Genomic DNA, 48,500 nt, shown 5'->3' on the forward strand with positions numbered 1-48,500 from the left:
CCGGCAGGCGAGATGATGGCCGAGTTGATGCCCACCAGTTCTCCGCGCAAGCTGACCAGCGCCCCGCCGGAATTGCCGGGATTGATCGCAGCATCGGTCTGGATGAAGTCCTCATAACCCTGCTTGCCGAGTCCGGTCCGGCCCAGCGCGCTGACGAGGCCGGACGTCACGGTCTGGCCGAGGCCGAATGGGTTGCCGATCGCAAGCACGAAATCGCCGACTTCGAGCGCGTCGCTGTCGCCGAAGGAAAGCGCCTTGAGCCCGGCCGGGCTCTGGATCTGGAGCACCGCAACGTCCGTCGGCGGATCGCGGCCGATGACCTTCGCCGAGAACTGCCGGCCGTCCTTGGTGGTGATCTGAACGGCGGAGGTGCCATCGACCACGTGATTGTTGGTGAGTACGTAGCCGCGCTGTGCATCGACGATGACCCCCGAGCCGGTCGCGTTGACCTCCTTCTCGATCTGCCGGGGGACGTCGAAGAACTCGCGGAAGAGCGGGTCGCGATAGAGCGGATTGTCCTCGCGCACACGGCCATGCACGGAGATGTTGACCACGGCCGGCGTCACCTGACGCACCAGCGGCGCCAGGGTCGGCACAGAGCCGCCCGTCTTCAGGTCCGGAATTTGGCCAGCGGCGGGCTGCGATGCCGTGAGCGTCAGCAACAGCAACGCCAGCGAAAGCAAACGCACAGCATTCATCTTCGTCACCTGCCGCCTAGCCCAGAATAGAAGAACTTTGTGGCCTCAGTCACGCGGCGCGGCGGTGAGACCGTGCATGGCCAGATAAGGAACGGCGAAGGCCGCCGAGGCCTGACCGATCAGCACGAGCGTCAGAACAGTGTGCGTGAGCATCATGCGGCTCGCCTCTCGGCGGCGGCCCAGGGCCGCCGCAACCGCATCGGGACGCCGCCCCCGCGCGGCGGGTCGTCATTGTCATTGTCGCCGTCGAGCCGGCGCAACGCCGTCAGAATATCGGCGAGCCGCACGGTGTGGCTCATGCCTGGTATCTCGCGCAGCGCGGGACAGGATTCGACCGCGTACATGTCCGAGGCCCAGGATGACAGGATGATCCGCTTCTCCGGCGTGGAGAGCTCCTCTGCATTCAGGACGTCGGCAGGCGAGTCGTAATGGGCAGCGGGATGAAACAGCGGGCTGAGAGTGCCGGCATTGGTGTTCACGTTGGTCATCGGTCCTCCCCTCATGCTCCTTTCCAAGGGACGGGTTTGTTGACGATGGACGGCGGCGCCGACCGCCGCCGTCCGCGATTGATGCTAATGAGTGTTGATCGCGATGCGCTTGACGCCTTCGCGTGCTTTTTCCGACTTCGGCAGCGACACGGTCAGGACGCCATTCTTGAACGACGCCTCGGCCTTGTCCTCCTCGACGCCCTCCAGCGGGATCTGCCGCTCGAAAGCACCATAATAGCGCTCGGTAAAGTACCTGCCTTCGCCGTTGCGCTCGGCTTTTTTCTCGCCGCGGAGCGTCAGGACGCCATTGGCGATCTCGACCTGGACGTCCTTCTCCTCCAGTCCGGGAAGTTCGGCCGAAACGGTCAGCGTCTTGTCGGTCTCGCTGAGCTCGACCTTTGGCCAGCCGAAACGGCCCTCCATCAGCGGCGACAGGCTGGTCCCGCCGAAGCCGCGGAAGACATCGTCGAACAGACGGTTCATCTCGCGATGAAGCGTCAGGAACGGATCGAAGTTATCGCGCGCAGGCGCGAGCTCCTGGTTCCTCGACCAGGGAATGAGATCACGAAAAGCCATGGTTCTCTCCTCCATGCATCGGGGAACGCGGCGCGCATCCTAGCGCCGCGTTCCGCCGTTCGCCCGATCGAATGCTTAGGCTGCTTTCTTCTGCTCGATCTGCGATGCCGCAGGTGTGCCGCCGTTGATCGCGATCCGGCGCGGCTTCATGGCTTCCGGAACCTCGCGGACGAGGTCGATGATCAGGAGCCCGTCCTGGAAGGAGGCCTGCTTCACCTGGACATAATCGGCGAGGTTGAACACGCGCCGGAAAGGACGCGCGGCGATGCCCTGATAGAGGTACTCGCGCGGGGCGCCCTCGGGCTTTCTGCCTTCGATCGTGAGCGCGTTCTGTTCGGCCGTCACCGTGATGTCGTTGGCGCCGAAGCCCGCCACGGCAAGGCTGATCCGGTAATGATCTTCGCCGGAACGCTCGATGTTGTAGGGGGGATAATTGTCCTCGGTCGCCTGGCGCAGCGTGCTGTCGACGAGGTCGGCCAGGTGGTCGAAGCCGATGGTGGAGCGCCACAGGGGCGCGAAGTCGAAACTGGTCCTCATAACCAAGTCCTCCAAAGAGCAAGATGGATACGAAGGAGCGCAAGGCGGGGATTTCAGACGGGTCCGAAAAGACCAGCCCGGCGCCCGTGCCGGACCCGATTCTGGCATCCGGCACACCGCTCTCGCGGCGAAAAACGACTTAGAAAAAGCGATATCAGTTTCAAGGGGGCTGCCACAAATTTTTTGTGCCCCACCCTGGTTGATGCTCGGCTGACGGCCCGCCCCCTCCCTGCCCGCGACCACCGGCGGCGGGTGGCCCGGAAGCCCCCGGGATCGATCGCGGGGTAAAATAGAGATAAATTGGCGAGCTTGGCAAAGACCAGGGTTGCCTCTTATGCATCCGGACCGGCAACGCATGACGAAGCACCGGGCCGCATACGACAGCGGGGGATACGGAACGCACCCAACCGGTCGCGCAGCGGCATGCGCGCTGACGATTGCGCTGCTCGCAGCCGCAACGATGTGCGCGGCGCGCGCCGGCGACGGGCCCGTCGTGGCGGCGGAATTGAAGGCGATCGGAACGGTCGATACGCGCTTTCAGTCCTACAACATCGAAATGGTGGAGGTGACCGGCGGACGGTTCTGGAAGCCCTATCCGCGAACGGCACGGACCTTCGACCAGCGGGATCGTTACAGCGCAAGACCGCCGATCGATCTGTCCAATGCACGCCTGCGCCTGCTCGCCGCCGCCTTGTCGCCGGCCTATCTGCGCGTGAGCGGCACCTGGGCCAATGCGACGTTCTTGGCCGACCCGCCGGGAAAGCCGCCGCCGGGGTTCAACTCCGTCCTCAGCCACGACCAGTGGCGCGGCGTCGTCGAGTTCGCGCGCGCGGTCGATGCCGAGATCGTCACCTCGTTTGCGATCAGTCCTGGCAGCCGCGATGCCGATGGCGTGTGGAAACCGGATCAGGCGCAGCAGCTCATCGACACCACGCGCGCGCTGGGCGGCCGCATCGCCGCCGCCGAATTCATGAACGAGCCGACGCTCGCAGCGACCAACGGCGCACCCGCCGGCTATGACGCGACCGCCTATGGCCGCGACTTCAAGATCTTCCGCGACTGGGTGCGGCGCGAGGCGCCTGAGACCTTGATCCTCGGTCCAGGCTCCGTTGGCGACGCGCCATCGCCATCCGGGGCGGGCATCACCACGCGCGATCTGCTCGCTGCATCCGGTTCGGGGGTCGACCGCTTCTCCTATCACCACTACAACACGATCTCGCCGCGCTGCGGCGGGCACGATGATCCGGCGCAGGCGCTCTCGGAAGGATGGCTGGCACGCACGGATGCGACACGCGCGACCTACCAGGCGCTGCGCGACACATTCGAGCCGGGCAAGCCGATCTGGCTGACTGAGACGGCTGATGCGGCCTGCGGCGGCAACCGATGGGACGGGACGTTTCTCGACACGTTCCGCTATCTCGACCAGCTCGGACGCCTGGCGAAGGCCGGCGTCCAGGTAGTGATGCACAACACCCTCGCTGCCAGCGACTACGGTCTGCTCGACGAAGCCACGTTCCGGCCGCGGCCGAGTTACTGGGCTGCGCTGCTCTGGCGGAGGCTGATGGGACCGACCGTGCTCGATGCAGACAGGGCCGCTTCGCCAGATCTTCATCTCTACGCCCATTGCCATCCGACCATGGCAGGTGCGGTGTCGCTGCTCGCGATCAACACGTCGCGCCGCGCCTCGCGCCCGCTGACGCTCTCGGACTCAGCCGAGCGGTACGCACTGCATGCGGCGCGTTTGCAAGGCACGGTTGTGCAGCTGAACGACAAGACGCTCGCGCTGACTGCCGATGGCAGATTGCCCCGGCTTGACGCGCACGCAGCACCGGCAGGAGCAATCCGGCTCGCGCCCGCGACCATCACCTTCCTGTGTTTCCGAACGCGGCAAATCCCGCCTGCTTGCCGCGACGATGAGGCGGCCGAGCCGGCCGCCATAGTGCCCGATGATCGCGCCGCCGATCAGCCGCGCCGTGAAGCCGACCGCATAGCTCGAGAACGCCGCGAGCGTGCCAACATGCGCGGTCGTCGAGTTCTCCGCTGGCGCAGAGACCCTGTCGCTGCCGTGCCCTGCCGTCGATTCCGGTGCGCATCATGGCCAAATCGCGCTGGAATGAGCACCGATGCTCCAAACTCATGTCCTGCACGGACCCTGACTGCCGAATCCGACCTCTCATTCGCCATTGACAAACTCATTTGCTATTATCTAACCTGCAGCCACAACGACCAGCCGTGCCAAGCGGCCAATAAGCGAGGGAACGACGATGAGAGGGCTTTTGGCCTGCGCCATGCTCGCGGCCATGACGTCTGCTGCTACTGCACAAGTCTCGGACGACGCGGTCCGGATCGGCGTGCTGACGGACCTGTCGAGCTGGGGCCGCGACAACAGCGGGCCTGGCTCGGTCGAAGCCGCCAAGATGGCGGTGGAGGAATTCGGGCCGACCGTGCTCGGCAAGCCGATCGAGATCATCAGCGCCGACCACCAGATGAAGACCGACGTCGGCGTGCAGATCGTGCGCGGCTGGTTCGACAACGGCAAGGTCGACGCTGTCGTCGACATCCCCAATTCCGGCATCGCCATCGCCGTTCACAACATGGTGCGCGAACGCAACAAGATCGCTCTGCTCTCCGGCCCCGGCGCGAGCTCGCTGACCGACGAGCTGTGCAGCCCCAACACCGTGCATTTCACCTACGACACCTACGCGCTGTCGAAGGTGACGGCCTCCGCCGTGATCAAGGAAGGCGGCAAGTCCTGGTATTTCATCACCGCCGACTACGCCTTCGGCCAGCAGCTCGAGAAGGACGCAACCCGCTTCATCAACGAGATGGGCGGCAAGGTGCTCGGCGGCGTCAAGCACCCGACCAATACCGCCGATTTCTCCTCCTTCGCGCTCCAGGCGCAGAGCTCGAAGTCCGACGTGGTCGCGTTCGCCAATGCCGGCCAGGACACCGATAACGCCATCAAGCAGTCGGGCGAATTCGGCCTGGTGCAGGGCGGCCAGAAGCTGGTCGGCCTGTTGATGTTCGACACCGACGTGCACGCGATCGGCCTCAAGGCCGCGCAGGGCACCTATATGACCACGGCCTCATACTGGGCCATGGACGAGGCGACCCGGGCCTGGTCGAAGAAGTTCTACGAGCGCACCAAGGTGATGCCGACCATGATCCAGACCGGCGTCTACGGCTCGGTGCTGCATTATCTCAAGGCCATCAAGGCCGCCGGAACCGACGATTCGGCCAAGGTCATGGCCAAGATGCGCGAGCTGCCGGTCGAGGATACATTCGTCCATGGCGGACGCTTGCGCGAGGACGGTCGCGTCATCCGCGACATGTATCTCGCCAAGGTGAAGTCGCCCGAGCAGTCCAAGGAGCCGTGGGACTATCTGGACATCGTCAAGACCGTGAAGGGCGAGGACGCCTTCCGCCCGGTCTCCGAGTCCAAATGTCCGCTCTTGAAGAAGTGAGATCCAGATGACCGGCAGCGACCAAAGCACAATTGAGACTTACGAGTGCGATGTGCTCGTGGCCGGATCGGGCGCCTCCGGCATGTCGGCGGCAATCACCGCGCGTTATCGCGGCCTCGACGTACTCATTGTCGAGAAGGAGCCGCGCTTCGGCGGCACCACCGCCCGCTCCGGCGGCTGGCTCTGGATTCCCGGCACCTCGCTTGCCAGGGCTTACGGCATCGAGGAGACGCCGGAGCAGGCCCGCACCTATCTCCGCCACGAAGCCGGCAACAATTACGACGCCGCGCGGGTCGATGCATTCCTCAGCGCCGGCCCCGAAGCGGTCGATTTCTTCACTACCAAGACCGCGCTGCGCTTCGACATGCCGCTAGTGTTTCCCGACTACCATGCCGAGGCGCCCGGCGGTGTGCAGGGCGGCCGCTCCATGGTCACGCGCCCATTCGACGGCCGCGAGCTCGGCGACCTCATCAAGACCCTCGGCATGCCCCTGCCCGAACTGACCGTGTTCGGGATGATGCTCGGCTCCGGCAAAGAGATCATCCACTTCATGCGCGTGACGAAGTCGCTGACCTCCGCGGCCTATGTCGCCAAGCGCCTGTCACGTCATCTCATGGACGTGCTGCGCTACGGCCGCGGCATGACGCTCACCAACGGCAATGCGCTCGCAGGACGGCTGGCGAAATCCGCGCTCGACCTGAAGATTCCGATGTGGCTGTCCTCGCCGGTGCGCGAGCTCTCGGTCGAGAACGGTACCGTGACCGGCGCAATCGTTGCGCGCGAGGGACGCGATGTGCGCGTCCGCGCGCGCCAGGGCGTCGTGCTTGCCTGCGGTGGCTTTCCGCACGATGTCGAGCGGCGCAGAAAGATGTTTCCACATGCGCCGACGGGCAAGGAGCACTATTCGCCGGGCCCGACCGGCAACATTGGTGACGGCCTGCGCCTTGCGGAAAGTGCCGGCGGCCATGTCGAGGATCGCCTGCCGAACGCTGCCGCCTGGGTGCCGGTGTCGCTGACCACGCGCAAGGACGGCTCGAAGGGCGTGATGCCGCATTTCATCGACCGCGCCAAGCCCGGCGTGATCGCGGTGATGCGCGACGGCAAGCGCTTTACCAATGAGGGCAATTCCTATCACGACTTCGTCCAGGCCATGGTGAAGGCGGCCAAGCCCGGAGAAGAGATCGCGGCGTTTCTGGTCTGCGATCACAAGACGCTGCGCAAATACGGTCTCGGCTGCGTGCCGCCCTTCCCGATGCCGCTCGGGCATCACCTCAAGACCGGCTACCTCATGCGTGGCGACACGCTGGAAGCGCTCGCGGCGAAGGCCGGGATCGATGCCAAGGCGTTCACCGAGACCGTCAAGCAATTCAATGCGACCGCACCACAGGGCCAGGATGCCGCCTTCGGCAAGGGCTCGAAGGCCTATAATCGCTACCAGGGCGATGCGCTGCACGGCCCGAATCCCTGCGTCGCGCCGATCGAGAACGGCCCGTTTTACGCCATCAAGATGGTGATCGGCGATCTCGGCACTTATGCCGGCGTCGTCACCGACGAGAACGCGCGCGCGCTCGACGCCGAAGGCCGGGTGATTCCGGGGCTCTATGCCGCCGGCAACGACATGGCGAGCATCATGGGCGGCAACTATCCCGGCGCCGGCATCACGCTTGGGCCGGCGCTGACCTTCGGCTACATTGCCGGACGACACCTTGCCGACAGCGCCGCCAAGTGCGAGGCGGCGTAAGCGGACGCACGTCAGGAGGCGCATGAAGAGAGCAAGCCGCGGCATCCAGTCGATCGAGGTCGGCGGAGAACTGCTCCGCGCGCTCGCAAGGAGCGGCGAGCCGATGATGCTGCGCGATCTCGCCCGCGAAGCCGGCATGACGCCGGCCAAGGCGCATCCCTATCTCGCCAGCTTCTCACGCATCGGATTGATCGAGCAGGACGAGACCACCGGCCGCTACGAGATCGGCGCGCTGGCGCTGGAGCTCGGCCTGATCAGCCTGCGCCGCCTCTCCGGTGTGCGCATCGCACGTCCCAGGATCGCTAGCCTCGCAAGCCAGATCGGCCACGCGGTCTCGCTCGCGGTCTGGGGCACGCACGGTCCCACCGTGGTGCAACTGGAAGAGCCGGCCCAGCCCGTCCACATCGTGATGCGGGCCGGCTCGGTGATGGCGTTGCTGGAGACCGCGACCGGCCGGGCCTTCGCGGCATTCCTGCCGGAGAAGACGATCAGTGCCGCGCTGGAGAGCGGCCTCGATCGCCACGGCGTCGGCTACAATCCCAAGCGCGCGGTGAAAGGCGCGAAGATCGCCGAGATGCTCACGGAGGTCCGCAAGCATGGCCTCGCCCGCGCGCTCGGCGATCCTCTGCCCGGCGTCAATGCGTTCGCAGCACCGGTCTTCGATCATTCCGGCCATGTCGCGCTCGTCATCACCGCGATGGGCCCGGAAGGCACGTTCGACGCGCGCTGGGACAGCCCGATCGCGCATGCGCTGCGCGACTGCGCCGGCGCCATCTCGAAGCGGCTGGGTTACGGGATGACGGTTGCGGCGGAGTAAGAGGCAAACCGCCGCCTGACAACTGCTGTCATGCCCCGCGAACCGAAGAGGCATCCAGTACGCTGCGGCCTCTCGGTTCAATCGCAGGAGTCACGGAGTACTGGATCGCCCGGCCCCGTCTCCGCCAAGGGCTTCGCCGGGCACCTCAGTATTGGGCCGGCGAAGCGTCAGCGAAGACGGCAAGCCCAGCGATACAGCGCGTGTGGGACGACCTTTCCAGCCCTACTTCTCCTTCACCGGCACCGTGTAATTCAGGATCAGCCGGCCGCCATCCGGATAGATCGTCTGCCCGGTGATGTAGGAGGCATCGTCACTGGCCAGGAACGCCACGACCGAGGCGACCTCGCTCGGCTCGCCGCCGCGCCCGGCCGGCGTGCGCGATAGCACGGTCTTGCGCGCATCCTCGGACGTATAAATCGCCGAAGCCACCATGTCGGTCAGGATCGTGCCGGGCCCGACCGCGACGACGCGGATGTTGTGCGGGGCGAGCGCGACGGCGGCGACCGAGGTCAGCTGCTTCATGCCGCCCTTGGAGATGGCGTAGGTCGCGAGCGTCGGAATCGCCAGCAGCGCGTTCACCGAGGACATGTTGATGATGACCCCGCCGCCGCCCTGCGCGATCATCTGCTTCGCCGCCGCCTGCACGCCGAAGAACGCGCCTTTCAGATTGATGGCGATGACGTCGTCGAAATCCTGCTCGGAGATATCGAGAATGTCCTGATTGCGGGCCACGCCGGCATTGTTGACCATGATGTCGAGCCGGCCGAATTCCTTGGCAGCAATTGCGACAAGATGATTCACGTCCGCGCGCGCGGCGACATTGGCGGCCACGGTGCGCAAGGCATCCGGCCGTCCGAGCTCGGCCGCCGTGGCGGCCAAGGCCTCGGCATCGACATCCGAGATGACGACCTTGACGCCGTCGTCCAGGAATCTCTTCGCGCAAGCCTTGCCGATGCCGCGCGCCGCGCCGGTGATGGCGGCGACCTTGCCGGATAGCTTCATGGGTTCACTCCAGGACTTGTGACGATCTCACGGACGCGTTCACGCAAAGATGCGCGGGCGCAGTCCGGCATGAAACCAGGTGATCATGGAATAGATGTCATAGACCGGCAACCCGACCTCGGCCTGGAGCGCTGCGGCGTAAGGCGGCATGTTGGTGCATTCGAGCACGATGGCGCCGACGTCCGGATTCTCCGCGATGAGCTGCTTGCCAGCTTCGACCACGTCGCGCTCGGCTTGCGCCACGTCCATGTCGTCCTTCTCGGCCTTGATCAGGACGCGAAAAAACTCCTTGCCGTTTTCGGTGCCGACCAGCGGCGTATCGAGCGGCACGCCGGCACCTTCGAGATGGGCGGGCGAGAGCGTCGAGCCCGACACCGTGACGAGGCCGACGCGCTTGCCGGGCGGCAAGGTCGCCTGCACCCACGGCACCTGCATCAGCGACGAGGTCGCAACCGGCACGCCGACGGCGGCCGCGATTTCCTTCTGGAACAACGAGAGGAAGCCGCAATTGGTGGTGATGGCTTCGGCCCCGAGCCGCACCAGGTCTTTCGCGGCATCGATGAAATCGGGCAGCAGGCCGGCTGCGCCCTTCAGCACCACCTTCTCCGGCGAAGCGCCACTCACCACGCGATAAAGCACGGGGAACGGCCAGGTCGTGCCGTTGCCCATGTCGCCGGGGATGCGCGGAAAGCGCGCTTCCAGCATCAAAATACCGAGCGGCGCGCCATAGATGGCCTTGCCGCCACGGGCAATGCGGGAGGACGAATTGGCTGGAGGAGTCATGGTGCGATCTCAGAGGAAACGATCGGGTGCGAACGGCGCCAGCGGAATCTCAGGCTGCTTGCCGCTGAGGAGCTGCGCGACCAGACGGCCGGTACGCGCCGAGCCGACCAGGCCGATGTGGCCATGGCCGAAGGCATAGACGATATCGCGTGAGGCCCGCGCATGGCCGATGCAGGGCCGTCCATCCGGCATGCTCGGACGATGACCGAGCCAGGTCTTGATGCGCGAGGCTGGCATGTCCTTCGGCAGCTTGGGGAACATGCTGATGAGGTGGTTGCGCAGGATTTCGGCTCGCTTCCAGTTTGGCGCGGCTTCGAGGCCGGCGATCTCGACCGTGCCGGCAGCGCGCAGGCCCCTGTCGGTCCAGTTCACCACCATCTTGGCATCGGACGCCATCATCGAGCTGCGCGGCCCCGATTCCGGGTTCTCGATCATGACGTGATAGCCGCGTTCGGTCTCGAGCGGCAGCGGATCGCCGAGGGACGCAGTAAGTTGCTTCGAGCGGGCGCCCGCCGCCACCACTGCGGCATCGCACGCGATCTCGCCGGTCTCGGTGACGACGGCGACGAGCTTGTCGCCGGAGAGTTTTAGCCCTGTCGCCTTGGCGCGCACGTGCTTCGCACCGCTGGCGAGCGCGTGATTGGCGAGCGCTGCGACATAGGCGCCGGGATTGCGGCAGCGGCCGGCCTCCTCCACCACCACGCCAAAGGTATAGCGCGGATGCAGGTCCGGCTCGCGCTGGCGCATCTCGTCCGCGTTAAGCTCGAGCCATTCGACACCGACGCGCTTGCGCAGGCGCCAGCCGAGATCGCTATCGAAGTTGCCGCGCGACGGGAACACGTGCATCACGCCGTTGCGCTCGATCAGTTCAGGCACGCCCGCCTCCTCCGCGAGCTTTTTGTGCAGCAGCGGTGCGTCCTTCAGCAGGTCGCGCAGCGCAAAGGCGGTCTTCTCGACCCGCGTCTCGGTCCAGCCCGAGAGCAGATACTTGATCAGCCAGGGCAGCGCTTTCGGCAGATAAGACCAGCGGATCGCGAGCGGGCCGAGCGGATCCATCAGATAACCCGGTACCTTCTTCCAGACGCCCGGCTCGGCCGGCGGGATCACCGAATGCGAGGACAGCCAGCCGGCATTGCCATAGCTTGCCGCCTGCTCGCCACCGGGCTGGCCCGGATCGATCAGCGTGACGCGATGGCCCTCGCGCAGCGCCTCGATGGCGCTGATCACGCCGATCGCGCCGGCACCGATGATGGCGACGTGGCGGCCGGTCGCCATCGCCTAAGCCTTCGCCGCCGGCACAAAGTCCTTGCCGACCGAGATCGCGCGCGGATCGATGATGCAGTGGAGGATCGACGGCTTGCCCGAGGCGAGCGCGCGCTCGAACGCCGGTGCGAACTGCTCCGTGCGCTCGACGCGCTCGCCATGGCCGCCGAACGCTTTCGCGTACATCGCGAAATCAGGGTTCTTGAGCTGGGTGCCGACGACGCGGCCGGGATAATCCCGCTCCTGGTGCATGCGGATGGTGCCGTATTGCGAATTGTCGACGATGATGACGATCAGCGGTGCGTCATACTGCACGGCGGTGGCGAACTCCTGGCCGTTCATCAGGAAGCAGCCGTCGCCGGCAAAGGCGACGACGACGCGGTCGGGATATTGCCGTTTTGCCAGCACGCCCGCCGGCACACCATAGCCCATCGAGCCCGAGGTCGGCGCGAGCTGCGCGGCAAAGCTGTGGAAGCGGTGATGGCGATGAATCCAGCCGGCATAATTGCCGGCGCCGTTGCAGATGATCGCGTCCTTGGGCAGGCGGTCGCGCAGCCAGGTCATGATCTGGCCGTACTGGAACGTGCCCGGCAGCTCGCGCGCCTCCTCGGTCCAGGCGAGATAATCGGCATGCGCCTTCGCCGCTTCGCCCTTCCAGGCCAACGTCCCGGCGGGCTTCAGCGTCTCGACGGCCGCCGCGAACGCAGCGGGTGTCGCCTGGATCGCCAGCGCCGGCTGATAGACGCGGCCGAGCTCTTCGGAGCCCGGATGCACGTGGATCAGCTTCTGCTGCGGGGTCGGAATGCCGAGCAGCGTGTAGGACGAGGACGGCATCTCCGACATGCGGCCGCCGATGAGCAGAATGACGTCGGCCCCCTCGATGCGCGCCTTCAGGCCCGGGCTCGGCCCGATGCCGAGATCGCCGGCGTAATGCGAATGGTCGGCATCGATCAGCGAAGCCCGGCGGAACGAGGTCGCCACCGGCAGGTCGAAGCGCTCGGCAAAGCGGGCGACGCTCTTGGTCGCCTCATCCGTCCAGCGCGAGCCGCCGAGAATGACCATCGGCGCCTTGGCGCCGGCGAGCATGTCGCCGAGCTTCTCGATATCGGCAGGGGCCGGCCAGCTCACCGCCGGCTCGATGCGCATGGCGTCGGCAACCGCCGCGGTCTCGGTCAGCATGTTCTCCGGGAGCGCGATCACGACGGGACCAGGGCGGCCCTGCATGGCGACACGGAAGGCGCGCGCGACCAGCTCCGGAATGCGGTCGGGGCGATCGATCTCGACGGCCCATTTCGCTATGGTGCCGAACACGGCCTTGTAGTCCAGCTCCTGGAACGCCTCGCGCTCGCGCATGCCGGTATCGACCTGGCCGACGAACAGGATCATCGGCGTCGAATCCTGCATCGCGATGTGGACGCCGTGGCTGGCATTGGTCGCGCCGGGCCCGCGCGTGACGAAGCAGATTCCGGGGCGGCCGGTGAGCTTACCGTAGGCCTCCGCCATCATCGCAGCGCCGCCTTCGGCGCGGCAGATCACGACATCGATCGGGCTGTCGTGCAGCGCATCGAGGGCCGCCAGATAGCTCTCACCCGGCACGCAGGTGACGCGCTCGACGCCCTGGGCGACGAGCTGATCGATCAGGATCTGGCCCCCGGTGCGGGTGTTGCGAATGGTCATGACGGCTCCCTCAAGGCTTCGGCGATGCACTCTATTCGGGAACTGGGGTAGGACAGGCCGCGAAAGCGCGCAAGATCGAAAGGCTTCTCGCCGCCTGCGCAGCCGTCATGCCGGTCCCTGCCGTTTGCACTTCAGCCCCGTGCGACGGCCACCCCTGGAGTGGACCCGCAGATGATCAAGGGCTTCGCGATCGTCGTGATGGCGAGCTTAGAGGTCTTCCACTACGATCCGGTCAAATTGACTCGCCTGGAGCACCGGAATGCAAACCATCGGCCTGATCGGGGGCATGAGCTGGGAGAGCACTGCGTTCTATTACAGGCTCATCAACGAGCGGGTCCGCGACCGCGTGGGCAAGCTGCATTCGGCGCCGCTGCTGCTGTATTCCTACGATTTTCAGGAGATCAAGGAGATGCAGTATGCCGGCCGCTGGCGGGAGGCGGCGACGAGCCTGTCCGAGATCGCGCGGCGCCTCGAAAGCGCCGGCGCCCGGGCGATCGTGCTGTGCACGAACACGATGCACAAACTGGCGCCCGAGATCATGGCGAGCGTCACCGTGCCGTTCATTCACATCGGCGATGCGACGGCGGAGCGGATCCGGGCGAAGGGATACCGGCGGGTCGGACTGCTCGGCACCAGGTTCACGATGGAGGAAGACTTCTACATCGACCGATTGCGCGCGCACGATCTCGATGCCATGATTCCTCCCGCGGACGAGCGCGCCGAGGTGAACCGCATCATCTACGACGAGCTGTGCCTCGGGACTGTCGCTGCACCCTCGCGCCGTTGCTATCAAGGGGCAATGGCGGCGCTCGTCGAGCGCGGCGCGGAGTGCATCATCCTCGGCTGCACCGAGATCACGATGCTGGTCGGCCCTGACGATACCTCGGTCGAGACGTTCGACACGACCGCCATTCACGCCGAGACGGCCGCCGACTTCGCGATCGGGTGAATCTGTATCAAGTCCCGGCGACGGCAGCACGCCACCAGGCAGGCGGTGCTGGGGTGAAGCCCCTCTCTCCACGTCATTGCGAGCCATCGGGCCGCGCTTCGCGCGGACCCGTTGGCTCGCAATGACGGTGTGGATAAACGCCTCGCTAACGGATGAGAAGCGAGCCTCTACCGATGCTGGATCGCCCTGATCGCGCCACGGAGCTCGGCGAGGCCGCGCAGGCGGCCGATGGCGGTGTAGCCGGGATTGGTGCGCTTGGTGGCGGCGAGATCGTCGAGCATGCGGTGGCCATGGTCGGGACGGAAAACAATCCTCTTGTCCGGCGAGCGCCGCGCATTCTCCTTGAGCAGCGCCTTGAGCACTGCGATCATGTCGACGTCGCCGTCGAGGTGATCGGATTCGTAGAAGGAGAGACCATCAGCCTCGCGCTTTGTTGCGCGCAGATGGGCAAAGGCGATGCGAGGGCCAAAGCGCTCCGCCATCGCAGGCAGATCGTTCTCGGCGCGCACGCCGAGCGATCCAGTGCACAGGCAGATGCCGTTGGCCTTGGACGGCACGGCGTCGAACAGCGCCTGGTAGTCCTCGGCCGTCGAGGCAACGCGCGGCAGGCCGAACAGCGGGCGCGGCGGATCATCCGGATGCAGCGTCAGCGATACACCGAGTTGCTCGGCGACCGGCGCGACACGGCCCAGGAATTCGGCAAGATGCCGCCGCAGGATCTTCGGCGTGATGTCGCGATACGTCTCGAGCCGATCGCGGAATTGCGGGATGGTCATCGGCTCGGTGGTCGAGCCCGGCAGCGCGCTGGCAATGACCATCACGAGATAGTCGATGTCGGCCTGGCTCATCTTGTCCAACAGCTGTTTCGCGCGGGCCTGCTGCTCCGGCGAATACTCCTGAAGCGCAGCAGGACGCTTGAGGATATGCAGCTCGAAGGCGGCAAAGCGGTCCTGGTCGAAGCGCATGGCGCGGGCGCCGTTCGGCAGCTCCCATTCCAGATCGGTGCGGCACCAGTCGACGACAGGCATGAAATTGTAGCAGATGATCTTGATGCCCGAAGCGGCCACCGCTTCGAGACTCGCGATCCACGCCTCGATCGACTTCGTCGCCTTAGCCCCGAGTCGCTTGACGTCGTCGGGGATCGGAATTGATTCCACCACTGACCAGGTCAGTTGCGAGCGGCCGGGCTGCCCGTTCTCAACGAAATTCTTGCGCTCCTCGACCGCCTTGCGCGTCCAGGCCTCGCCGATCGGCACCTGATGCAGCGCCGAGACAATGTCCGTCGCGCCGGCCTGCCTGACATCGTCGAGCGAGACTGGATCGTCCGGCCCGTACCAGCGCCATCCTTCCAGCATCATGCGTTGTCTCCGATCAATTCGCGGTCAGCACGACCTTGACGCTCTGCGAGCGGTCGAGCGCCAGCCTGAGCGCATCGGGCGCGGTCGACAGCGGCCGCTCCGCGGTGACCAGCGACAGCACGTCGACGCTGCCGTCCGCGATCAGTTCCACCGCCGTCATGAACTCCAAGCCAAAGCGGAACGAGCCGCGCAGGTCGATCTCCTTCGCCATCACTGCGTTCGACGGCGTCAGGATCTGCCCGCCCGGCAGATTACCGATCTGCACCACGACACCGCCGCGCCTGACGATGCCGATCGCGCTGGAAAGGCCGGCGGCCGTGCCCGAGACCTCGAAGGCGACATCATAGGGACGCGATGCGGCGTGCGCCTTCAGACCCTCTTCGCCGCCCGAAACGTTCTCGACATGCGAGGCGCCGAGCCGGGTCGCGAAGGCCAGCGGCGCCGGCGCAATGTCGGCCACCGTGACATCAGTCATACCGGCGCGACGCGCGGCCAGCATGGTCAGCAGCCCGATCGGGCCGGCGCCGAAGATGATGCCGCGCTTGCCCTCGATGTTGCCAGCGCGCGCGACCGCGTGCAGGCAGACCGCGAGCGGTTCGGCCAGCGCCGCGGCCTGATAGGAGACGTGGTCCGGTATCTTCACGCACTGCGCGGGAATCGCGTCGAAATAATTGGCGAAGCCGCCCTGCATGTGCGGCGTCTTCGAGGCCGAGCCCATGAAGTAGATGTTCTCGCAGAGATTCGGCCGCCCCTCGCGGCAGGCGACGCAATGGCCGCACCAGCGCGACGGGTTGACGGCGATGCGGTCGCCGATCTTCAGGTTCGCCGCGGCGCCGGCGATCTCCACGACCTCGCCGGAGATCTCGTGACCGAGCACCAGCGGCGACTTCACGACGAAATCGCCGGTGCGTGCGTGGCGGAAATAGTGCATGTCCGAGCCGCAGATGCCGCCGGCGCCGAACCGGACGCGCACCATGCCGTCGCTGAGCTTGTCGAGCGGATGCTCGATCATGCGCAGGTCTTCGGGCCCGAATAGGGTTGCGGCAAGAGCAGTGGAAGTCATTTGGAAAGTCCCATGTATTTTGGCAGCCAGAGGGTCAGTTCGGGAATGTAGGTGATCGCGATCAGCGCGAGCATCAGCGGCACCAGCCACGGCAGGATCGCCACCGTCGTACGCTCGACCGAGAGTTTTGCCACGCGGGCGAGCACGAACAGCACCATGCCGAGCGGCGGGTGCAGCAGTCCGATCATCAGGTTCAGCGTCATGATCAAGCCGAAATGGATGGGATCGATGCCGAGCTTGAGCACGATCGGCAGCAGGATCGGCACCAAAATGGTGATCGCCGCCGTGGTGTCGATGAAGCAACCGACGAACAGGATCAGGACGTTGGCGAGCGCCAGGAACACCCATTTGTTGTGGGTGATGCTGAGCATCCAGTCCGACAACATCTGCGCCGCCTGCGACACCGTCAGCAGCCAGGCGAAGATCGAGGCTGCCGTGACGATGAACAGCACCGAGGCCGTGGTCTCGATAGTGTCGAAGGTCGCCTTGGCGACGGTCTGGAACGTCATCGTGCGATAGCGCACGAGGCCGAGGAACAGCGACCAGATCACCGCGGCGACGGCGGCTTCCGTGGGCGTGAACCAGCCGAGGGTCATGCCGCCGATCAGGATCACCGGCGCCATCAGCGCCATCACCGCGGAGAAGTCGAAATACCAGTCGATCACCAGCAGCGTGCCGAGACCGATCACTACCGCCATGTTGGTCGACATGCCGGCGAGCGTCATCAGCCAGATCGCAAGCGGGAACGACAGCACGATGACGATCTCAAGCCCGGCCGAGCCGAGCTGCGGCCAGGAGAACGGCGTATCGCTGCCCCATTTGTTCTTGTGCGCGAAGTAGGTGACGGTGGCCATCATGAACAGGGTCAGGACGACGCCGGGAATGACGCCGCCGAGGAACAGCGCGCCGATCGAGACGTTCGCCATCATGCCGTAGATCACGAAGGGCAGCGACGGCGGGATGATGGGTCCGAGCGTCGCCGAGGCCGCGGTGACGCCGACCGAAAACTCGGTGGAGTAGCCGTGGTCCTTCATCGCCTTGATCTCGATGGTGCCGAGACCGGCGGCATCGGCTATCGCGGTGCCTGACATCCCGGAGAAGATCACCGAGCCGATGATGTTGACGTGGCCGAGGCCGCCGCGCATCCAGCCAACGAGCGCAACGGCGAATTTGTAGATGCGCCCCGTAACGCCGGCGATGTTCATGAGGTTGCCGGCCAGAATGAAGAACGGCACGGCGAGCAGCGGAAAGCTCTCGACGCCGGCGATCATGCGCTGCGCCAGCGTGACGTCGGGCGTCACGCCGCTGACCAGGATGTAGAGCAGCGACGACGCGGCCATGGCAATCGCCACGGGAACGCCGAGCAGCATCAGGATGAGAAAGCCTCCGAGCAACAGCAGCATGGTCCTATCCTTCCGATCCGTCGTAGGCACCGGGACGTTCGAGGACCGAGTAGCCTTGCCGCCAGTTCTGCATTGCCACCTGCACCGAGCGTGCGAACATCAGCACGAAGCCGAGCAGCACGGCATAATATACGTAGTCCTTGGGAAGATTGATCGTGGTCATCTGCTCGTCGCCGATGATCTGGATATAGACCCAGACCAGCTTGATGGCGTAGCCGAAGAAGACGATCCGGATCAGGTCGATCACCGTCGACAGCGCGCGCGCCACGGGTTGCGGCAGATAGCGGTAGACGAGATCGACCTGGATGTGGCGCGACAGCCGCACGCACATCGAGGAGCCGATGAAGACCACGCCGATCAGGCAGTAGGTCGCGATCTCTTCGGTCCAGGCGTAGCTGTCGTTGAGCACGTAACGGGTGAAGAACTGGAGGAAGACGGCAAGCGCCATCACCCAGAAGATCGCGAGCGCCAGCCAGTCCTCGAGCGCGTAGATGCCGAGATCGACCTTCGGCGTCGCCTCTTCCTCGAAGGTATGGGCGATCTCGTCCGCGGTGATCTGCCGGTGGATTTCGGCGGTCGACATGGGTTGCTCCTCAATGGACCTCAACGTCGTTCCGGGGCGACGCGTCAGCGTCGAACCCGGAACCTCGAGATTCCGGGTTCTCGCTTCGCGAGCCCCGGAATGACAGCCACTGCTATTTGACTTGCTGGATCTTTTCCCAGTCGGCCTTGCGGTAACCAAAAGTCTCGAACGCAACGTTCTTCAGCACGGTGTCGCGGAACTCGTTCTTGTCGACTTCGGTCACGCTCAAGCCTTTCTCCTTGAAGAAGGCGACCAGCTTGGCCTCGTTCTGCTTGATCTCCTCGGTGGCCCTGGCGGCCGCTTCCTGCGCGACATCGGTGAAGATCTTCTTGTCGTCGTCGCTGAGCTTCTTCCACAGCGCGCCCGCAATCACGGTGTTGAGGTGGTCGACGATGTGGCCGGTCAGCACGATGTGCTTCTGCACCTCGTAGAACTTCTTGGCCTCGATTGTGGTCAGCGGATTCTCCTGCGCCTCGACGGTGCCGTTCTGGAGCGCGAGATAGACTTCTGCGAACGCGATCGGCGCGGTGTTGGCGCCGCAGGCGCGCGGCATTGCGAGATAGGCCGGCACGTCGGGCACGCGCATCTTCAGGCCTTTCATGTCGGCGCAGGTCCTGATCGGCTTGTTCGACGAGGTCTGGCGCACGCCGTAATAGGTCACCGCGACGATGTGGTGGCCGCTCTTGTCCTCGTAGCCCTTGGCGAGCTCCTTGAAGATGTCGCTCTTGGTATAGGCGAGAAGATGGTCGGCGTTGCGGAAAGTATAGGGATAGTAGGTCACGCCGATCGGCGGGAAGCTCTTGGCCGCGAAGCTGGAGCCGGAGATGATGATGTCGACCGAACCGAGCGCGAGCCCCTGGTTGATGTCGGCTTCCTTGCCGAGCTGGGAGGCCGGATAGACCTCGATCTGATAGCGGCCATTGGTGCGCTTGCCGATCTCCTGCGCGGCCCAGACCGATGCGGTGTGGAACGGCTCCGAGGTCTCGTAGACATGGGCCCATTTGAGCTTGGTCTGCGCCATGCCTGCATTGGTCGCAGCCAGCAGCGCGGCGGCGGAGAGCGCCGCGGCAATCGTCATCTTCTTCAACATCGACTTTTCCTCCATCGTTCAAGTCTGCTTCTTGTTCGCCCGCCCCAAAGCGGAAGCGAGCCGCCCAATCTCATCGCCGCCGTGCGCTGCTGCTCGCAGCCCGCTTCTTCGGCGCATGTTTCGGTTTTGACGGTTTTGCCCCGGCTCGCTCCGTGCGGCTGGGTCCGGACGAGGATCCCACCGCGTTCTCGGCACCAAAATTCTGCGCGAAGCGTTCCTGGGAGCGCGCCAGATGATTGCGCATGGCATCGCGCGCGGCCTGCGGATCATGCGCCGCGATTGCATCGCGCACCGCGCGATGTTCGTCGAGCGCCGTGCGCCACGTGCCCGGACTCTCGAAATAATGCGCAAGCTGAGCGAAATAGGGATTGAGGCGCTGGTCGAACAGCTCGCCGACCACGCGCACCAGAACGGCATTGCCGAGGCTCCCGGCGATCGCGATGTGAAACGCGCGATCATGGACCATCGAGGCTTCGCCGGGATGCTCGACATTCTCCATCGCGACAAGGGACGCATCGATGCGGGCGATGTCGTCCTTGGTCGCCACGCGCGCGGCCTCTTCGGCGACGGCGCTTTCCAGGAATTCGCGGGCGCGCAGCAGCTCAAACGGGCCCTCGATGACGGATGCGGGTGCTGGTGCCGCAACGGCGGCGGGCTCGATCACGTAGATGCCGGACCCGACCCGGATGCGGAGGCGGCCTTCGACCTCGAGCGCGATCAAAGCTTCGCGCACCGTCGGCCGCGATACCTTGAGCTGCTCGGCGAGCTCGCGCTCGGTCGGCAAGCGGCTACCGACGGCGTACTCGCCGCTGTCGATCAGGCTTCGCAATTGATCGGCGACCTGGCGATAGAGTCGTCTCGCCTCCACAGCTTCCAGCGGCACGCTGGTCCTCCCGAACGGGTCGCGAGGCACCTCGTGCACCCGCGACCGGCCAATTTTGGAAAATTGGTCTTACCAATTGACCGGAGCATTGACCGAAGACAGGCGCCATGTCAAGCAGCGGCAAAGCAAAGGGGAGACGTCCATGCGCCTTCGTTCAACGCGCCTTGGCCGCACCAATCTCGAGCGGCTGTCTCCCGGCATCCGCCGCCCGGCCTATGACCGTTCGCGCGTCACGCCGGGCGTCGTGCATCTGGGCTTGGGAGCGTTTCACCGTGCACACCAGGCCGTCGTCATCGACGACTGCCTTGCCGCCGGCAGCGCGTCCTGGGGGATCGTCGGCGCGAGCCTGCGCAGCCCGGACACGCGCGACGCCCTCGCCCCACAGGACCACCTGTACACCGTTGCCATACGATCGGCCGAAGGCACCGAGCACCGCGTCATCGGCGCGCTGCTCGACAGCGTCGTCGCTCGCGAGGATCCGGCACGGCTGGTCGGGCGGATGGTCGATCCCGCCATTCGCATCGTGTCCCTGACCGTCACCGAGAAGGGCTATTGCCACACGCCGCAAACCGGCGATCTCGACGAGCGGCATCCCGACATCGTGCACGATCTCAACAATGTCGACGCACCGCGCTCGGCTCCGGGCTTCATTGCGGCCGCGCTGGCGCGCCGGCGGGCGCAGGGTCTTCCACCGTTCACCGTGCTGTGCTGCGACAACCTCGCCGCCAACGGCCACACCGTGCAGCGGATCGTGACGCAGTTCGCCGCGCTGCGGTCGAATGAGCTCGGCAAGTGGATCGCGGATGCAGTCGCTTTCCCCTGCACGATGGTCGACCGCATCGTGCCGGAAACCACGGACGCCGACCGGGACTCGGTTTCATCCGCGCTGGGCCTTCACGACGCATGGCCCGTGATGACCGAGCCGTTCACGCAATGGGTGGTCGAGGACCGCTTCCCCGCGGGCCAGCCCGATCTCGCCGCCGCAGGGGTCGAGCTCGTCAGCGACGTCAAGCCGTTCGAGCTGATGAAGCTGCGGCTGCTCAACGCCAGCCATTCGGCGCTGGCCTATCTCGGCTATCTCTCAGGCTACGAGACCATCGCCGACACCATGCAGGACCCGCATTTCGCCCGTCTCGCCGCGCAGGTGATGGAAGAGGCCGCGGTGACGCTGACAATGCCTTCAGGCACGGACCTCGCCGCCTATCGCGCCTCGCTGCTCAAGCGCTTCGCAAATCCTGCACTTCACCACCGCACCTGGCAGATCGCGATGGACGGCTCGCAAAAGCTCCCACAGCGCCTGCTCGGCGCGATGCAGGATCGCCTGCGCAAGGATTTGCCGATCGCAACCCATGCGCTCGCGGTGGCCGGCTGGATGCGCTACGTCACCGGGCTCGACGAGCAGGGCCGCGCGATTGACGTGCGCGATCCGCTCGCCGGCGAATTCGCCGCACTGGCGCGCGAGGCAGGTCCCATCGCCGAGCGGCTCGCGCCCGCAATGCTCGGGGTCGCAAAGGTGTTCGGACCTCTTGGCGCAGAGCCGCGCCTGCGCGAGGCCGTGACTGCGGCGCTCGGCCGTCTCTATCAGGATGGCGCACGGCGAGCGGTGGCGGCGCACGTTTCGGCGTGACCACAAAGCGCAGCATCTTGAATGCTGCATCGCGGTCAAAGCCGACGGAAGTCGCGCTTGATTTTTGCTTGCCATTGCCGCACCCGGGAGGCATGGCAAAGGACAGCAAGGTCATCGCCGCGAACGCGGCCTTCTACGCCGCCTTTTCGACCGGCAATTTCAACGAAATGGAGCGAATGTGGGCGGATGATGACGCCATTTCCTGCATCCATCCCGGCTGGCCGGCCATTATCGGGCGGGCCACCGTGATCGGAAGCTGGCGCGACATCCTGCAGAACCCGGAGCGGCCGCAGATCGTGTGCGCCGAACCGCAGGCCATCGTCGACGGCGACAGCGCGCGCGTGCTCTGCATCGAGATCGTCGACGGCACCGCTTTGGCGGCAGCGAACCATTTCCGCCGCGTCGGCGACGGCTGGCGCCTGGTGCATCACCAATCGAGCCCGATCGCGCAGATTGTCGAGCAGGCCGAAGAGGATAGCCCGAGCCACCGCGTCCACTGAAGATGGCGATCACACCGGCGTGATCTACTGTGCATGGGGTTGTTTTGCGAGTTTTTTGTTTAGCACCTCATCCAAGCCTCGACAGATCGTCCAGCACGACCCGCGCAGCACTGAAATCATCGTCCCGGAAGAACATGCTGCGCGTGATCAGAACCGGTATGCCGGCTCGTGAGGCCGCGATCATGCCGTTAGCGGAGTCTTCGATCGCCACACAATCGTGCGCCGTCAGCCTCAGCCGTGCCAGGACCTCGAGATAGACGTCCGGTGCAGGCTTCTTGTGCCGCACGTCGTCGCCGGCAACGATCGCGTCGAAAACCCTGGCCCAGCCCGGCCCCAGCGCCTGCGAGAGCAGTGCGTCGATATTGCCGTGAGAAGTGGTGGTCGCGATCGCGAGCCGCTGGCCGCGCGCCCTTGCCGCGGCGAGCAGCTCCGCCACGCCTGGCCGCAACGGACAGCAGCCGGTCTCGACCAGCTCGGCATAATGGGCGGTCTTGATGCGATGAAGCTCGGCGATGTCCTCGCCCGTCAATGGTTGGGCGATCCGCAGCCTTGCGTGGTAGGCGCGCATGCGTTCCTTGCCCCCGGTCACCCGCAACAGGTCCTTGTAGACGGCGCGATCCCATTCCCAGCCAAGCCCGTGGCGCGAGAAGGCATGATTGAATGCCTGCCGATGCAGCTCCTCCGTTTCGGCAAGCGTGCCGTCGACATCGAAGATGAGCGCGGCGGCGCGCCGGATCAGGTCGGCAGCATTGCATGCTACCGGCGTGGCGGATGCTTCTGCCTGCATGATCGATGATCTCTCCTAATGCCCGGGTGACCATCGCCCGCGGCCGCAGGTGAGACAAATTGCAATATCTTTTGCCGGCCCCAAAAATCTCTTATGAGCGGAGAGGCGCGCAGGTAGCGCGACGGGAACCCCGACCAGCACGGCAGAGGCATGCGGCTCTTCATCCTTGGTATCGGCTATAGCGCCAGGCACTTCGTCCGCAGGTTCGGCGGCGCCTTCTCGCACGTCGCCGGTACCGTGCGCGATCCCGGCCAGCGGGATGATCTCACCGGCATCGAGGTGCAAGCCTTTTCCGGGAGTGATCTGGATCGCACCACGGTCGAACGCATCAGCGACGCCGACGTCCTTCTCATATCGATCCCGCCCGGCAGCTCCGGCGATCCCGCAGTCACCGGCCTTGCGGACGTAGTGGCGGCAGGTCGCCGCAAGGTCGTCTATCTCTCGACCATCGGCGTGTATGGCGATCACGGCGGCGGATGGCTCGACGAGAGCACGCCGCCACAGGCGATGTTCGAACGCACGCGGATGCGGCTCGCGGCGGAGCAAGCCTGGACGGATGCAACAGGCGGCGCTGCCGCGATCCTCAGGCTTGCGGGCATCTATGGCCCCGGCCGCAATGCGCTCGTGACCTTGCGTGCGGGGAAGGCCCGGCGCATCATCAAGCCGGGACAGGTCTTCAACCGCATCCACGTCGACGACATCGCGAGCGCGATCATGGCCGCTGTCCGTCACCCGAACGGCGGCACCTGGAACGTGTGCGACGACGAGCCCGCGCCGCCGCAGGACGTGATCGCCTACGCCGCGCAGCTGATGGGCGTTGCACCGCCGCCCGAAGAAGCGTTCGCGACAGCCGAGATGTCGGCGATGGCCCGCAGCTTCTATGCCAGCAGCGCCCGGGTCTCCAACGCGAAACTTAAGCGCGAGCTCGGCGTCACGCTTGGTTACCCGACCTATCGGCACGGCCTCGATGCGCTGTGGCGCGCCGGCGAAGGACGATAGGTTCCGGCATCTCCGGCGCGTCCCAGACATGTTCTGCCCGCGCTTGACTCCGCTCAGTCGCAGACGTGTGATCTCGGCATTCGCGAGCCACTGCATAACGAGCTCGCGCCTTTGGGAGGACGCAATGAACAAGACGATCACCATGATCGCGGCGGCGGCTACCGCCATCGCGTTCGGTACGGCCAATGCCGCGCCGCTACCCGAAGCCAATCCCGACGATGTCGGCTTCTCCAAACAGGGCCTTGCACGCCTCGACAGTTTCTTCGCGCGCGAGATCGCCGCCAAGCGCGTACCCGGCGCGGTCGTCGCGGTGGCGCGGGACGGCAAGCTCGTGCACTACAAAGCTTACGGCATGCTTGATCCAGACAAGAGCACGCCGATGCCTGTCGACGCGATCTTCGCGCTGGCCTCGATGACCAAGCCGATGGCAGCGGTCGCGGGCCTGACGCTGATGGAAAAAGGCCAGTTGCCGCTTCAGGCCAAGCTGTCCGACTACTATCCGGCCTTTGCCGACATGAAGGTCGGCGTGCATCAGGCAGACGGATCGCTCAAGCTCGAGCCGCAGGCCTCGCCGATCTTCATCCATGATCTCTACCGGCATACGTCCGGGCTGATGTATGGCGGCCGCCCCGACAGCTCCAGTCCGGTGGCGCGGCAATATCCCGATGGCATAGCGCCTGCGATCGAAGGCGACACCCAGGCCTTCATCGATCGCATCACAAAACTGCCGCTGGCGCATCAGCCCTCGACTGAGTTCGAATACGGTTTTTCGATCGATGTGCTTGGTGCTGTGGTCGAGAAGGTGAGCGAGCAGAAGCTCGGCGACTATCTCGCTGCCAACGTCTGGCAGCCGCTCGCAATGAAGGACGCGACCTTCCACCCGACGGACGCACAGCGCGCTCGCCTCGCCCGCCCGTTCGCCAATGATCCGCTGACCGGCAAGCCCCAGGCGATCAAGCTATTGGACACGCCGACTAAATTCGACTGTGGCGGTGCCTGCGCGTTCGCAACGATCGGTGACTATGCCCGTTTCGGGCAGATGCTGCTCAATGGTGGCGAGCTCGACGGCCAGCGCATTCTCTCCCCCAAGACCATGCATCACATGACGGCCAACCATCTCGGTCCCGAGATCAAGAACAACGTGGCGAACATCGAGCCGCATCGCGGCGGCTTCGGCTTTGGCCTTTCGGTTGCGGTCCGCACCAGCGAAGGCCTGTCGTCGGTCCCCGGCAATCCCGGCGAGTTCACCTGGAATGGCGCCTTCGGGACGCAGTTCTTCTGCGATCCCAAGGAGCGTCTCGTCGTCGTCGTGGGAACGGCGGCGCCGGGCGAACTCAGGAAATATTATCGCGAACAGGTCCAGGACATCGTTTACGGCGCGATGGTGAAGTGAGATCGGCGCGCCGAAATCTAAATGGCGGCCGAACGGGCCGCCCTTTAGCATCTAACGTCAGCACGGGACGCCGTACTTCTTGCGCTCATCGCGACACATGATCGACCCTCTCGGTTGAGCCGGGATATGGGGCGATAGAAGGTGCCCGCCCGGGCGAGCGCCTCCGGATTCGCTTTCGCGCCATCCGGTCTATCGGTGCCTTCTTGTATGCATTATCCCAGTTGCCATCCCCACGCACTTCGCTTTACATGCCCGCAATTCGCCCTCCGGACGGCGGAGGGGACAAAACTGCACGATTGCCAAGGGACGAAATATGGCGCGTAACATCCTGATTCTCGGAGCTTCTTACGGCTCCCTGCTGGGCACGAAGCTCTTGATGGCTGGGCATAACGTGACCCTGGTGTGTCGCGCCAAGACCGCGGAGCTGATCAACCGGGACGGTACCGAGGTGCGCATCAAGTTGCGCGACGAGGCGGTGCACCGGGCGATCTTCTCGCGTGACTTGCCCGGCAAGCTCGACGCGGTGACGCCGGCCAATGTCGACCTCTCCCGCTACGACCTGGTCGGCCTCGCGATGCAGGAGCCGCAATACACCAACCACACGGTGCGCGTTCTCATGGTCAAGATCGCCGCGGCGAAGCTGCCGTGCCTGTCGATCATGAACATGCCGCCGCTGCCCTATCTGAAGCGGATTCCGGCGCTCGCAGACATGGATCTCGAGGAGGCCTACACCAATGCGCAGGTGTGGGAGCGCTTCGAGCCGGGGCTGGTGACGCTGTGCTCGCCCGACCCGCAGGCGTTCCGTCCGCCGGAAGAGGCGGCGAACGTGCTCCATGTCGGCCTGCCCACGAATTTCAAGGCATCGGTATTCGCAGACGAGAAGCACAACAAGCTGCTGCGCGAGCTCGAAGGCGACATCGACGCGGTGACCCTCGAGGGCCACGACGTGCCGGTGAAGCTGAAGGTGTTCGACTCGTTGTTCGTGCCGCTGGCGAAATGGTCGATGCTGCTGACTGGCAATTACCGCTGCATCACGCCGAATGAGCCGCAGTCGATCCGCGACGCAGTGCATGGCGATCTCGCGCGGGCGCAGACGATCTACGATCATGTCGATGCCATCGCCCGCCGCCTCGGCGCCGACCCGCAGGACCAGGTGCCGTTCGCGAAATATGCCAAGGCCGCCGAAAGCCTGCTCAAGCCATCGTCGGCCGCCCGCGCGGTCGCGAGCGGCGCGCCGTTCATCGAGCGCGTCGACTTGCTGGTGAAGCTGATCTCGCATCAGCTCGGTGTGCCCAATGCCGAGATCGACCGCACGGTCGACACCGTGGACCAGAAGCTCAACGAGAAGATCGTGCAGGGCGGATCCGGCGCGCAGTAGGAGCGCCGCTTCCAGCGACACCGGCCCTCACGCGCTGCGAGCGAATCGAATCCAGATCAGGCCGGTCACCGCGACCAGCGTGATCGCGCCGGTGCGCGTGACCAGGTCGGGATGCCCAAGACGACGGGCGCCACGGCCGAGCGTTGCACCAAACGTCACCCACGCCGCGCCCGCCGTGGAATCTGAACCAGCATCACTACAGGTTCGGCGTACGGCACTGTTCCGGTGTGGCGCAAACTCAACGACAGTCGTCGCATCTCGATTGTCACGCGATCCGGTCGCCTTCACATCGCGCCGACGCGCAGGCCGCTGACATCACGACTGCGTGAGACGACAGCATGCCGCCCGTCATATCCCGGCACTTCGCGAGCAAAGCGAGCCGATTCGACGCGAATGAGCTCTCCTTTACGTGCTGGCCCGTCATTCGCGCAGACGTTGCATGCACGCGGGACAGGCTCGGCTTATTGCCCAGCCGACAGAGAGATGAGCAACATATCTTTTTAGGTCAAGTGTTGACCTGTTTGCCGGTCTGTTGTCCGGCGCAATCGCAAGCGCGGCTGAGAGAACCAGAACAAGAACAACAATGGATCAGGCGATGCTGAGCGTCGTCCGCGCGGTCGAGGCAGGCGCGACGACGATGAAGGGCGTGATCGACGCAACCGGACTGTCCCGTCTCAAGATCGAGCGGGCGTTGACCGCACTGGAGAAGCAGAAGCTGCTGGTGCGCGACGGCCAGGGCTTTCGCGCGACCGGCCTACCGAGGGCGGCGCGCCCTGCCCGGCAATGCGGATCGTGCAACGCCTGCTGCGATATCCTCGAAGTCGCCGGCGTCGACAAGCCGGTGAACCAGCTCTGCAAACATTGGCAGGCCGGCACCGGATGCACCATCTACGATCGCCGCCCGCAAATGTGCCGGTCGTTCGTCTGTGCCTGGCTGCAGGGCCATCTCGACGACGACTGGTTTCCGGCGAAGTCGGGCATCGTGGTGCATTTCAGCCAGGACGCCGTCAACGTCACGGTGGACGACGATTGTCCCGACCGCTGGCGCGAGGAGCCGTATTTCAGCAAGCTTGCCGAATGGTCGCTGAACGGCGTCAGGCGGATCGGAAACCGCGGCTATGCGACCCTCGTCGTGTCCGGCACCGAGCGGTTCCTGCTGCTCGGACGCACCATTGTTCCGGATCCGACGCTGTTCGGCACCGCGTTCCTTCCGCTCACCGCCGACACCTTCCGATTCTGGCGGGCGACGTCGCCCGAGCATTTGCAGCGGCTGCATGAGCGCATCGCCGAGATCGACCGGATCAGGCAGGAATTCGGCTCCTGCGCCATTCCCGAGAACGAGGACGACGATCCGCATCCGCCCTATCGGCCCGCACTTTTACGGTTGTCGCATCACGCCTGAACTCCGCCGTGGGCAACGCGGCCTGATTCGCGCGGTAGCGCTCGACGCGCCCCGGCGGGGTTGATAAGCCCCTGTCCGCGAATGAGGGGACTTGAGTCGGGGACATGACGGTTGCGATCGAGATGGGGCAGACCACGGCAGGCGCCGCGGCGGCCATGGACCTCGAGGAGCTGCTGGCGACCCGCCTCCTGGTTCAAGGCAATTCGGGCTCCGGCAAATCACATCTGTTGCGGCGGCTCTTGGAACAGAGCGCGCCCTGGGTGCAGCAGGCCATTATCGATCCCGAGGGCGACTTCGTCACGCTGGCCGATCGCTTCGGCCATCTGGTGATCGAGGCCGAAGATCACACCGAGCGCGGCCTTCAGGTCGCCGGCGAGCGCGCGCGGTTGCATCGTGTCTCCACCGTGCTCAATCTCGAGGGGCTCGATGCCGAGAACCAGATGCGGCGCGCCGCGGCGTTCCTCGGCGGGCTGTTCGACGTCAATCGTGACCATTGGTACCCGATGCTGGTGGTTGTCGACGAGGCACAGCTGTTTGCGCCGGCGGTTGCGGGCGAGGTCTCGGACGAAGCGCGCAAACTGTCGCTCGGCGCGATGACCAATCTGATGTGCCGCGGCCGCAAGCGCGGGCTCGCCGGCATCATCGCGACCCAGCGGCTGGCGAAGCTTGCCAAGAACGTCGCGGCGGAAGCCTCCAACTTCCTGATGGGCCGGACCTTCCTCGACATCGACATGGCGCGCGCCGCCGACCTGCTCGGCATGGAGCGGCGGCAGGCCGAAGCTTTTCGCGATCTCGAGCGTGGCCAGTTCATGGCGCTGGGACCTGCGCTATCGCGCCGTCCCCTGCGTTTGAACATCGGCCCGACCGCTACCTGCCCGCGCAATTCCACGCCGCGGCTGATGCCGCTGCCGGAAGCGATGCTGGAAGACGCGCGCGCCGTGATCCTGGCCGCGCCGCCGCCCGACGCCAGCCGGCCGCAGCGCCGGCCGGCGCCGGATCTGCTCGAGCAGCTCCGCGCCGCGAAAGCGGCAGCTACGCCGGAATCGCGCACGGAGCCGATCGAGCTGCCGGTCAGCGCTGAAGAGCTCGCTGAACGGCGCGAGCGCGTGGATCGTACCCTTCGTGCCGTGCTCGCCGGGCCCGATGCCGGCTTCCGCGCCATCGGCGTGCTCTATCAGGAATTCGTGGTCCGCTGCCGCATCGAGGGGCTCGGCGCGGCGGTGCCTGATCTCAACGAATTCCGCCGCATGCTGACGCACGCGCGCGCCGGGCTCGGCACCGATTTGGCTGAGGACGACGCCTGGCAGGACGTGTCGCTGCGCGCCTCGATCCTGCCCGACGACATGCAGGGCGTGTTCATGATGATCGCGAGGGCGGCGAAGGAAGGCTGGCCGTGTCCCGGCGATGCCGCGATCGCGCGCGCCTATGGCTCGCATTCACTGCGCCGCGCGCAGCGCCTGCTCAGCTATATGGAGGAACAAGGCCTGATCGTCTGCCAGCTCGACGGCGCCGGACGCCGGATCGTGACGCTGGTGGAGCTCGCCTGGGCGACGGCGCCGGGCAATCCCAACGGCGATGATTTGCCGGCGGCGCCGGCGCAAACCGCGGCCGCGCTCTAAGCCCGGATTAGCGTCTCATCACCGACGCTGCCTCGGCCGCATCGAAGCCGCGCGCCGCATTGCGCCCGTCCTCCGCGAACATGCGGCGATAGAGCAAAGCGGAGACGAGCCAGGCGACCGCGAACAGCGCGATCACGACGAAGCCGACATTCGCCAGCGACTCGTTGAGACCATCGACCACCGCCCACACGCGGCCGGACAAGCCGAGACGATCGCTGATCAGGCCAAGCGCTTCGATGCCGCCGATCAACAGTGCGATCGCGACCGAAGCCCCCGTGATCGTGAGATTGTACCAGAGCTTGCGCAAGGGATCGACGAAGGCCCAGCGATAGGCACTCACCATCAGCGTGGAGTCGGCAGTGTCGACCAACGCCATGCCGGCGGCGAACAGCGCCGGGAAGACCAGGACATCGGCGAGCGAGGTACCACGCGCGGCTTCGCTGGCGGAAATGCTGAGCAGGCCGATCTCGGTCGCGGTATCGAAGCCGAGGCCGAACAGAAAGCCGAGCGGATACATGTGCCAGGGTTTCGTCACCAGGCGGAACATCGGGCCAAGCAGCCGCGCCAGGATGCCGCGATTGGCGAGCAGCGCATCGAGGCCCGCGGCGTCGTGAACGCCCTGCTCGCGCGCCATGCGAAACGTCCGCCACAAGCCTGCGAAGATCGCGAGATTGATGGCCGCGATCACGAGCAGGAACAGCGCCGAGATCGACGTGCCGATCAGGCCGCCGATTTCCTTGAGCAGGCTGTCGCCGCCAAGGCTCACCACGCCGAGCGCGAGCAGCATGGTCGCGACCACCACGACGGTGGAATGGCCCAGCGCGAAATAGAGGCCGACGCTACGCGGCGCGCCGCCCGCCTGCATCAGCTTGCGCACGACGTTATCAATGGCGGCGATGTGGTCGGCATCGACGGCGTGGCGGAGCCCGAAGACCCAGGCCAGCAGCGCGGTCGCCATCACCGTTGGTCGGTCGCCGAACCGCGCGAAGGCCCAGGTCCACGCGGCGATGTTGGCGGCGATGAGCCCGCCGAACAGCAGCGCAGCTCCGGGCTCGACCGCCCGCAAAGACCATTTCGTCACGACAACCATTCCGTCCGTTGCACGCCCCGTCGCGCCACCGGTATGATATTTTCACAAGATGATCACACTGACCAGTGCAATCCCCGAGGGGCGACACGGTTCTGCAGCAGTGCTTGCAGCCATCCTCCGAGACGCCCGCTCGCGCGGCCCTCAGGATGAGGTCCTTGTTTTGCGACCAAGCCCTGGGTCCTCATGGTGAGGAGCCCGCCATAGCGGCCGTCTCGAACCATGAGATCGGCTCGCTCTACGCCGCCTCGGAACCGCCCAGATAGGCGTCGCGGATGCGAGCATCGTCTTTCAGTGTCCGCGCCGGGCCGGAGAGCACGATCTTGCCGGTCTGGAGCACGTAGGCTTCATGTGCGATCTCGAGCGCAAGGCTGGCATTCTGTTCGACCATGAACACTGAGACGCCGTCCTGGTTGATGGTACGGATCAGCTCGAGCACGCGATCGACATAGAGCGGCGACAGACCCATGGTCGGCTCGTCCATCACGATCATGCGGGGACGGCTCATCAGCGCCCGCGCCATCGCCACCATCTGCTGCTCGCCGCCGGAGAGCGAGCCGGCGCGCTGCGACAGCCGCTGGCCGAGCTTCGGGAACAGCGTGAGCATCCTGTCGAGATCCTGGGCCACGACATCGCGGTCGTTGCGCACGAAGGCGCCCATCAGGATGTTCTCGCGCACGCTCATGTCCGCGAACAGCCGCCGCGCCTCCGGCACCGAGGCGATGCCGCGACGGACGATCTGCGGCGTGGTCAGCCCGATGAGCGAGGCACCGTCGAACGTCACATCACCGGAGCGCGGCTTCACCAAGCCCAGAATGATCTTCATCGTCGTGGACTTGCCGCTGGCATTGCCGCCGAGCAGGCAGACGATGTGACCGCGCGGGACCGATATCGAGAGGTCGAAATGCACCTGGGCCTGGCCGTAGAAGGTGTTGACATCGGACAATGCCAGCAACGGTTCCATCGAGGAGTTCGTCATGCCGCGCTCTCCTGCTCCGCCTTTCCGGAGAGACCATGGCCGAGATAGGCCTCGATCACCTTGGGATCGCTCCGCACCTGTTCGCCCGGACCTTCCGCGATCTTCTTGCCCTCGTCCATGACAATGACGCGGTCCGACAGGCGCATCACCATTTCCAGCTTGTGCTCGATCAGGAGGATGGTCAGCCCCTCCGCCTTGAGCTCGGCGACGAGGGCCTGCATCTCCGCAGTTTCAGTTGGGTTCATGCCGGCGGTCGGCTCGTCCAGCAGCAGCAGCCGCGGCTTCAGCGCCAGCGCACGCGCGATCTCGATGCGGCGGCGGTTGGCGTAAGAGAGGCTATAGGCCGGCTGTTCGATCCGCGGCAGCAGCCGTTCGCCGAAGCGGGCGAGAATGGTCTTCACCTCTTCGCGCAGCCGCTCCTCCTCCGCTTTGACGCTGGCGGGCCGCAGCAGCGCAAGGCCCAGCTCCAGCAGCGGGCCGATCGCCGGCACGGCCGGCTTCACCGCCCGCAGCCGCGTATGCGCGCCGATCAGGACGTTGTCCATCACGCTGAGATTGCCGAAGACGCGACCGAGCTGGAACGTGCGCGCGATGCCGTGGCCTGCGAGCCGCTCCGGCGACAGGCCGGTGATGTCCTGCCCTGCGAAGCTGACAGTACCGGCGTCGGGCCGATCGAGACCGGTCACGAGATTGAACAGCGTCGTCTTGCCGGCGCCGTTCGGGCCGATGATGCTGATCAGCTCGCCTCTGGCGAGATCGAGATCGATGGCATCGACTGCGGTGAGACCTCCGAAGCGACGCGTCAGCCCGCGCAGGGACAACATGGGCAGGTGCTGCTCCGCCATCAGATCGTCCCCAGCAGGCCCTGCGGCCTGAACCGCACGAGCAGCAGCAGCACGATGCCGTAGATCAGGATTCGATACTCCGCCGCGATCCGGAAGACCTCGGGCAGCCCGACCAGCGCCACCGATCCGAGAACTGCGCCGACGACATTGCCGAGGCCGCCGAGGATCACGACGGTCAGCGCCAGAATGGATTGCTGCGTGTTGAAGGTCTCGTGGTTGATGTAGGAATAGAGATGCGCGGCGATGCCGCCGCTGACACCGGCAGCGAAGCCGCCAAAGATGAAGGCGAGCGATTTGTAGCGGTTGAGGCTGAGGCCATAGGCGCGCGCGGCGATGTCGTCGTCGCGGATGGCACGAAAACTGCGGCCGAGATGCGAGGTCAGCAGACGACCCTGCAGCAGCGCCAGCACGACCATCACCGCAAGGCTGAACCAATAGACCGACGATGGGCTGATCAGGTCGTAGCCGAACAGCGATAGCGGCGGAATGCCGGAGATGCCGATCGGGCCCCGCGTGACGCTCTCCCAGTTCAGGATCACCAGCGACACGATCTCGCCGATGGCGAGCGTTGCGATCGACACGTAGTGCCCGCGCAGGCGGAACGACGGCGAGATCAGGAGCGTACCGAGCGCAGCGCTCATCAGGCCACCCCCGATGATGGCGAGGCCGACCGGCACAGAGAAGGTCAGCGACAGCAGCGCGGCGGTGTAGGCGCCGATCGCCAGCAGCGCGGCATGGCCGAGCGAGACCTGACCCACCGTTCCCGCGACCAGCGTCAGGCTGAGCGCGAGCATGCCGAGCAGCCAGGCATTGATCAGCGTCTGGAGCACGTAGAACGACACCGGCAACAGCGGCAGGATCGCGAACCCACCGACTGCAAGCACCGAGGCCCAGCGCGGAATGCGCACAGGACGGCTCGGCGCGATGAAGGTGCCGGTGAGCGGCTCCGGCGGCGCCTGCCGCGCACTCGCGAACAGCCCGTTCGGCCGCAGCACGAGCACGACGACCAACAACAGGAACGCGAACAGATTGCGATAGCTGGTACCGAACACGGCGACGCCGTAGCTCTCGACCAGTCCCAGCAGCAGGCTACCGACCACCGCGCCTGGCACGTTGCCGGCGCCGCCGACGACTTCCGCGACCACGCCCTTGAGCGTGGCCTGAAGGCTCATCGCGGTGTCGATCTGATTGTAGTACATGCCGACCAGCATGCCGGAGACCCCGCCGAGCGCCGCTGCAATGCCGAATACGGCCTGATTGACGCGGTTGACGTCGACGCCCATCTGCATGGCGGCGTCACGGTCCTGCGCGGTGGCGCGCACCGCCCAGCCGAGCTTGGTGTAGCGCAGGAAGACGAACAGCAGCAGCGCGCTGGTGATGCCAACTCCGGCGATGAGTAAGTCCAGCGGTCCGATCGTGCCGTTGCCGACCTGGAAGCGGACGTCCGGCAGCTGGCTCGGGAGCGCACGCGGATTGGGCGAGAAGGTCAGCATCACCAGCTGGTCGAGCACGAAGCTGATGCCGATCGTCGCCAACAGCGGCGCGATACGCACCGAGTTCTGCAGCGGACGGAGGCCGAACCGCTCGATGATCAACCCGACGATCGCGGCCGCGACCGCGACCACGATGATGGTGAGCGGCAGCGGAGTATGCAGCTGCACCACCGCGACCCAGCCGATATAGGCGCCGACGAGATAGATCGAGCCTTGCGCAAAGTTGATCAGCCGGCTGACGCCGAAGATCAGCGCGAGCCCGACCGCAACGAGGGCGTAGACATTGCCGACGATCAGGCCGTTGATCGTGTAGTCGAGCCAGGAAGCCACGCAGCATTTCCAATCAGAGGAAGGGGGCCGGAGCGATCGCTCCGGCCATCATTATCAGGTTGGCTTGCCGTCCCAGAGTGCGAACTTGCCGTTGCGCACGACGAGCTCGGCATTCATGGCGCCCTTGACGCGGCGGCTCTCGACGTCGAACGTCGCCGAGCCGAAGATGACGCTGGAGACGTCTCTCACCTTGGCGAAAGCGTCGCGGATGGCGCGGCGATCGGTGCCGCCGATCCTGAGGACGGCAGCGGCCATGTTCATCGCGTCATAGGAATAGGCGTTGAAGGCGTCGGGCTCCTGCCCGTTGTACTTGGCCTTGAAGCCCGCGATGAATTTCTTCACCTCGGGCCGCGGGTCTTCCGGGAAATAGCGTGTGCCGAGATGGACGTCCTCGACCGCCTCGCCGCCGAGCTCCAGGAATTTCGGCGAGTAGACCGAGCTCGCCGCGCAGATGGTCTGCTTCAGGCCGACCTGGCGCGCCTGGCGCGCGATCAGCGCGCCGTCGGAATAATAGGAGATCAGGATCAGCCCGTCGGGATTGGCGTCGCGCACGCGCACCAGGGTGGAGCGAAAATCGCGCTCCTCCGCGATATAGCCTTCGGTGACCGCGATTTCGGCGCCGTATTCCTTGGCCGCCTTGACGAAATGATCGCGGCTGGTGCGGCCCCAATCGGTGTTGAGGTGCAGCACCGCCAGCTTCTTCAAGCCGAGCCGCTTCACGGCATAGGATGCCAGCAGCGGCTGCTCGTCGGCCTGGCTTACGGACGTGCTCCACATGAAGTCGCCGCCCTTGGTGAAATCGGGATGCGAGTTGGTGAAGCCGAACTGCACCAGGCCGCCGCGCTGATAGATCGGCGAGGCCGCCATCGAGGCCGGGCTCGAGAAATCGCCGAGCTCCATGACGATGCGGGGATCGGAGACGAACTTCTGCGCGATCGCCACCGACTGGCGCGGATCGCTCTGGCTGTCCTCGAACTGGTAGGCGAGCTTACGGCCGTTGATGCCGCCGGCGGCGTGGATCTCGTCGAGCGCGAGATCAAAGCCCTGCCTCCACTGCGCGCCGTATTGGGCGTTAGGCCCAGTCAGGGGACCGCTGACGCCGAGCAGGATCGGCTCGGACGACTGGGCGAATGCGCTGCGCGAGATGGCGGCTCCCGCCATCATGACGGCAAGCGAGCCCTTGACCAGGGACCGACGATCGATGTTGCTCATGCACGGCTCCATCCATTCAGGTGTTACGAATAAGCGGCAATTTATGTGCCAGTGACACTGCTTATTTAGTGGGCTCGCCGAGCGACAGCATCAGCCGGTTCGCCCAGTTGAAGAACGACGCGCCGTTGATGACATCGACGATCTCGGCATCGTCGAGACCGGCGCGGCGCAGCTCCTCAACGTTGTCGGGGCCGAACGCGATCGGCGTTGCGCTCAGCGCCACCGACGCCTTGACCACGGCATTCCAGCGCTCGCCGAGGTCGGCCTTAACCCCTTCCTCAAGCAGGCGCTGCACGTCGTCGCGGCGCTTGGAATAGGTGCTGGCAAACCGCGCATGCACGGAGGCGCAATAGATGCAGCCGTTGTAGCGCGACGTCGCGGCCGCCGCGAGCTCGCGCTCGGCGCGCGGCAGGCCGTCGGCGACGTTGTAGAAAATGTCCTTGTCGGTCTTGGTGCGGGCTTCGAGCACCTCAGGGTCGCGCACCAGCAGGCGAAAATATTCCGACTTGGCGCGGGCGCGATCGACGAGGCCAGCGAAATGCCGCTCGGTCAGCTCGCCCTCGGGCAGCGGATCGATCCACGACACCCAGCCGAGCTCGTCCTGGGTGAAGACGACGGGCGGATTGACGTTGTTTGCAGCGCTCATATGCAGTCTCCTTACGCTCCGGCCGCGGTAGGCCCGAGCGAAGCGCCGAGCACGCGCAGGCCGGTGACGACGCGCACCTGGAACGACAGGAACGCAACAAGCTGAGAGAAGGTGACGATGCCGGTGTTCGACCAGCCGGCGACGAGCAGCGCCTTCATGTCGGCCGAGGCGGCATCGCGCGGACGGAACACCAACAGATGCGCATGCTCGAGCGCCGCAACGAGCCGGGCGCCAAGGACGGGCTTGCCCTCGGCGCTCACGCGGTAGATCAACCCGGCCGTGTTCTCGACTGACAATGGTCCGGCTGGATACGCCCCATACGGGCCTGAGGTCTTGCCGCGTTCGATCTCGGCCTTGATCGCGTCGAGCAAAGGCGCGCCATCCGCATTCGCCGCAAGCTTCTCGCGATAGAACGCTGCGACGGGGGACTCGCCATGAAGTCCGGTCACGAAGGCCGCGACCGCGGCACGCTCGGCAAGCGAGAACGCGCTCGCATCGATCGGCTCGAACAGGGCGAGATAGCTCTTCTGCGCGTTCTCGCGGGCCTGAAGGCGGCGTGCGCGGATGGCATCCAGAGCTGATTCCGGTTCGATGCCGGCGAGCGTGTCGATGATATCTTGCGTTCCCATCATTCAGCCTTGCGACGTGATTTCCGTTGATTCCGATCAGCCCGCCATGGCCACAGCGGGCGCCGCCCGGGTCCAGCCCAGTGCCGGCGCGACCTTTTCCGCGACCAGCTCGATCGAGCGCAGGATATAGGGATGCGGCGCATCGACCGAATGCGCCTGGAACACCAGATCGGTCACTCGTTCCAGCGTGGCATCGCTGCGCAGCGAGGCGATGACGTCGTCGGCTGCGCCGATATGAGTGTCGAACGCGGTGATCATCTCCTCCAGAGTTTCGCCGGGCCTGGCGTGGCCGCCCTTGAGAAATTGCGGCAGCGCGCGCCGCAGCCCGATATCGGCAAGGCGCATCGCCTCAGCCCGGTCGTCGGCGACGAAGACGCTGCGCGAGGCCATGATGCGCGGCTCGCATCCTGGCGGCAGCGCTTCGAGATAGGCATCAATGATCGGATTCTGGATCTCGGCCAGCGTGGCCTTCGGCGCCTCCTTGGTCCGCGGCTGGGTGCGCGACAGCAATAGGCCATCGCCCGCCTTGCCTGCCCGGGCGCCGCCCGCGACCGAGAATGTGGCCTGCCAGATGCGCTTGTCCAATTCCGGCCGTTGCGGATAGAGCGTGTCCCCGCCATCAAGAGGTTTGCCGACCAACGCCGCGCGGACGACCTCCAGATTGCGGGCAAAGATCTCGTTGCGCTGCGCACTGTCGAGACCGAAGGCGGCGAAGGCCGACGGGTTGCCGCCGGTGCCGACGCCGAGCTCGAAACGGCCATTGCAGAGGAGATCGAGCACCGCGGCATCCTCCGCCACCCGCACCGCATTCTCCAGCGGCAGCGTCACGATCCCGGTGCCGAGACGGATGCGCGAGGTCTGCGCGGCGACGTAGCCGAGGAAGGCGAAGGGCGACGGCAGGCCGCCTTCGCGCTCGTGAAAATGATGCTGGGCAATCCAGGCGGAATCGAGCCCCGCCTTTTCCGCGCGCACGATCTGCTCGGCCGCATGGCGATATCGCTCGGCCGGCGGAGCCTCATCGAGCAGCCGCGTGAAAAATCCCAGTCGTTTCAGGTTTGCAAAGCGTTTCATACGACCCCTGTCGGGCGAGGATGGCCACGAGCCGATGATGTCGGTTGCCGCAGCTCCAGACAAGCGGGCATTGCGCAGGGCTGCCCGCCGGGATCACCGCTGCGCCGGACTATGGCTGAGCAGGTTGCCTACCAACTCGGCAGCACCGCGCCCTTGAACTTGGTCAGGACGAACTCCTTGACCTCCGGCGTGTGGTAGCTGTCGACGAGGGTCTTGACCCAAGGCTTGGCCTTGTCCGCGCTGCGGACGGCGATCAGGTTGACATAGGGCCCCTTCGGGTCCTCGCGCAGGATCGGATCCTTGACGGGATCGAGGCCCGCCTGAGTTGCATAATTGGTGTTGATCGCGGCAGCGTCGACGTCGTCGAGTGCGCGCGGCGCCTGCGCTGCATCGACCTCGATGAATTTCAGCTTCTTGGGATTCTCGGTGATATCGAGCACGGTCGGCTTGAAGCCGGTGCCCTCTTTCAGCTTGATGACGCCCTTGTCGCGCAGCAGCAGCAGCACGCGACCACCATTGGTTGGATCGTTCGGAATCGAGATCTTGCCGCTGTCGGGAATATCGGAGAAGGCCTTGTGCTTCTTCGAGTACACGCCGATCGGGAAGTTCACGGTGAGCGCGACGGCCTCGATCTTGTAGCCGCGGTCGGCCTTCTGGTTGTCGAGGTAAGGCTGGTTCTGGAATGAATTGGCCTGGATCTCGCCGGCATCGAGCGCCGCGTTCGGCACGACATAGTCGGAGAACTCGATCAATTGGATGTCGAGGCCCTGCTTGGCGGCGATCGGCTTTACCGCTTCCAAGATCTGCGCGTGCGGTCCCGGCGTCACGCCGATCTTGATGGTCTCGGCGGCAGCCGCCGCCGACCAGGCGGCGAGCACGGTCGAGAGAATCAGGGGCAGGCGAAACGACATCTTGGTCTCCATGGTCTTGCGGCAACGATTGGAACCGTATTCGCTTCTCCGCCGCGCGAAATCAATGAAATTGAAATCCTTTTTGGCCGGCTGATGCGGAGAAGGTTTCTCCTTTCGATCCGATGTGGGGAACGAATGCGCCCGCGCTCTTTCGCCGCTCATCCCGACTCTCGTCTTGGTGAGCCAGGCGGGAACAGCCGGCCCGCTGCGGCGTTCCCCTGCCATCATTGGGAAAGAGGAGTCTTTTATGGGTTTCTTCACCAAGGACATCAAATCGATGGAGGACCTGCTGATCCATGGTCTCCAGGATATCTATTATGCCGAGCAGCAGATCCTGAAATCGCTGCCGACGATGATCGAGAAGGCCACCAACAGGGACCTCGTCGCCGGCCTGAAGGCCCATCTGGAAGAGACGCGCAAGCAGGTCGAGCGGCTCGACAAGGTCTTCGCGAAGCTCGGCAAGGAGCCGAGCGGAACCCACTGCCCGGGGATCGACGGTCTCATCAAGGAGGCCGACGAGACCGCCGGGGAGATCGAGGACAAGGCCGTGCTGGACGCCGCCATCGTCGCGAACGCGCAAGCTGTCGAGCACTACGAGATGTGCCGCTACGGCACGTTGATCGCATGGGCCGAAGAGCTCGGCCACGACGAGATCGTGCGCTTCCTCACCACCAATCTGAACGAGGAAAAGGCCGCGAACACCAAGCTCAACACGGTGGCGCTGCGCAAGGGCGTCAATGCCAAGGCCTCCAACGCCGCTTGACGACGCGTTGGCGGCTCCGCCTCGGAGCCGCCAAGGTCGCGTTGCTCGGACCAAACCAATGCGACATCTTCGACTCCCGCACGCTCACCTCCTGAGCTAGACTGCGTCACTTCTGGTGACGACTTTTTTCTTGGGACGAGTGGGGAGCATCCGATGAACGAGAATGAAATCCGCAATCTGATCGCGGAGGTGAAGCAAGGCACGCTGTCGCGACGCTCGTTCATCCAAAGGGTAGCCGCGATCGGAATCACAGCGCCGATCGCGAGCCAAATCCTGGTCTGGCACGATGTGGCGATGGCGGATGCCACGCTGCCGTACAAGCCAACGAAGGCGGGCGGCGGCGGCCCGCTCAAGCTCCTGCTCTGGCAGGCTCCCACTTTGCTCAATCCGCATTTCGCGAGCGGCACCAAGGACCAGATCGCCTCACGCGTCTTCTTTGAGCCGCTCGCCGGCTGGGACAAGGACGGCAATCTCATCCCCTGCCTTGCCGCCGAGGTTCCGACCAAGGCGAACGGCGGCCTCGCGGCGGATGGCATGAGCGTGATTTGGAAGCTCAAGCAGGGCGTCAAATGGCATGACGGCAAGCCCTTCACCGCCGACGACGTCGTCTTCACCTGGCAGTACGCCGCGGATCTCGCAACCGCCGCCTACACCACGGGCTCCTACAAGGACATCAAGGTCGAGAAGATCGACGACCATGCGGTCAAGGTGACCTTCAAGGCGCCGACGCCGTTCTGGGCCGACCCGTTCGTCGGCTCGGTCGGTCAGATCCTGCCAAAGCATCACTTCGGCGACTATGCCGGCGCCAAGTCGCGCGAAGCGCCCGGCAATCTGAAGCCGGTCGGCACCGGCCCCTACAAATTCGTGGAGTTCAAGCCGGGCGACATGATCCGCGCCGAACGCAATCCCGACTATCACGTCAAGAACCAGCCGCATTTCGACACGCTCGAGGTCAAGGGCGGCGGCGACGCGGTGTCCGCGGCACGCGCGGTGCTGCAGACCGGCGAATACGACTATGCCTGGAACATGCAGGTGGAGGAGGAGGTGCTCAAGCGCATGGAGGCGAGCGGCAAAGGCAAGGTCGACGTCACCGTGTCGGGCAATGTCGAGTTCATCATCCTCAACACGACCGACCCGTGGACCGAGGTCGACGGCGAGCGCTCCAGCGTCAAGACCAAGCACCCGACGCTGTCCGATCCGGCCGTGCGCCGCGCGATCAACTTGCTGATTGACCGCGAGTCGATCCAGAAATTCATCTACGGCCGCGGCGGCATCGCGACCGCGAGCTTCGTCAACCAGCCTCCGCAGTTCAAGTCCAGCAAGCTCAAATACGAGTTCGATGTCGACAAGGCGAACAAGATCTTGGACGAGGCCGGCTGGAAGAAGGGCGCGGACGGCATCCGCGAGAAGGACGGCAAGAAGCTCAAATACGTCTTCCAGACCTCGACCAACGCCCCGCGCCAGAAGACCCAGGCCATCATCAAGCAGGCCTGCCAGAAGGCCGGCATCGAGATCGAGCTCAAATCGGTCACCGCATCGGTGTTCTTTTCCTCCGACGTCGGCAACCCCGACACCTACTCGAAATTCTATGCCGACATGGAGATGTACAACACGACGCAGCCGCAGCCCGATCCGGAGCGGTTCTTGAACCAGTGCGTCTCCTGGGAGATCGCCAGCAAGGACAACAAATGGCTCGGCCGCAACAACTCGCGCTACTCCGATCCCGAGGCCGACAAGGCCTATAAGGCCGCGCAGAACGAGCTCGATCCGGTCAAGCGCGCCGCACTGCTGATCAAGGTCGACGAGATCTTCTGTGAAGCCAACGTGTTCCTGCCGCTGCTCTCGCGCAACATCGTCAACGCCGGCGTCAACAACCTCATGGTCGACATCTCGGGGTGGGACACCATAACGTGGAATCTGGGGGCGTGGTATCGCAGCTAACGGGGGCACGGGTGAGCGCGAAAGCAACATCGTCGCCGCTCACTCGCGTGTCCCGGACAAGCTGCAACGCTTTGAGCGTTGTAGCGCAGAGCCGGGACCCAGAAGGCGGACAATACGATGCGGCAAGATGGCCCCGGCTCTGCAGCGCATCGCTGAAATGGGGCTGCGTCCGGGGCACGAGAGGAGAGCAGCCATGCTCTCTCAACCTCGTCATTGCGATCATTGACGTCGCCGGTCAGATAAACGGCTTGCCGCCCGTGACGGCCAGGGTCGCCCCTGATGTGTAGCTCGAGAGCGGATCGGCGAGCATGACGTAGGCGGTGGCGAGCTCGGCCGGCTGGCCGGCGCGCTGCATCGGAACCTGCTTGCCGAAGTTCTTGACCCTATCCTCCGGCATCGTCGAGGGAATGAGCGGCGTCCAGATCGGACCCGGGGCGACGGCGTTGACCCGAATGCCCTTCTCCGCCAGCATCTGGGCAAGTCCGCCGGTGAAATTCTGGATGGCTCCCTTGGTGGTGGCATAGGCGAGCAGGCTGGGGTTCGGCATGTCGGAGTTCACCGAGGCCGTGTTCACGATCGCGGCGCCCGGGCGCATATGCGGGACAGCGGCCTTGGTCAGATAGAACATCGCGTGGATGTTGGTCTCGAAGGTCCGCTGCCATTCCTCGTCGCTGATGTCGGCGATGTCCTTGAACGTGGCCTGATGAGCGGCATTGTTGACGAGGATGTCCAGGCCGCCGAGTTCCTCGACGGTCCGCCGAACGATCGTGCGACAATGCTCGGGATTGCGGATGTCACCAGGGATCAGAACGGCTTTGCGTCCCTCCCGCTCCACCAGCGCCTTGACCTCGGCGGCATCCTCGTCCTCATTCAGATAGGAGATGACGATGTCGGCGCCTTCCCTCGCATAGGCGATCGCGACCGCGCGGCCGATGCCGCTGTCACCCCCGGTGATGATCGCCTTCTTTCCAGCCAGGCGCCCGGCGCCCCTGTAACTCTCCTCGCCGTGATCCGGCCTGGGATTCATCGCTCGGGTCGAACCGGGCATGGGTTGCTGCTGCGCAGGAAAAGGCGGCTTTGGATAATCGGTCATGCGACGGCTCCGGAAGTTTGCTCCGCTAACGGAGAGCGGTGGGAAGCGTTCCTCGCCGCTCGGGGATCTCGTCTCCCGGTTCGCCGACACGTTTTTGCCGATCTCGCGGCGCCTTTCAGGCCGAGCTTTTGCTTCGTCGCTCCACGCTCTCAAAGCCAAGAGGGCCCAAGGCGGGGCGACACATACGCCGATCCCGAATTTCGATAAAGCGAAGTATCTATGTAGGAAGGGGTTCGACGGGTGGGCGGGTGTTTTGCCCGACGGCAGAGAAGCAGCCCCCCAGCAATTCGGCTTCACGATCATCGTTGCCGCCTTGCATTGGATACGAGCCGTGATGGATTTGTAAGGGCTCCACCCCATCCGACCCGCCCCGAGCTCTCGCGCATCTTCGCGAAACCCCGACATCGTCCTTCCACTGTGTGCTTCAAGTCACAGCAGAATCACCCGCGTCCGCCTACAAAGACCAGGCATGGCCGCAAACAAGGTAACGGCGGTACGCACGAGCTGGGAGGCGATCAACAGCTGCGGACTTCTGAAGCCGCCAGGGTGAAGAACCCGGCGGCTTTTTTCTGTCGCAAGGAGACGAGCGGCCGGAGCCAAGCGCCTTGCTGGCAATATCGGCATCCAGCGCCAGCGGCGATCGTCGCTATGACGGTCCCGAGCCCTTCCTCTGTTCGCGTTCTTCTTCGATCTGCCGCTCCGCTTCGAGCCAGAAGTCCAGTTCGCGGTTGGCCGGACGGCCGGCCTGCTCCCAGAGCTCGTAGGCGCGTGCCCGGACCTTGCCGCGCCGCATCATGCGCAGGAGCTTTTGCGTCAGCTCGTCGGCAAAGCTCCGGAATCGCCCGACAGTGGTTTCGTCTTTGGCAAGCGCCGCGGCTCGCGTTGCGAGCTCAATCTGGTGCTCTATCTTTTGCTGCTCGTCCACGGTGGCCACCACGCCCTGCGAACCGGTCTGCGGCGCAGCCCGTGCTGCTCAGAGCCTCAATTCATTTTTGAGAGCTCCGTTCCGCGCAGCTCAGACGCAGCTAGGACCAGCACTTCGAGCTGAGGAGACTGTCGCTGTTTTAGTGCCACGTCGTGTCCGCTTCCACGATCACCACTCTTATCTCGGGATCTTCGGCCGTGTTGCAGGTGCACGGCATCCCCTCACCGCACCGGCAGCCGCCCAGCTTGTCACTCCAGGCCCGGAGCGGATGGTTTGTGCAAACCCACCCCAGACCGAAGCAGAATGGGCATTTCTTGCGGGTCACAGCGTATCCGGCGTCCGCGTGGTGTTCGACTTGTCCTCGTTGCGCAGCTCCTGCTCGGCCGCGTGCCAAAACTCGTCCTCACGGCCTTCGGGCTTGCCAGCTTGCTCCCAGAGTCGGTGCGCGCGCTCTCTGATCTCCTGCTCGGTCGGCTCAGGCATGGGATCTCCTGCTATGAAGCACGGCCCCATCCTTGGGGGGTATGGGGGCTTGGAGGCGGGGCCGTGCAGACCAGCAATCGGCGGCGACGCTGGTCCGCGGATTCAAGCCGCGATCATGCGCAAGAGTTCCTTTCCTCGCGCGAGCTTCGCTGCGCGATGCGGCCGCTGCCGGAGATCGATGCGCTTTGAAGGTCATTGGTCGCGGCAGCGGGATCCGCTGCCCCATTCCAAAACCGGAAAATCAGCAGTAATTCGAGAAACTTGCCTGAATTGCGTCAGCATTACGCGGGGCGACCCAAATTCGAGTGCATCTTTGGGGAAGATGCCCAAAGCCTTGGCCGCGACGCATGCGAGGACAAGGACATCATTGCTCCCCTGAACCTTCCGGAGTTTGCGCGTTGTTGCGTCAGCCGGCTCAATGTCGGACGTCCCGAGGCCAGCAAACACCCACGGCGTCTGATTGCAGGCAGGCTCCGCGGCAAGCAAACCAAAAAAAACCGGCGGTTTCCCGCCGGGGCTCTCTGTCAGGTCGTTAGACCGAACTTACCAGTTGCGCTGAGCGCGGAGCAGCAGGGTCAGCGAGTCCTGATCCTTCAGCTCGTACACAGCGGCCGGCTTCGCGATTGCACCAGCGCCCCCGTAAGCGAACGTACCCGCCATCTTCTGGTCCAAGTGGGTCCAGTTGAAGTCAGCCGAGAACGTCAGGTTCTTAACCGGGGTCCAGCGGGTGATCAAGCCGACCTGGCCGATGGCGAAGTGTCGATATCGTTCCGAGCGGTCCGCAGAGCGCGGTCGGCCCGCGAGCCGTACTGCCCCCGCGGTAGGCATCGTAGGCGCGCCCGGTCCTCTGCTCTTCTAGTCTAGGTGGTTGCCCACATAGATGGTCCGCCTTCCAGAATATAGAAGCCAAATGGAAAGATAACCATGTGCCCTTCCCTCATTCGGAGCGGTCCCTACTCTTCAAGCTGCAGCCTCAACCGGCAGCGCAAAATGCAGTTGTCGAGGTCCTTGAGTAATTCGATGGTTCGCAACGTGCCGATCTCACCGAATGCTCGTTTGATGGAGGCGTCAAATGCGTTCCTCGTCTCCGTCAGGTCATCGAGCTGCTTCCGGGCCTTGGGTGTAAGTGAGAGATAGATCATCCGCTTGTCAGTGCGGGAGCTTCGCTTCTCTAGCAATCCTCGCGCGACCAAGGTTTTCGATTGGGCGGTGACAAACGTGCTTTCGACCCCAAGCAACTCCGCGACCGTTTTGACGGACATCCCAGCTTTGTCATCCGCGTCGGAGATGATGAGGAGCATGTTCAATTGCGGGACGCTCAGTTGGAGCTTGCCAGCCCACGTGGCCTGAACCTCGCCAAGTGAAGCGCTGATAGACCTGACCAATCTGCTTATCTGTTCGGAAGCAGCGGGTCTTAGTGCCTCGCTCGTCAGTACGCGCGCCATTGGCTTCTTTGCCGTGTCACCATCAACGAAAGAACCCCCGGCAGTTTCCCGCCGAGGGCCTTTGGAGGTCGGTCGATAGATCGAACTTACCAGTTGCGCTGAGCGCGGAGCAGCAGCGTGAAGCTGTCCTGATCCTTCAGCTCGTAGGTAGCCAAGGGCTTGCCAAAGGTAGCGGTCGGCGTAACAGGACCAACCACACCGGCATACTTCTGATCCACACGCGTCCAGTTGAAGTCGGCTGAGAACGTCAGGTTCTTCACCGGGGTCCAGCGAGTGATCACACCCACCTGGCCAACGTTGAAGTCAGGGTTACACGAGGTAACGCCTGGCACCGCGAAGAAGCCGGCAAAGCCGCCACCACCGCAGAGGAAGTTCTTGGCAAGCGATCCAAACGATGCATGTGCATAGGCACCGTAGATTGCGGTGTTCCAGTACGGGTCCCAGTTATGGGTGTACGCACCACGGAAGCCCCAAGTCTTGACGCTCTCCTGGCTCGAACCGGGGACGAACACCGTGTCAGGCGCATTGGCAAAGCCGATGCTCTGGTACGCAACGCCCGAACCGCCGAACATGGAGTACGAGCTACCCGCGAGGTTCTGGAAGTTGTAGCGGGTTGCGCCGTCGGTGTAGACGCCCGAAACGTTGATCACGTCACCCGCACCGGTCGGGATGTTCTTGATCGACAGAGCGAGCTGAACCGCCCAACCCCACTTATCGTCGGGATGGCCAGTCGCTTCGTCCGCGCCGTAGTAAGCAACGTGGTTGTCATGCGCAGCGACCGACGCCTGGAAGAGACCCCAAGCCTGGTCGACACGGACCATAGCAACGAGGTTCGGCGAACGCGAGCCGCCAATGGCGTTAGCGCCATAGGAACCACCGAGGACGCCGGCAGAAGTGATGCCAAACAGATTAAGGTTGCCGGCCTGATAGTACGCAGTCGCGTCTTCCGCCGAGAACGATGCCGTGATGCCCTGACCGAAGTCAGCGGTGTAGGTGAACTGGTTGACACCAGTAACCGTTCCGCTGCCGCCGACGAGGCTGTCGATGTTGTTACCCGGGTAGTTGGTCCAGGGCGCGTCGAACTGCGACACGGCCTTACCCATGGTGAAGCCGGCGAACTGGATGAAGGCGTAGTACACGCCGAGCGAACCGCCCGAGGTGCCGCCATCGGTCGGGTTGATCGTGGTCGTACCCGCGGTGGTGGCGGTGTAGCCCGTCGTGCCGAAGGCCGAGCCGGTGCCGACATAACCACCCGTCGTCCACGAGAAGACGCCATCGAAGAAGGTGCGGACGACGCCGTACTCGGTCGCGGTGCGCGTGTCGATGTTGAGGTCCTCACGAGCACGCATCGTGTAGTAGTTGCTCAGGCGATTGTGCGCACCACCGGGAGCGCCGTTCGCAATCCCGAAGACGCTATTGGTGCCCAGCGCGACTTCAGCGCGCAGATAACCACCCAGCTTGATGCAGGTGTCAGTGCCGGGGATGTAGTAGAAACCCGCACCGTAGAGCGAGCAGATCTTCACGTATTCGACCGCTTTGGCCTTTACGGGAAGATCAGCCGCTTGTGCTCCCCCAACGGCGAGCAGAGCTGCCGCGGAACCGAGCAAAAGGCCCTTGAACTTCATGTTAACCCTCCAAGTTGAAGCCCCGTACAAATCTTCGTACAAAGCCATTTGAGCTACCCGCGAAAAGACGTTGAAAATCAACGCATCCTCGTAACGATGGTCTACTTAAGCGAACCACCTAAAACGGGACGACCTCGGGATGCCCCCCTCCGTCGCGGGTTGGATAAGAGCCTAAGAGGCTTGATCAATCAACGGAAGACGTCACCGTTTTGCCCTCAAGTGGAGCGTTTTCGCGCCGATGTTGCACAAATATCACGCGACCGTGAGGCGATGGTATCTAAGCAACTTATTGATTTTGATTATAAATTCCGACTTTGGCTGAGCACGTTTGCGCGGCAGCTCCAAGGGGCTGTTGTGACGCCACAACGGGTCGATTGAGGCGGTGCGTCGGCATCTGTGCACAGGCCCTCGCTTCAAACGACGTGGGTATTACGGAGATTCTCGTTCGTTGTTCATGCATTGCGCCGCCCCGATTCTCGTTTGAGCAGGCCGTCCGCGGCGCCCCCTTTGGACGGAACCGCTGCGTCCCTCAGCTCGGTCGCACAATGAAGGCGCCGAGCGGATCGAGATGCGGCTCGCTCACTTGCCTCAAGGCAGGTCGAAGAGGGGCTACGCCGATGTTTCGGCACAGTTTGCGCCAGGATGCGCTGGCGACACCGGTGATATTGCTTAGATCGCTGAATCGCCACGCACCGTCTGCCAACACCAAAGGATCAGCAAGCTCCGACGATCCCCATTTGCCAGATGTAGTGCCTCGCAGCGACAAACCGGGCGTGTGCGACCCGGATCTGAGCGCTAGGTTTGCGCTAAAGCGTGATGGCATTAAGTTCGATAGCCTGAATTTTTGAGGTAATTGGCGCATTCGTCGGCGGTGAAGGCATCGAGTGCGTGGCCGATTGCGGCGCAGACCGCATCGACGGTTCGGGCGGCAGCTTTGCGGAG

43 protein-coding genes and 2 pseudogenes (1 of these 45 running past the window's edge) are annotated in these 48,500 nt (G+C 64.6%); 14 read left to right on the forward strand and 31 right to left on the reverse strand.

Translation table 11 applies throughout. The features are described from left to right. The 4 genes from IVB01_RS26755 to IVB01_RS26770 all read right to left on the reverse strand — a co-directional run. Nucleotides 1-698, reverse strand: partial view of a trypsin-like peptidase domain-containing protein gene (locus tag IVB01_RS26755; protein WP_247278320.1) — the 5' portion only. 406 nt of this gene lie to the left of the window's left edge; 698 of the gene's 1,104 nt are visible here — the first part of the coding sequence; its start codon is at nt 696-698; its stop codon lies off the left edge, out of view. Between the two features lie 152 nt (nt 699-850). Then, on the reverse strand, nt 851-1,186 hold the full coding sequence (locus tag IVB01_RS26760) for a hypothetical protein (protein ID WP_247449799.1): 336 nt from the start codon (nt 1,184-1,186) through the stop codon (nt 851-853). Nucleotides 1,187-1,270: 84 nt separating this feature from the next. Beyond that, nucleotides 1,271-1,762 carry an Hsp20/alpha crystallin family protein gene (locus tag IVB01_RS26765; protein WP_247278318.1) on the reverse strand — a complete coding sequence of 164 codons (492 nt, stop codon included), beginning with the start codon at nt 1,760-1,762 and terminating at the stop codon, nt 1,271-1,273. A gap of 75 nt (nt 1,763-1,837) precedes the next feature. Continuing rightward, nucleotides 1,838-2,299, reverse strand: a complete 462-nt coding sequence (locus IVB01_RS26770; protein WP_247278317.1) for an Hsp20 family protein — start codon at nt 2,297-2,299, stop codon at nt 1,838-1,840. A gap of 556 nt (nt 2,300-2,855) precedes the next feature. Between IVB01_RS26770 and IVB01_RS26775 the strand changes: the two are divergent. The 4 genes and pseudogenes from IVB01_RS26775 to IVB01_RS26790 all read left to right on the forward strand — a co-directional run. Beyond that, nucleotides 2,856-3,671 (forward strand): annotated as a pseudogene (locus IVB01_RS26775) (hypothetical protein); the annotation flags it as partial. Between the two features lie 892 nt (nt 3,672-4,563). Then, nucleotides 4,564-5,763 (forward strand): ABC transporter substrate-binding protein, encoded by a 1,200-nt coding sequence (locus tag IVB01_RS26780; protein WP_247278315.1) that lies wholly within the window; start codon nt 4,564-4,566, stop codon nt 5,761-5,763. Nucleotides 5,764-5,770: 7 nt separating this feature from the next. Then, nucleotides 5,771-7,504 carry an FAD-dependent oxidoreductase gene (locus IVB01_RS26785; RefSeq protein ID WP_247278314.1) on the forward strand — a complete coding sequence of 578 codons (1,734 nt, stop codon included), beginning with the start codon at nt 5,771-5,773 and terminating at the stop codon, nt 7,502-7,504. 22 nt (nt 7,505-7,526) lie between these two features. Continuing rightward, entirely contained in the window at nt 7,527-8,321 is a 795-nt protein-coding gene (locus IVB01_RS26790) for an IclR family transcriptional regulator (RefSeq protein ID WP_247278313.1), read from the forward strand. A gap of 222 nt (nt 8,322-8,543) precedes the next feature. Here the strand turns inward: IVB01_RS26790 and IVB01_RS26795 are convergent, their stop codons facing one another. From IVB01_RS26795 to IVB01_RS26810, 4 genes are read right to left on the reverse strand one after another with little or no spacing between them, the layout of a single operon-like run. Next, nucleotides 8,544-9,323: an SDR family oxidoreductase gene (locus IVB01_RS26795; RefSeq protein ID WP_247278312.1), complete on the reverse strand. Its 780-nt coding sequence runs from the start codon at nt 9,321-9,323 to the stop codon at nt 8,544-8,546. 39 nt (nt 9,324-9,362) lie between these two features. Further along, nucleotides 9,363-10,106 (reverse strand): aspartate/glutamate racemase family protein, encoded by a 744-nt coding sequence (locus IVB01_RS26800; protein ID WP_247278311.1) that lies wholly within the window; start codon nt 10,104-10,106, stop codon nt 9,363-9,365. A gap of 9 nt (nt 10,107-10,115) precedes the next feature. Then, nucleotides 10,116-11,381: an FAD-dependent oxidoreductase gene (locus tag IVB01_RS26805; RefSeq protein ID WP_247278310.1), complete on the reverse strand. Its 1,266-nt coding sequence runs from the start codon at nt 11,379-11,381 to the stop codon at nt 10,116-10,118. A gap of 3 nt (nt 11,382-11,384) precedes the next feature. After that, the gene (locus tag IVB01_RS26810) at nt 11,385-13,046 is read right to left on the reverse strand and encodes a thiamine pyrophosphate-binding protein (protein ID WP_247278309.1); all 1,662 of its coding nucleotides are present in this window, start codon (nt 13,044-13,046) and stop codon (nt 11,385-11,387) included. A gap of 259 nt (nt 13,047-13,305) precedes the next feature. Here IVB01_RS26810 and IVB01_RS26815 point away from each other — a divergent pair, with 259 nt between their 5' ends. Then, a complete protein-coding gene (locus IVB01_RS26815) occupies nt 13,306-13,995 on the forward strand; it encodes an aspartate/glutamate racemase family protein (protein WP_247278308.1) in 690 nt (229 codons plus the stop codon). 167 nt (nt 13,996-14,162) lie between these two features. Here IVB01_RS26815 and uxuA read toward each other — a convergent pair whose 3' ends face one another. The 6 genes from uxuA to IVB01_RS26845 all read right to left on the reverse strand — a co-directional run bounded on the left by uxuA (nt 14,163) and on the right by IVB01_RS26845 (nt 20,375). After that, entirely contained in the window at nt 14,163-15,353 is a 1,191-nt protein-coding gene (gene uxuA / locus IVB01_RS26820) for a mannonate dehydratase (RefSeq protein ID WP_247278307.1), read from the reverse strand. Between the two features lie 13 nt (nt 15,354-15,366). Then, nucleotides 15,367-16,416 (reverse strand): L-idonate 5-dehydrogenase, encoded by a 1,050-nt coding sequence (locus IVB01_RS26825; RefSeq protein WP_247278306.1) that lies wholly within the window; start codon nt 16,414-16,416, stop codon nt 15,367-15,369. Further along, a complete protein-coding gene (locus IVB01_RS26830) occupies nt 16,413-17,819 on the reverse strand; it encodes a TRAP transporter large permease (RefSeq protein WP_247278305.1) in 1,407 nt (468 codons plus the stop codon). The genes IVB01_RS26825 and IVB01_RS26830 overlap by 4 nt, the downstream gene beginning before the upstream one ends. 4 nt (nt 17,820-17,823) lie before the next feature. Further along, complete coding sequence (locus tag IVB01_RS26835) at nt 17,824-18,402, reverse strand: TRAP transporter small permease (protein WP_247278304.1); 579 nt, start codon at nt 18,400-18,402, stop codon at nt 17,824-17,826. Nucleotides 18,403-18,514: 112 nt separating this feature from the next. Beyond that, nucleotides 18,515-19,492: a sialic acid TRAP transporter substrate-binding protein SiaP gene (locus tag IVB01_RS26840; protein WP_247449794.1), complete on the reverse strand. Its 978-nt coding sequence runs from the start codon at nt 19,490-19,492 to the stop codon at nt 18,515-18,517. A gap of 70 nt (nt 19,493-19,562) precedes the next feature. Continuing rightward, nucleotides 19,563-20,375 carry a FadR/GntR family transcriptional regulator gene (locus IVB01_RS26845; protein ID WP_247449792.1) on the reverse strand — a complete coding sequence of 271 codons (813 nt, stop codon included), beginning with the start codon at nt 20,373-20,375 and terminating at the stop codon, nt 19,563-19,565. Between the two features lie 142 nt (nt 20,376-20,517). Between IVB01_RS26845 and IVB01_RS26850 the strand changes: the two genes are divergently transcribed. Beyond that, entirely contained in the window at nt 20,518-22,002 is a 1,485-nt protein-coding gene (locus IVB01_RS26850) for a mannitol dehydrogenase family protein (protein ID WP_247278301.1), read from the forward strand. A gap of 92 nt (nt 22,003-22,094) precedes the next feature. Further along, nucleotides 22,095-22,502 carry a nuclear transport factor 2 family protein gene (locus tag IVB01_RS26855; RefSeq protein WP_247278300.1) on the forward strand — a complete coding sequence of 136 codons (408 nt, stop codon included), beginning with the start codon at nt 22,095-22,097 and terminating at the stop codon, nt 22,500-22,502. A gap of 67 nt (nt 22,503-22,569) precedes the next feature. Here IVB01_RS26855 and IVB01_RS26860 read toward each other — a convergent pair whose 3' ends face one another. Further along, a complete protein-coding gene (locus IVB01_RS26860; protein ID WP_247278299.1) occupies nt 22,570-23,289 on the reverse strand; it encodes an HAD family hydrolase in 720 nt (239 codons plus the stop codon). Nucleotides 23,290-23,439: 150 nt separating this feature from the next. Here IVB01_RS26860 and IVB01_RS26865 point away from each other — a divergent pair, with 150 nt between their 5' ends. The 3 genes from IVB01_RS26865 (at nt 23,440) to IVB01_RS26875 (ending at nt 27,059) form a co-directional block, all read left to right on the forward strand. After that, on the forward strand, nt 23,440-24,288 hold the full coding sequence (locus IVB01_RS26865) for an SDR family oxidoreductase (protein WP_247278298.1): 849 nt from the start codon (nt 23,440-23,442) through the stop codon (nt 24,286-24,288). A 124-nt stretch (nt 24,289-24,412) separates the two neighbouring features. Next, complete coding sequence (locus IVB01_RS26870; protein WP_247278297.1) at nt 24,413-25,681, forward strand: serine hydrolase domain-containing protein; 1,269 nt, start codon at nt 24,413-24,415, stop codon at nt 25,679-25,681. Nucleotides 25,682-25,994: 313 nt separating this feature from the next. Then, a complete protein-coding gene (locus tag IVB01_RS26875) occupies nt 25,995-27,059 on the forward strand; it encodes a 2-dehydropantoate 2-reductase (protein WP_247278296.1) in 1,065 nt (354 codons plus the stop codon). Between the two features lie 27 nt (nt 27,060-27,086). Here the strand turns inward: IVB01_RS26875 and IVB01_RS35520 are convergent, their stop codons facing one another. Further along, a complete protein-coding gene (locus tag IVB01_RS35520) occupies nt 27,087-27,218 on the reverse strand; it encodes a hypothetical protein (protein WP_256464591.1) in 132 nt (43 codons plus the stop codon). Between the two features lie 424 nt (nt 27,219-27,642). On the opposite strand from IVB01_RS35520, the gene IVB01_RS26880 reads away from it, so the two are divergent. Further along, complete coding sequence (locus tag IVB01_RS26880) at nt 27,643-28,461, forward strand: YkgJ family cysteine cluster protein (RefSeq protein WP_247278295.1); 819 nt, start codon at nt 27,643-27,645, stop codon at nt 28,459-28,461. Nucleotides 28,462-28,565: 104 nt separating this feature from the next. Next, nucleotides 28,566-30,080 carry an ATP-binding protein gene (locus IVB01_RS26885; protein ID WP_247278294.1) on the forward strand — a complete coding sequence of 505 codons (1,515 nt, stop codon included), beginning with the start codon at nt 28,566-28,568 and terminating at the stop codon, nt 30,078-30,080. Between the two features lie 7 nt (nt 30,081-30,087). On the opposite strand, the gene IVB01_RS26890 is transcribed toward IVB01_RS26885, so the two are convergent. From IVB01_RS26890 to IVB01_RS26930, 9 genes are all read right to left on the reverse strand, one after another. Continuing rightward, nucleotides 30,088-31,170 carry a HoxN/HupN/NixA family nickel/cobalt transporter gene (locus tag IVB01_RS26890; protein WP_247278293.1) on the reverse strand — a complete coding sequence of 361 codons (1,083 nt, stop codon included), beginning with the start codon at nt 31,168-31,170 and terminating at the stop codon, nt 30,088-30,090. A 235-nt stretch (nt 31,171-31,405) separates the two neighbouring features. Further along, nucleotides 31,406-32,146 carry an ABC transporter ATP-binding protein gene (locus IVB01_RS26895; RefSeq protein WP_247278292.1) on the reverse strand — a complete coding sequence of 247 codons (741 nt, stop codon included), beginning with the start codon at nt 32,144-32,146 and terminating at the stop codon, nt 31,406-31,408. Further along, the gene (locus tag IVB01_RS26900; protein WP_247278291.1) at nt 32,143-32,991 is read right to left on the reverse strand and encodes an ABC transporter ATP-binding protein; all 849 of its coding nucleotides are present in this window, start codon (nt 32,989-32,991) and stop codon (nt 32,143-32,145) included. Before IVB01_RS26900 ends, IVB01_RS26895 begins: the two co-directional genes overlap by 4 nt. Further along, nucleotides 32,991-34,814: an ABC transporter permease gene (locus IVB01_RS26905; RefSeq protein ID WP_247278290.1), complete on the reverse strand. Its 1,824-nt coding sequence runs from the start codon at nt 34,812-34,814 to the stop codon at nt 32,991-32,993. The genes IVB01_RS26900 and IVB01_RS26905 overlap by 1 nt, the downstream gene beginning before the upstream one ends. A 54-nt stretch (nt 34,815-34,868) precedes the next feature. Continuing rightward, nucleotides 34,869-36,026, reverse strand: a complete 1,158-nt coding sequence (locus tag IVB01_RS26910) for an ABC transporter substrate-binding protein (RefSeq protein ID WP_247278289.1) — start codon at nt 36,024-36,026, stop codon at nt 34,869-34,871. Nucleotides 36,027-36,087: 61 nt separating this feature from the next. Beyond that, nucleotides 36,088-36,672, reverse strand: a complete 585-nt coding sequence (locus IVB01_RS26915; protein ID WP_247278288.1) for an alkylhydroperoxidase domain protein — start codon at nt 36,670-36,672, stop codon at nt 36,088-36,090. An 11-nt stretch (nt 36,673-36,683) separates the two neighbouring features. Then, nucleotides 36,684-37,301 (reverse strand): CMD domain protein, encoded by a 618-nt coding sequence (locus IVB01_RS26920; protein WP_247278599.1) that lies wholly within the window; start codon nt 37,299-37,301, stop codon nt 36,684-36,686. Between the two features lie 36 nt (nt 37,302-37,337). Beyond that, nucleotides 37,338-38,372, reverse strand: coding sequence for a putative FMN-dependent luciferase-like monooxygenase (locus IVB01_RS26925; protein WP_247449786.1), 1,035 nt, complete (start codon nt 38,370-38,372; stop codon nt 37,338-37,340). Nucleotides 38,373-38,500: 128 nt separating this feature from the next. Then, nucleotides 38,501-39,295, reverse strand: a complete 795-nt coding sequence (locus tag IVB01_RS26930) for a MetQ/NlpA family ABC transporter substrate-binding protein (RefSeq protein ID WP_247278286.1) — start codon at nt 39,293-39,295, stop codon at nt 38,501-38,503. Between the two features lie 235 nt (nt 39,296-39,530). On the opposite strand from IVB01_RS26930, the gene IVB01_RS26935 reads away from it, so the two are divergent. Next, the gene (locus IVB01_RS26935; RefSeq protein WP_247421036.1) at nt 39,531-40,046 is read left to right on the forward strand and encodes a ferritin-like domain-containing protein; all 516 of its coding nucleotides are present in this window, start codon (nt 39,531-39,533) and stop codon (nt 40,044-40,046) included. A 153-nt stretch (nt 40,047-40,199) separates the two neighbouring features. Beyond that, complete coding sequence (locus IVB01_RS26940) at nt 40,200-41,987, forward strand: peptide ABC transporter substrate-binding protein (RefSeq protein WP_247278284.1); 1,788 nt, start codon at nt 40,200-40,202, stop codon at nt 41,985-41,987. 235 nt (nt 41,988-42,222) lie between these two features. Here the strand turns inward: IVB01_RS26940 and IVB01_RS26945 are convergent, their stop codons facing one another. From IVB01_RS26945 to IVB01_RS26970, 6 genes and pseudogenes are all read right to left on the reverse strand, one after another. Then, the gene (locus IVB01_RS26945) at nt 42,223-43,080 is read right to left on the reverse strand and encodes an SDR family oxidoreductase (protein ID WP_247278598.1); all 858 of its coding nucleotides are present in this window, start codon (nt 43,078-43,080) and stop codon (nt 42,223-42,225) included. A gap of 646 nt (nt 43,081-43,726) precedes the next feature. Then, nucleotides 43,727-44,014 (reverse strand): DUF2934 domain-containing protein, encoded by a 288-nt coding sequence (locus IVB01_RS35760; protein WP_247278283.1) that lies wholly within the window; start codon nt 44,012-44,014, stop codon nt 43,727-43,729. 312 nt (nt 44,015-44,326) lie between these two features. Continuing rightward, entirely contained in the window at nt 44,327-44,488 is a 162-nt protein-coding gene (locus IVB01_RS26955; RefSeq protein WP_247278282.1) for a DUF2934 domain-containing protein, read from the reverse strand. A 543-nt stretch (nt 44,489-45,031) separates the two neighbouring features. Then, nucleotides 45,032-45,244 (reverse strand): annotated as a pseudogene (locus tag IVB01_RS26960) (porin); the annotation flags it as partial. Nucleotides 45,245-45,441: 197 nt separating this feature from the next. Then, entirely contained in the window at nt 45,442-45,933 is a 492-nt protein-coding gene (locus IVB01_RS26965) for a MarR family transcriptional regulator (RefSeq protein ID WP_247278281.1), read from the reverse strand. Nucleotides 45,934-46,019: 86 nt separating this feature from the next. Then, entirely contained in the window at nt 46,020-47,558 is a 1,539-nt protein-coding gene (locus IVB01_RS26970) for a porin (RefSeq protein WP_247278280.1), read from the reverse strand. Between the last annotated feature and the right edge of the window lie 942 nt (nt 47,559-48,500).

Origin of the sequence: Bradyrhizobium sp. 164 (assembly GCF_023073715.1) — a bacterium.
GTDB lineage: Bacteria > Pseudomonadota > Alphaproteobacteria > Rhizobiales > Xanthobacteraceae > Bradyrhizobium.

What these genes read in the sequence shown, in the direction of transcription:
- IVB01_RS26760 (WP_247449799.1), bottom strand. Translation starts at nt 1,186, where the DNA reads ATGACCAACGTGAACACCAATGCCGGCACTCTCAGCCCGCTGTTTCAT.
- IVB01_RS26765 (WP_247278318.1), bottom strand. Translation starts at nt 1,762, where the DNA reads ATGGCTTTTCGTGATCTCATTCCCTGGTCGAGGAACCAGGAGCTCGCG.
- IVB01_RS26770 (WP_247278317.1), bottom strand. Translation starts at nt 2,299, where the DNA reads ATGAGGACCAGTTTCGACTTCGCGCCCCTGTGGCGCTCCACCATCGGC.
- IVB01_RS26780 (WP_247278315.1), top strand. Translation starts at nt 4,564, where the DNA reads ATGAGAGGGCTTTTGGCCTGCGCCATGCTCGCGGCCATGACGTCTGCT.
- IVB01_RS26785 (WP_247278314.1), top strand. Translation starts at nt 5,771, where the DNA reads ATGACCGGCAGCGACCAAAGCACAATTGAGACTTACGAGTGCGATGTG.
- IVB01_RS26790 (WP_247278313.1), top strand. Translation starts at nt 7,527, where the DNA reads ATGAAGAGAGCAAGCCGCGGCATCCAGTCGATCGAGGTCGGCGGAGAA.
- IVB01_RS26795 (WP_247278312.1), bottom strand. Translation starts at nt 9,323, where the DNA reads ATGAAGCTATCCGGCAAGGTCGCCGCCATCACCGGCGCGGCGCGCGGC.
- IVB01_RS26800 (WP_247278311.1), bottom strand. Translation starts at nt 10,106, where the DNA reads ATGACTCCTCCAGCCAATTCGTCCTCCCGCATTGCCCGTGGCGGCAAG.
- IVB01_RS26805 (WP_247278310.1), bottom strand. Translation starts at nt 11,381, where the DNA reads ATGGCGACCGGCCGCCACGTCGCCATCATCGGTGCCGGCGCGATCGGC.
- IVB01_RS26810 (WP_247278309.1), bottom strand. Translation starts at nt 13,046, where the DNA reads ATGACCATTCGCAACACCCGCACCGGGGGCCAGATCCTGATCGATCAG.
- IVB01_RS26815 (WP_247278308.1), top strand. Translation starts at nt 13,306, where the DNA reads ATGCAAACCATCGGCCTGATCGGGGGCATGAGCTGGGAGAGCACTGCG.
- uxuA (WP_247278307.1), bottom strand. Translation starts at nt 15,353, where the DNA reads ATGATGCTGGAAGGATGGCGCTGGTACGGGCCGGACGATCCAGTCTCG.
- IVB01_RS26825 (WP_247278306.1), bottom strand. Translation starts at nt 16,416, where the DNA reads ATGACTTCCACTGCTCTTGCCGCAACCCTATTCGGGCCCGAAGACCTG.
- IVB01_RS26830 (WP_247278305.1), bottom strand. Translation starts at nt 17,819, where the DNA reads ATGCTGCTGTTGCTCGGAGGCTTTCTCATCCTGATGCTGCTCGGCGTT.
- IVB01_RS26835 (WP_247278304.1), bottom strand. Translation starts at nt 18,402, where the DNA reads ATGTCGACCGCCGAAATCCACCGGCAGATCACCGCGGACGAGATCGCC.
- IVB01_RS26840 (WP_247449794.1), bottom strand. Translation starts at nt 19,492, where the DNA reads ATGTTGAAGAAGATGACGATTGCCGCGGCGCTCTCCGCCGCCGCGCTG.
- IVB01_RS26850 (WP_247278301.1), top strand. Translation starts at nt 20,518, where the DNA reads ATGCGCCTTCGTTCAACGCGCCTTGGCCGCACCAATCTCGAGCGGCTG.
- IVB01_RS26855 (WP_247278300.1), top strand. Translation starts at nt 22,095, where the DNA reads ATGGCAAAGGACAGCAAGGTCATCGCCGCGAACGCGGCCTTCTACGCC.
- IVB01_RS26860 (WP_247278299.1), bottom strand. Translation starts at nt 23,289, where the DNA reads ATGCAGGCAGAAGCATCCGCCACGCCGGTAGCATGCAATGCTGCCGAC.
- IVB01_RS26865 (WP_247278298.1), top strand. Translation starts at nt 23,440, where the DNA reads ATGCGGCTCTTCATCCTTGGTATCGGCTATAGCGCCAGGCACTTCGTC.
- IVB01_RS26870 (WP_247278297.1), top strand. Translation starts at nt 24,413, where the DNA reads ATGAACAAGACGATCACCATGATCGCGGCGGCGGCTACCGCCATCGCG.
- IVB01_RS26875 (WP_247278296.1), top strand. Translation starts at nt 25,995, where the DNA reads ATGGCGCGTAACATCCTGATTCTCGGAGCTTCTTACGGCTCCCTGCTG.
- IVB01_RS26880 (WP_247278295.1), top strand. Translation starts at nt 27,643, where the DNA reads ATGGATCAGGCGATGCTGAGCGTCGTCCGCGCGGTCGAGGCAGGCGCG.
- IVB01_RS26885 (WP_247278294.1), top strand. Translation starts at nt 28,566, where the DNA reads ATGACGGTTGCGATCGAGATGGGGCAGACCACGGCAGGCGCCGCGGCG.
- IVB01_RS26890 (WP_247278293.1), bottom strand. Translation starts at nt 31,170, where the DNA reads ATGGTTGTCGTGACGAAATGGTCTTTGCGGGCGGTCGAGCCCGGAGCT.
- IVB01_RS26895 (WP_247278292.1), bottom strand. Translation starts at nt 32,146, where the DNA reads ATGACGAACTCCTCGATGGAACCGTTGCTGGCATTGTCCGATGTCAAC.
- IVB01_RS26900 (WP_247278291.1), bottom strand. Translation starts at nt 32,991, where the DNA reads ATGGCGGAGCAGCACCTGCCCATGTTGTCCCTGCGCGGGCTGACGCGT.
- IVB01_RS26910 (WP_247278289.1), bottom strand. Translation starts at nt 36,026, where the DNA reads ATGAGCAACATCGATCGTCGGTCCCTGGTCAAGGGCTCGCTTGCCGTC.
- IVB01_RS26915 (WP_247278288.1), bottom strand. Translation starts at nt 36,672, where the DNA reads ATGAGCGCTGCAAACAACGTCAATCCGCCCGTCGTCTTCACCCAGGAC.
- IVB01_RS26920 (WP_247278599.1), bottom strand. Translation starts at nt 37,301, where the DNA reads ATGGGAACGCAAGATATCATCGACACGCTCGCCGGCATCGAACCGGAA.
- IVB01_RS26925 (WP_247449786.1), bottom strand. Translation starts at nt 38,372, where the DNA reads ATGAAACGCTTTGCAAACCTGAAACGACTGGGATTTTTCACGCGGCTG.
- IVB01_RS26930 (WP_247278286.1), bottom strand. Translation starts at nt 39,295, where the DNA reads ATGGAGACCAAGATGTCGTTTCGCCTGCCCCTGATTCTCTCGACCGTG.
- IVB01_RS26935 (WP_247421036.1), top strand. Translation starts at nt 39,531, where the DNA reads ATGGGTTTCTTCACCAAGGACATCAAATCGATGGAGGACCTGCTGATC.
- IVB01_RS26940 (WP_247278284.1), top strand. Translation starts at nt 40,200, where the DNA reads ATGAACGAGAATGAAATCCGCAATCTGATCGCGGAGGTGAAGCAAGGC.
- IVB01_RS26945 (WP_247278598.1), bottom strand. Translation starts at nt 43,080, where the DNA reads ATGACCGATTATCCAAAGCCGCCTTTTCCTGCGCAGCAGCAACCCATG.
- IVB01_RS26955 (WP_247278282.1), bottom strand. Translation starts at nt 44,488, where the DNA reads ATGCCTGAGCCGACCGAGCAGGAGATCAGAGAGCGCGCGCACCGACTC.
- IVB01_RS26965 (WP_247278281.1), bottom strand. Translation starts at nt 45,933, where the DNA reads ATGGCGCGCGTACTGACGAGCGAGGCACTAAGACCCGCTGCTTCCGAA.
- IVB01_RS26970 (WP_247278280.1), bottom strand. Translation starts at nt 47,558, where the DNA reads ATGAAGTTCAAGGGCCTTTTGCTCGGTTCCGCGGCAGCTCTGCTCGCC.